This is a genomic window from Bacteroides acidifaciens (assembly GCF_024623065.1).
GTDB classification, from domain to species: domain Bacteria; phylum Bacteroidota; class Bacteroidia; order Bacteroidales; family Bacteroidaceae; genus Bacteroides; species Bacteroides acidifaciens.
This window is the reverse complement of the sequence record NZ_JANJZR010000027.1, coordinates 1-53362: the sequence shown is the minus strand read 5'-3', so window position 1 is coordinate 53362 and position 53362 is coordinate 1. Positions and strand designations below refer to the sequence as shown.

44 protein-coding genes and 3 pseudogenes are annotated in these 53362 nt (G+C 43.0%); 24 read left to right on the top strand and 23 right to left on the bottom strand.

Translation table 11 applies throughout. The features are described from left to right. The first annotated feature begins 629 nt into the window (after positions 1-629). From NSB03_RS10090 to NSB03_RS10075, 4 genes and pseudogenes are all read left to right on the top strand, one after another. Complete coding sequence (locus NSB03_RS10090; RefSeq protein WP_024988852.1) at positions 630-1202, top strand: Crp/Fnr family transcriptional regulator; 573 nt, start codon at positions 630-632, stop codon at positions 1200-1202. Positions 1203-1308: 106 nt separating this feature from the next. Next, the gene (locus tag NSB03_RS10085) at positions 1309-1779 is read left to right on the top strand and encodes a hypothetical protein (protein ID WP_128824541.1); all 471 of its coding nucleotides are present in this window, start codon (positions 1309-1311) and stop codon (positions 1777-1779) included. A gap of 1 nt (position 1780) precedes the next feature. Then, on the top strand, positions 1781-2671 hold the full coding sequence (locus NSB03_RS10080) for a DUF4377 domain-containing protein (RefSeq protein ID WP_117987800.1): 891 nt from the start codon (positions 1781-1783) through the stop codon (positions 2669-2671). Between the two features lie 47 nt (positions 2672-2718). Then, a pseudogene (locus NSB03_RS10075) lies at positions 2719-2802 on the top strand (helix-turn-helix domain-containing protein); the annotation flags it as partial. A 51-nt stretch (positions 2803-2853) separates the two neighbouring features. On the opposite strand, the gene NSB03_RS10070 reads toward NSB03_RS10075, so the two are convergent. Further along, positions 2854-3567: a hypothetical protein gene (locus NSB03_RS10070; RefSeq protein ID WP_371826229.1), complete on the bottom strand. Its 714-nt coding sequence runs from the start codon at positions 3565-3567 to the stop codon at positions 2854-2856. A 28-nt stretch (positions 3568-3595) separates the two neighbouring features. After that, on the bottom strand, positions 3596-4549 hold the full coding sequence (locus NSB03_RS10065) for a bile acid:sodium symporter family protein (RefSeq protein WP_128824317.1): 954 nt from the start codon (positions 4547-4549) through the stop codon (positions 3596-3598). 81 nt (positions 4550-4630) lie between these two features. Here NSB03_RS10065 and NSB03_RS10060 point away from each other — a divergent pair, with 81 nt between their 5' ends. From NSB03_RS10060 to dnaA, 3 genes are all read left to right on the top strand, one after another. Further along, positions 4631-5887 carry an N-acetylmuramoyl-L-alanine amidase family protein gene (locus tag NSB03_RS10060; protein ID WP_065539368.1) on the top strand — a complete coding sequence of 419 codons (1257 nt, stop codon included), beginning with the start codon at positions 4631-4633 and terminating at the stop codon, positions 5885-5887. 9 nt (positions 5888-5896) lie between these two features. After that, positions 5897-6790, top strand: coding sequence for an MlaD family protein (locus NSB03_RS10055; protein WP_024987182.1), 894 nt, complete (start codon positions 5897-5899; stop codon positions 6788-6790). A gap of 350 nt (positions 6791-7140) precedes the next feature. Then, positions 7141-8553 carry a chromosomal replication initiator protein DnaA gene (gene dnaA, locus NSB03_RS10050; protein ID WP_024987183.1) on the top strand — a complete coding sequence of 471 codons (1413 nt, stop codon included), beginning with the start codon at positions 7141-7143 and terminating at the stop codon, positions 8551-8553. Between the two features lie 88 nt (positions 8554-8641). Here dnaA and NSB03_RS10045 read toward each other — a convergent pair whose 3' ends face one another. Beyond that, positions 8642-9385: an NADPH-dependent oxidoreductase gene (locus NSB03_RS10045; RefSeq protein ID WP_024987184.1), complete on the bottom strand. Its 744-nt coding sequence runs from the start codon at positions 9383-9385 to the stop codon at positions 8642-8644. 284 nt (positions 9386-9669) lie between these two features. Between NSB03_RS10045 and NSB03_RS10040 the strand changes: the two genes are divergently transcribed. The 4 genes and pseudogenes from NSB03_RS10040 to folB all read left to right on the top strand — a co-directional run bounded on the left by NSB03_RS10040 (position 9670) and on the right by folB (position 15754). Next, positions 9670-12213 (top strand): adenosylcobalamin-dependent ribonucleoside-diphosphate reductase, encoded by a 2544-nt coding sequence (locus tag NSB03_RS10040; protein WP_024987185.1) that lies wholly within the window; start codon positions 9670-9672, stop codon positions 12211-12213. A 131-nt stretch (positions 12214-12344) separates the two neighbouring features. Beyond that, complete coding sequence (locus tag NSB03_RS10035) at positions 12345-15026, top strand: 4-alpha-glucanotransferase (RefSeq protein WP_024987186.1); 2682 nt, start codon at positions 12345-12347, stop codon at positions 15024-15026. A gap of 232 nt (positions 15027-15258) precedes the next feature. Beyond that, positions 15259-15399, top strand: a pseudogene (locus NSB03_RS10030) (acyltransferase family protein); the annotation flags it as partial. Then, on the top strand, positions 15383-15754 hold the full coding sequence (folB, locus tag NSB03_RS10025) for a dihydroneopterin aldolase (RefSeq protein WP_024987188.1): 372 nt from the start codon (positions 15383-15385) through the stop codon (positions 15752-15754). The pseudogene NSB03_RS10030 and the gene folB, both read left to right, overlap by 17 nt. A gap of 139 nt (positions 15755-15893) precedes the next feature. Here the strand turns inward: folB and NSB03_RS10020 are convergent, their stop codons facing one another. The 4 genes from NSB03_RS10020 to mtaB are packed head-to-tail and all read right to left on the bottom strand — an operon-like array spanning position 15894 to position 19717. Further along, the gene (locus NSB03_RS10020) at positions 15894-16421 is read right to left on the bottom strand and encodes a methylglyoxal synthase (protein WP_024987189.1); all 528 of its coding nucleotides are present in this window, start codon (positions 16419-16421) and stop codon (positions 15894-15896) included. Between the two features lie 4 nt (positions 16422-16425). Then, positions 16426-17454 carry a glycosyltransferase family 2 protein gene (locus NSB03_RS10015; RefSeq protein ID WP_135035550.1) on the bottom strand — a complete coding sequence of 343 codons (1029 nt, stop codon included), beginning with the start codon at positions 17452-17454 and terminating at the stop codon, positions 16426-16428. Next, positions 17451-18395 carry a lysophospholipid acyltransferase family protein gene (locus NSB03_RS10010; protein ID WP_257466366.1) on the bottom strand — a complete coding sequence of 315 codons (945 nt, stop codon included), beginning with the start codon at positions 18393-18395 and terminating at the stop codon, positions 17451-17453. The genes NSB03_RS10015 and NSB03_RS10010 overlap by 4 nt, the downstream gene beginning before the upstream one ends. A 2-nt stretch (positions 18396-18397) precedes the next feature. Beyond that, the gene (mtaB, locus tag NSB03_RS10005) at positions 18398-19717 is read right to left on the bottom strand and encodes a tRNA (N(6)-L-threonylcarbamoyladenosine(37)-C(2))-methylthiotransferase MtaB (protein WP_024987190.1); all 1320 of its coding nucleotides are present in this window, start codon (positions 19715-19717) and stop codon (positions 18398-18400) included. A 109-nt stretch (positions 19718-19826) separates the two neighbouring features. Here mtaB and NSB03_RS10000 point away from each other — a divergent pair, with 109 nt between their 5' ends. After that, positions 19827-21500: a long-chain fatty acid--CoA ligase gene (locus NSB03_RS10000; protein WP_024987191.1), complete on the top strand. Its 1674-nt coding sequence runs from the start codon at positions 19827-19829 to the stop codon at positions 21498-21500. Positions 21501-21659: 159 nt separating this feature from the next. Beyond that, complete coding sequence (locus NSB03_RS09995; RefSeq protein ID WP_024987192.1) at positions 21660-21881, top strand: hypothetical protein; 222 nt, start codon at positions 21660-21662, stop codon at positions 21879-21881. 101 nt (positions 21882-21982) lie between these two features. Here the strand turns inward: NSB03_RS09995 and NSB03_RS09990 are convergent, their stop codons facing one another. From NSB03_RS09990 to rpsF, 8 genes are all read right to left on the bottom strand, one after another. After that, a complete protein-coding gene (locus NSB03_RS09990) occupies positions 21983-22900 on the bottom strand; it encodes a sugar phosphate isomerase/epimerase family protein (protein ID WP_024987193.1) in 918 nt (305 codons plus the stop codon). 89 nt (positions 22901-22989) lie between these two features. Then, complete coding sequence (locus tag NSB03_RS09985; protein ID WP_024987194.1) at positions 22990-23859, bottom strand: 3-keto-disaccharide hydrolase; 870 nt, start codon at positions 23857-23859, stop codon at positions 22990-22992. Positions 23860-23893: 34 nt separating this feature from the next. Beyond that, positions 23894-25381 (bottom strand): glycoside 3-dehydrogenase, encoded by a 1488-nt coding sequence (locus tag NSB03_RS09980; protein WP_024987195.1) that lies wholly within the window; start codon positions 25379-25381, stop codon positions 23894-23896. A gap of 12 nt (positions 25382-25393) precedes the next feature. Next, positions 25394-26506, bottom strand: a complete 1113-nt coding sequence (locus NSB03_RS09975; RefSeq protein WP_024987196.1) for a disaccharide 3-dehydrogenase — start codon at positions 26504-26506, stop codon at positions 25394-25396. A gap of 239 nt (positions 26507-26745) precedes the next feature. Beyond that, on the bottom strand, positions 26746-28410 hold the full coding sequence (gene susR / locus NSB03_RS09970) for a SusR family glycan utilization regulator (RefSeq protein WP_257466365.1): 1665 nt from the start codon (positions 28408-28410) through the stop codon (positions 26746-26748). An 81-nt stretch (positions 28411-28491) separates the two neighbouring features. After that, positions 28492-28935: a 50S ribosomal protein L9 gene (gene rplI / locus NSB03_RS09965; protein WP_024987197.1), complete on the bottom strand. Its 444-nt coding sequence runs from the start codon at positions 28933-28935 to the stop codon at positions 28492-28494. Positions 28936-28949: 14 nt separating this feature from the next. Continuing rightward, a complete protein-coding gene (rpsR, locus tag NSB03_RS09960; protein WP_004307964.1) occupies positions 28950-29222 on the bottom strand; it encodes a 30S ribosomal protein S18 in 273 nt (90 codons plus the stop codon). Positions 29223-29224: 2 nt separating this feature from the next. Further along, a complete protein-coding gene (gene rpsF / locus NSB03_RS09955; RefSeq protein WP_024987198.1) occupies positions 29225-29569 on the bottom strand; it encodes a 30S ribosomal protein S6 in 345 nt (114 codons plus the stop codon). A gap of 160 nt (positions 29570-29729) precedes the next feature. Here rpsF and NSB03_RS09950 point away from each other — a divergent pair, with 160 nt between their 5' ends. Together NSB03_RS09950 and NSB03_RS09945 are read left to right on the top strand one after the other, a co-directional pair. Further along, on the top strand, positions 29730-30176 hold the full coding sequence (locus NSB03_RS09950) for a MarR family winged helix-turn-helix transcriptional regulator (RefSeq protein ID WP_024987199.1): 447 nt from the start codon (positions 29730-29732) through the stop codon (positions 30174-30176). Between the two features lie 140 nt (positions 30177-30316). After that, positions 30317-30493: a hypothetical protein gene (locus tag NSB03_RS09945; RefSeq protein ID WP_172503733.1), complete on the top strand. Its 177-nt coding sequence runs from the start codon at positions 30317-30319 to the stop codon at positions 30491-30493. A 78-nt stretch (positions 30494-30571) separates the two neighbouring features. Here the strand turns inward: NSB03_RS09945 and rprY are convergent, their stop codons facing one another. The 7 genes and pseudogenes from rprY to NSB03_RS09910 form a co-directional block, all read right to left on the bottom strand. Next, complete coding sequence (gene rprY, locus NSB03_RS09940) at positions 30572-31273, bottom strand: response regulator transcription factor RprY (RefSeq protein WP_024987200.1); 702 nt, start codon at positions 31271-31273, stop codon at positions 30572-30574. A 1-nt stretch (position 31274) separates the two neighbouring features. Next, on the bottom strand, positions 31275-32831 hold the full coding sequence (locus NSB03_RS09935; protein WP_024987201.1) for a sensor histidine kinase: 1557 nt from the start codon (positions 32829-32831) through the stop codon (positions 31275-31277). A 265-nt stretch (positions 32832-33096) separates the two neighbouring features. Next, a complete protein-coding gene (gene fusA2 / locus NSB03_RS09930) occupies positions 33097-35253 on the bottom strand; it encodes an elongation factor G2 (protein WP_024987202.1) in 2157 nt (718 codons plus the stop codon). 335 nt (positions 35254-35588) lie between these two features. Beyond that, positions 35589-37256 (bottom strand): IS1182 family transposase, encoded by a 1668-nt coding sequence (locus NSB03_RS09925; protein ID WP_245001016.1) that lies wholly within the window; start codon positions 37254-37256, stop codon positions 35589-35591. A gap of 172 nt (positions 37257-37428) precedes the next feature. Continuing rightward, on the bottom strand, positions 37429-39159 hold the full coding sequence (locus tag NSB03_RS09920) for a RagB/SusD family nutrient uptake outer membrane protein (RefSeq protein WP_257466364.1): 1731 nt from the start codon (positions 39157-39159) through the stop codon (positions 37429-37431). 13 nt (positions 39160-39172) lie between these two features. Continuing rightward, entirely contained in the window at positions 39173-42337 is a 3165-nt protein-coding gene (locus NSB03_RS09915; RefSeq protein WP_371826228.1) for a SusC/RagA family TonB-linked outer membrane protein, read from the bottom strand. Between the two features lie 492 nt (positions 42338-42829). Next, a pseudogene (locus NSB03_RS09910) lies at positions 42830-43128 on the bottom strand (transposase); the annotation flags it as partial. 355 nt (positions 43129-43483) lie between these two features. On the opposite strand from NSB03_RS09910, the gene hemW reads away from it, so the two are divergent. The 8 genes from hemW to NSB03_RS09870 all read left to right on the top strand — a co-directional run bounded on the left by hemW (position 43484) and on the right by NSB03_RS09870 (position 51303). Continuing rightward, positions 43484-44614 carry a radical SAM family heme chaperone HemW gene (gene hemW, locus NSB03_RS09905; RefSeq protein ID WP_065539385.1) on the top strand — a complete coding sequence of 377 codons (1131 nt, stop codon included), beginning with the start codon at positions 43484-43486 and terminating at the stop codon, positions 44612-44614. 19 nt (positions 44615-44633) lie between these two features. Continuing rightward, positions 44634-45188, top strand: coding sequence for an RNA polymerase sigma-70 factor (locus NSB03_RS09900; RefSeq protein ID WP_024987205.1), 555 nt, complete (start codon positions 44634-44636; stop codon positions 45186-45188). Positions 45189-45280: 92 nt separating this feature from the next. Then, entirely contained in the window at positions 45281-45715 is a 435-nt protein-coding gene (locus NSB03_RS09895; RefSeq protein ID WP_024987206.1) for a hypothetical protein, read from the top strand. Positions 45716-45746: 31 nt separating this feature from the next. Next, the gene (locus NSB03_RS09890; protein WP_257466363.1) at positions 45747-46625 is read left to right on the top strand and encodes a FecR family protein; all 879 of its coding nucleotides are present in this window, start codon (positions 45747-45749) and stop codon (positions 46623-46625) included. Continuing rightward, complete coding sequence (locus NSB03_RS09885) at positions 46625-49327, top strand: TonB-dependent receptor (RefSeq protein WP_257466362.1); 2703 nt, start codon at positions 46625-46627, stop codon at positions 49325-49327. Before NSB03_RS09890 ends, NSB03_RS09885 begins: the two co-directional genes overlap by 1 nt. 7 nt (positions 49328-49334) lie before the next feature. Beyond that, positions 49335-50348, top strand: a complete 1014-nt coding sequence (locus NSB03_RS09880) for a DUF4249 domain-containing protein (protein ID WP_024987207.1) — start codon at positions 49335-49337, stop codon at positions 50346-50348. A gap of 62 nt (positions 50349-50410) precedes the next feature. Next, positions 50411-50698: a LysO family transporter gene (locus NSB03_RS09875; protein WP_024987208.1), complete on the top strand. Its 288-nt coding sequence runs from the start codon at positions 50411-50413 to the stop codon at positions 50696-50698. Beyond that, positions 50695-51303: a LysO family transporter gene (locus NSB03_RS09870; protein WP_024987209.1), complete on the top strand. Its 609-nt coding sequence runs from the start codon at positions 50695-50697 to the stop codon at positions 51301-51303. The genes NSB03_RS09875 and NSB03_RS09870 overlap by 4 nt, the downstream gene beginning before the upstream one ends. A 33-nt stretch (positions 51304-51336) precedes the next feature. Here the strand turns inward: NSB03_RS09870 and NSB03_RS09865 are convergent, their stop codons facing one another. Next, on the bottom strand, positions 51337-52401 hold the full coding sequence (locus tag NSB03_RS09865) for a DUF2027 domain-containing protein (RefSeq protein ID WP_024987210.1): 1065 nt from the start codon (positions 52399-52401) through the stop codon (positions 51337-51339). A gap of 185 nt (positions 52402-52586) precedes the next feature. On the opposite strand from NSB03_RS09865, the gene NSB03_RS09860 reads away from it, so the two are divergent. After that, positions 52587-53282, top strand: a complete 696-nt coding sequence (locus NSB03_RS09860) for an HAD family hydrolase (RefSeq protein ID WP_024987211.1) — start codon at positions 52587-52589, stop codon at positions 53280-53282. The last annotated feature ends 80 nt before the right edge of the window (positions 53283-53362 follow it).

Genomic DNA, 53362 nt, shown 5'->3' with positions numbered 1-53362 from the left:
AAGAGCCTGCTCCGAGTTTTGCCCGACACAGTTTTGAGAGTTGCTTTCGAGTATATTTTCTGTTGTTGTGAGCAGCATGACGGAGACTATGTGACGAATAAAAACAGGTCGGTAAAGCCTATCTAACATAATCTCAGGAGAATTTAAACAGGCTCTAAATATCAATATCTTATATTTATTATTTTATCTCATTCTTTCTCTTCTTCCACAACTGCCACGAATTAATGATATTCTGCCACATATTATATATATAACATCATATAAACCTGATTATCAAAACAAAAGCCCACCTATTACTAATAGCGGGTAACAAAATAGTAACAAAAAAAACGAAGAAATCGCTTTGTGGTGGGCTTCATGTGCAAAGGTAACAAAAGCCCTCTAACCATAAAAGTAAAACTGGCGAAAAGAATACTGTTTTTCTTTTCGCCAGCACATATAATTTGCTATCTAAATAAGTTTAGTTCGTTTTGGATATATAGACAAAGAAACGTACTAAACCTTTGAACTTAAAAATATAGCAAACATGTTATGTTACATACTTTTTTGAATATTTAAACAATGTAGTTAAGTACTATCAAGCATATTTCGGGTATTTTTTATACATTTGCTTCATTGACAAGTAAATGATGACTGAATTTAATTCATATATGAGCAATATAGACATAGACTTTTTTAAAGGGTTGTGTCTAAAATACGGAGAATTACGACATTATAAAAGGAATGAGTTCATTCTCCGTGAAGGTGATATATGTTCTTTCTTCGGGTTTATCCTGTCGGGCGTAGTTAAATACAGTTGTACCAATTGGACAGAAAACAAACTGTACAATGTCGGCTTTTCCTTTCCAAATGAATTTATAGCCGATTATCCCACTTGTTTATATAATATAAAGTCTGAATTGAATATACAGACGATAACCCCGTGTAAGATTTACATCTGTTCTTCCGAATTTTTACAACAAAAATTCGAGGAAAACAAAGAAAGTCAACGTATTGCCCGTATCGCAACTGAACAAGTGTTTTTCCAATCATATTCGCGTTATTTGGATTTATTCAGATTCACACCGGAAGAGCGTTATCTCCGACTTCTGGAAAGATGTCCTGACATCTTGCAGATGATGTCATTGAAAGAGATAGCGTCTTACCTCAAAATAACACCTGTACACATGAGCCGAATCCGAAACAAGCTGTGCAAGCGATAAACCTATGTTAAGAATATTATTCATTTAGCAAAATAAGAATCGCTCCTTATTGCCCAGCATCCTGCATTTACATATCTTTGGCACAATCACCAAAGCAGGAAAACAAATGAGAACAAAAGAACTTTTCGGAATAACAATGCTTTTTTTGTATGTATTCTGTTTTATCGGCTGTAGCAACGAAGATGAAGTCTTTCATTCTTTGAGTATGGACGTGGATGGTATAGAACTGACAAAAGAAAAAAAATCCGAAATATACTGGGGTGAGGCACCGGCCGACCGAATGAAATTTACAATAACCGGGAAAGGTAAATATGCTGATTTAACATACATAACGTCTGTCTGCATAGACGGTGTATCGCAGACTCAAAAAAACGACCAAGGTAAAAGAGAACCGGTTGATGAATATTCTGTTTGGGAAGGTGAATGGGGATATATCAAGTATCAGACAAAGCTACCCCCATATTGTATGCAGTTCGAATTAGCACCTAATACATCAGATAAGAAACGTTTCTATGAGTTTCAACTCGGATATGGATATTGGCATGCAATAGTGAAAATAATTCAAAAATCAAGATAATATGAAAACTACAAAATTATTAGGAATACTGATATTATTCTTCTGTACATTCGGTTTTATCAGTTGCAGCAATGACGAAAAAGAAGGAAGAAAAATCACCGATTATAAGGAATATGCCCTTACGGTGGCATCTGAAAAGCTTCCGGGTGTAGTGACTTCATGCGGTAATTATAATCAGGTGGACGTATATGCCGTTATGAAAGAAGGAGCCACGGAGTGGGAAGCACTGCCGGCAATCGAAGGATTTGAATACGAACCCGGATATGAATACAAAATCCGCATCAGTGAAACAAGCTATTTGGATTACACCATGGGAGACCCCGCATGGACGGAATACCACTTTCTAGAAATAATATCGAAAGAAGAAAAAACTTCCGCGAACCTTCCCCTCAACTTTATCCCTGCCTGGTACTATGAGGAGTTTTGCGCATATATAGATGCCGATTTTCAATATGCCATTGATGCAGACCAAGAAGAAAGCATTGAAAACGACCTTATGGCCAATGAAGTACTCTCTTCCCCAAATCTACGCTGTTACATTACCGGCCGATTTGAGAATTGGTTTTTATTAGACACAGAGAAGAATGTGGTAGAGCAAGGCATCCTTAAGACCGAAAGAAAGGATTACGAAGATTTTCCCGAAGCATACCGGCTGTTGCCTCCTAAAGGAAACGTATTGGGGTATATGCAATGGAAGTTCATAAAAGAAAGTGGTTCTAAAGAGAATGCGACACAATACGATGTATTTATTTGCGGCAAGGCTGTGAGCAAATCTCCCGCTCCCGAATCGGTAGTACCGTGGCTATACCAAGACCTTACCGTTTATTACCAAAACAAATATCCAGAAACAAATGTGAAGGCTGTCGTCATCTGCTATAAGATGAAAATCTGATATAGAATCACCTTTCCCAATCATTGGAATATTAAAGTTTTATTCGACTCCGGGAGTTCATCAAAGAAAGGTTCAGCATTACCACGCTACGCCAGTTCGAGAAAGAACACTGCACGAAGAAAAAAAAGTGAATCTGAAAATCCGGAACGGTGAATGGCTTCATCCGTTCCGGATTTCCCTGCTTATGGCTTACCCAACTTATCAGCTTCTTTCTTTAGCTGTTCGGCTTGCTCGTTCAACAGCCTTGCACGTTCCAGTGCTTCCGCCTGCTTTTGGATGCGGTATTCAAAATCCATCACTGAATCGGTCAAACTTCGGATAAAACCGTTATCCCGTTGCCATTTGAACTTGTTTTCCAGCATATCAAGAGTTTCCCCGTCTGCCTGTCCTTGCATCAGCAAATAGCGATATTTCATATCGTTGTCCTGCAACTGCTGCATACGTTCAGCCAAACGGACATTCAAAAATATGGAAACGGAACAGACAACCAGCACTGCCGAAAAAACAAACAATCCCGGACTAATCCAAGAAGCGACCTTGTTGTAAATCCAGTTATAGAACGGTAAGGGCATAGCTTCCTCTTTATCCATCTTGCAAGAGCCCAAAGTATCAATCATTACCTTGAAACAACGGTAGGTTTCCAATGTTATTTTCTTGGTGTCCTCTATGTTCTTCTGCTGACCTCGCATCCTGCTCCTTATGTCGTCAAGTTGGCTTTGAATAACCTGCAACTTTTCTTCGGGAACAGCCGAATTACTGTGCAGTTCCGACAACGCTTGTTCTATTACTCCCAGCCGTTCGAGAGTTTCCTCCCGACTGGCTGGCAAAACAAAGGCATTTATTAGACTAAACAAGAAAACAAGGAAAATAAAGGAAATTACGTTCAACAAATACAAAACACTAAATATCAATATCTTATATTTATTATTTTATCTCATTCTTTCTCTTCTTCCACAACTGCCACGAATTAATGATATTCTGCCACAACACATACGAGCCCGGCGCAACAGCGGACAACGGATCGAGATAGGCGTGAGCCATCCAAATAGCCAGAATCGTATTCTTCTGCCCCAACGCCTGACCGCCACTGATGCGGTCGTTATAGACGGAGCCGATAGTTTTTCCTAAAAAGAACTGCAAACAACAAGCTACCAAAGCTCCGACGGCAATCATGATTTCAGTAAACCTGTCAGCTGAATCATTGAGTAATGAATACAAAGTCTGAGCCGTAACGATGGCTAACGAAACAGCCCACAAGTAGAAAGCAAGTTCGTGATAACCTAATAGTTTCTGATGAACTTTCGGCAAACATTTACTCAACAGCCATGCAAGCAGGAACGGGCAAATCAGCAACGGGAATACTTTACTCAAAATAACGAAGAACGCTTGCCAGAATCCGACATCGGGATGTACCTCCACTAAAGGAAAAAGAACGGGTACGGCAATGGCTGCTCCGATATTAGCGAGCAACGTATAAGTAGTCAGACTCGCCGCACTACCCCCCAACTTGGAAGTAATCACCGCAGCAGCCGTAGCCGTCGGGCAAATAATACAAACCATCACTCCTTCCGCTACAATCTTATCGAACCGGTAAAGCAATAGGTAAGCCGCCAACGCACCGCCAATCTGAATAAGCAACAGCCATGCATGGAGAGGTTTCGGCTTCAAGTCACGTGGAGACACTTTACAGAAAGTCAGCAGCAACATCGTAAAAATAAGATAGGGAGTCAGAAAAGAAAAGCTGATGAACAGCGGATAACCTATAGCACCTACCAACATAGCAATAGGTAACGTCCAATTCTTCAAAAACTTAAGCATCGTCGTACATTTTAACTTCGAAGCGCAAAGTAACAGAGATTTCAGGAAAAAAGCTATCATTAAACCGAAAAAAACACAAAACTTAATGGCAAATAATGAGTTTTCTACAAATTTCTACTACATTTGCACCGTATTACAAATATGAAACTGAATAGACCATACATAGTATATATATGCATTTGCCTCTGGCTACTTTTTCTACCCTCATGTACCAGCCATTTATGGGGGAAGGACTTTGTAGTAGTTATTGACGCCGGACACGGCGGACATGACCCCGGCGCCATAGGCAAAACAGCCAAAGAAAAGAACATCAATCTGAACGTTGCCCTGAAAGTGGGAAACCTGATAAAAAGAAACTGCGATGACGTCAAAGTGATTTATACCCGCAGCAAAGATGTCTTCATCCCCTTAGACCGACGTGCCGAAATCGCAAATAACGCGAAGGCTGACCTCTTTATTTCCATCCATACCAACGCACTGGCAAACAACCGCACAGCCAAAGGTGCATCTACCTGGACACTAGGTCTTGCCAAATCGGACGCCAATCTGGAAGTTGCGAAACGGGAGAACTCCGTAATCCTCTACGAAAGCGATTATCAGACACGATATGCCGGCTTCAATCCGAACTCCGCAGAATCTTATATCATATTTGAATTTATGCAGGACAAGTACATGGAGCAGAGTGTGCATCTGGCTTCACTGATGCAAAAACAATTCCGCCACACCTGCAAACGGGCAGACCGCGGAGTGCACCAAGCAGGATTCCTTGTCCTGAAAGCAAGTGCCATGCCGAGCATCCTGATAGAACTGGGATTCATCTCTACTCCTGAGGAAGAACGGTATCTAAGTTCCGAAGCAGGAGCCTCAACCATGGCAAAAGGTATTTATCATGCTTTCCTGAATTATAAAAGAGAGCATGAAATACGTCTTACGGGAGTCAGCAAAACAATTATCCCTACCGAACGGGAAGAAAACGATGCTCAGGCAATTGCACAAAAAGACACGGAAAGCGTGACAACCCCTCAACAGAAGGAATTACTGGCAGAAGCCAGGACAAAACCTGCTTCGGCAACAAAAACGACAACAAACCGCCCGATTGCATCGGAAAGCGCAACCAATGACAGCGAAATTACGTTTAAGATACAGATACTCACCTCTTCCAAACCTCTTGCCAAAAACGACAAGCGGTTGAAAGGGCTGAAAAATGTGGATTATTATAAGGAAAAGGGCATATACAAATACACGTATGGAGCCTCTGCCGATTACAACAAAGTGTTGCGTACGAAACGCACCATTACGGCACAATTCAAAGACGCCTTTATCATCGCTTTCCGAAACGGGGAGAAAATGAACGTCAATGAAGCGATTGCCGAATTCAAGAAAAGAAGAAATAAATAAAAAGATAAAATGAAGTACATTACAAAAGAAGTCAGAATAGGTATTACAGGCATCATTGCACTATGTGTGCTTATATATGGAATTAACTGGCTGAAAGGTATACACATGTTTCAACCTTCCAGCTATTTCTATGCCAAATTTGAAAATGTAAACGGACTCACCAAATCAAGCCCGGTATTTGCCGATGGTGTTCGGGTAGGTATCGTACGTGACATCTATTATGATTATGCCAAACCCGGAAATGTAGTTGTCCAAGTGGAACTGGACACGGAACTGCGAATTCCCAAAGGAAGTAGCGCCGAGCTTGTATCCGAACTTATGGGAGGCGTACGCATGAATATTCTTCTGGCAAACAACCCGCGCGAAAAATATGCCGTAGGAGATACGATCCCCGGCACGCTGAACAACGGAATGATGGAAAGCGCGGCGAAACTGATCCCAAAGGTAGAAGAAATGCTTCCGAAACTGGATTCTATCCTCATCTCTCTGAACAATATATTAGGAGACAAGAGCATCCCTGCCACCCTGCACTCGATAGAGAAGACAACCGCCAACCTGGCAGTAGTCAGTTCGCAGGTAAAAGGGCTGTTGAGTAATGATATTCCTCAACTCACCAGTAAACTGAACACTATCGGAGACAACTTCGTCGCCATCAGCGGAAATTTGAAAGAAATAGACTATGCAGTCACTTTCAAAAAAATAGACGAAACGCTGGCTAACGTAAAAATACTTACAGAAAAATTAAACAGCAAAGATAACACAATCGGACTGCTCTTCAACGACCCGACTTTATACAATAATCTGAATGCTACAACTGAAAATGCAGCCAGCTTATTAGAAGACCTGAAAGAGCATCCGAAACGGTACGTTCACTTCTCATTATTCGGCAAGAAAGACAAGTAGCAGATTATCGTTATATAGATTTTATCTAAATAACGAAAGGCTTTCAAAAGCAAGTGGATTGCTCTTCAAATGTCTATCTACAAACTGAAATAATATTCCCGTACAAACGTACAAAGGTGAGAGAAATATTAGAATTACATACGTAAATCACTAATATATAGATACTTTTAAAAATGCAAGAGAGGGAAAACAGAGTGTGTCGGACAACAAATATATAAGTCATTGAAAGTAAACACATTATTGTTGGCATGAAAAAAACAAGAAAAAATGGATTTGTTTTTTCCGAATAAGATTCCCAATTTTGCAAACGTAGAAGTTTTGCTTAATTAATAAATGTATTAAAAGTTACTATGATTGAATCAAATCATGTCGTACTTTGGAACCGCTGTCTTGACATCATTAAAGACAATGTTCCCGAGACGACATATAATACTTGGTTTGCCCCTATTGTCCCATTGAAATATGAGGACAAAACGTTGATCTTACAGATCCCGAGCCAGTTTTTCTATGAAATACTGGAAGAGAGATTTGTAGATCTTATACGTAAGACATTATATAAGGTCATTGGCGAAGGAACCAAGTTGATGTACAACGTCATGGTGGACAAGACTTCGATTCCGAATCAAACCGTGAATCTTGAAGCAAGCAATCGTTCTACAGCTGTTACCCCAAAAAGCATAATCGGAGGAAACAAAGCTCCCAGCTTCCTACAGGCGCCTGCCGTTCAGGATTTGGACCCGCATTTGAATCCCAATTATAATTTTGAAAACTTCATTGAAGGATACAGCAATAAACTTTCAAGAAGCGTAGCGGAAGCCGTAGCACAAAAACCGGGAGGCACCGCTTTCAATCCGTTATTCCTTTATGGAGCATCCGGAGTGGGAAAGACGCATCTGGCAAACGCAATAGGAACGAAAATCAAAGAGATTTATCCTGGAAAAAGAGTATTGTATGTTTCGGCACATTTGTTCCAAGTGCAATATACGGATTCAGTACGTAATAACACAACCAACGACTTTATTAACTTTTACCAAACGATCGATGTATTAATCATTGATGATATTCAGGAATTTGCCGGAGTCACTAAGACACAGAATAATTTCTTCCATATCTTCAATCATTTACATCAGAACGGCAAACAGCTCATATTAACTTCAGACCGTGCTCCTGTATTGCTGCAAGGTATTGAAGAACGCCTCCTGACCCGTTTCAAATGGGGAATGGTAGCCGAGCTTGAAAAGCCGACAGTAGAACTTCGCAAAAACATTCTGCGCAACAAGATACATCGCGACGGATTACAGTTCCCGGAAGAAGTTATCGATTATATTGCCGAAAATGTGAATGAAAGTGTACGTGACCTGGAAGGTATTGTTATCGCCATCATGGCTCGTTCCACTATTTTCAATAAAGAAATAGATTTGGATTTAGCACAACACATTGTGCATGGCGTGGTTCATAACGAAACAAAAGCTGTCACCATCGATGATATCCTCAAAGTGGTGTGCAAGCATTTCGATCTGGAACCGTCTGCCATACATACAAAATCCAGAAAAAGGGAAGTCGTTCAAGCACGGCAGATCGCCATGTATCTAGCTAAAAACCACACTGACTTTTCAACTTCTAAGATAGGTAAGTTTATCGGTAACAAAGACCATGCAACGGTACTTCACGCCTGCAAAACTGTAAAAGGACAATTGGAGGTGGACAAAAGTTTTAGTGCAGAAGTACAGGAAATAGAATCGTTACTGAAGAAAAGAAACTAGAATAGTGATTAATGTTTAGTGATTAGTGATTAACGCCTTGAAGTATGAATGTGCAGTCTATTAATCACTAATCACTAAACATTAACTACTATTTCAAGAATCCCTGTCGGCGGAGCACTGCCAATAGATTTTCAGACATAAATTCGTTATCTTTCTTTGTATAACGCACGTCTGTAAAGACTTGAGCTAAAGTCTCTTTTTTATTTTCCTCGATAAATTGTTTGTTTTCCGGCAACGATTCTTTATATGCATAGAGCTTGTCTATCTCTTCCGACGTATAGTCGTGATATTTCTCTTCGTGCACGGCAGCTTCCAAAGGCAAGCGGTCTACCTGCGCAGGAATACCGTCGGGATAGCCTACCGTTATCGTTGTGAGAGGAAATACCAGTTCGGGAAGTTGAAGAGTATCAATAATCATTTGTGGATTGTAAGTAGTGGTTCCCAGATAACAAATGCCGAGTCCCGCCTCTTCCGCCAGCGTGCAGAAAGTCTGCGCAACAAGCAAAGTATCCATAGACGCATTCATAAAAGACATTAAATTATCATAGCCCGGCACCGCTTTCCGCTGCTCGCACCACTTGCTGAATCGGCGGAAATCAGCACAAAAAGTAAGTATCACCGGCGCATTTTTTACCATCGGCTGATTGAAATGAGCAGGCGAAAGTTTCTCCTTCATTTTAGCGTCGCGAGTGACAATCACACTATAAAGTTGCATCCCACCCATCGTAGAAGCGCGGAAAGAGGTTTCAAGCAAATCATTTAACAAATTTGGAGCTATGTCCTTAGACTGGTATTTCCTGATTGTTCTTCTGTTCTTTACGGTTTCAAACATATCTTTTTTCTGCAAAGATATAAAAAGAAAAAACTATTTCACCATACAGACAGAAAAGAAAAGTTTTCTTTTTGGAAAACTTTAACCTTTGAACAAAAATCAGATTTATCTGTTTATCAAACACTTATCGCAAATAAACGGAAAACTTGCGACCTGTTAATAAATTGTTTCATTTTTATTTTGTTAGATGAAAAAACATTCTTAGCTTTGCAGCCACATTTGTTAACAATAAGTAAACTTCTACAAATTACTTATTAAAAATCAGATTTAGCACAATTTGAATCGTGGAAAAACAAATTTATTCTTATGACGAAGCCTACGAAGAATCTTTACGATATTTTCAAGGCGACGAGCTTGCTGCAAGGGTTTGGGTAAACAAATACGCAGTAAAGGATTCTTTCGGAAATATCTATGAAAAGTCTCCGGAAGACATGCATTGGAGAATTGCCAATGAAGTGGCACGCATCGAATCAAAGTATCCGAATGCGCTTACGGCAAAAGAGCTGTACGATTTACTGGATCACTTCAGATACATCGTTCCCCAAGGTAGCCCGATGACAGGAATCGGCAACGACTACCAGGTTGCATCATTATCCAATTGTTTCGTTATCGGTGTAGATGGCGCTGCCGATTCTTACGGTGCCATCATCAAAATCGATGAAGAACAGGTACAATTAATGAAAAGACGTGGTGGCGTAGGACATGACCTGTCACATATCCGCCCGAAAAGTTCTCCCGTCAACAACTCCGCACTGACTTCCACAGGTCTTGTCCCATTCATGGAACGGTATTCTAACTCGACCCGTGAAGTAGCTCAGGACGGACGCCGCGGTGCATTGATGCTAAGCGTGTCTATCAAGCATCCGGACTCGGAAGCCTTTATCGACGCCAAGATGACAGAGGGAAAGGTGACCGGAGCAAATGTATCGGTAAAACTGGACGATGCTTTCATGCAGGCCGCCATAGATGAAAAGCCTTATGTACAGCAGTATCCTATCGACTCTGCCAATCCCGTATTCACCAAAGAAATCGACGCTTCTACTTTATGGAAGAAGATTGTTCATAATGCATGGAAGTCAGCAGAACCGGGTGTATTGTTCTGGGATACGATTATCCGTGAGTCTGTGCCCGACTGTTATGCCGACTTGGGTTACAAAACCGTATCGACTAACCCATGTGGTGAAATTCCTTTGTGTCCTTATGACTCTTGCCGCCTGTTGGCAATCAATCTATATTCGTATGTAGTTAATCCTTTCAAGCCGGATGCATACTTCGATTTTGACTTATTCCAAAAGCACGTAGCTTTGGCTCAACGCATCATGGACGATATCATTGACCTCGAACTGGAGAAGATCGAGCGCATCATGAAGAAAATTGATGAAGACCCGGAAAACGAAGAAGTGAAATATGCGGAACGTACACTTTGGGAGAAAATATACAAGAAGAGCGGACAGGGTCGCCGTACTGGTGTAGGTATCACTGCCGAAGGGGATATGCTTGCCGCTTTGGGACTGCGTTACGGAACGGAAGAAGCAACGGAATTCTCTGAAAAAGTACACAAGACAATAGCTCTCGGTGCCTATCGTTCTTCAGTAGAAATGGCTAAAGAGCGTGGTGCTTTCGAGATATACGATAACAAACGTGAACAGAACAATCCTTTCATCCAACGTTTGGCGGAAGCAGATCCGGCACTGTACGAAGATATGAAAAAGTACGGACGCCGTAATATCGCTTGTCTGACTATTGCTCCTACCGGAACAACCAGTCTGATGACTCAGACAACTTCGGGTATCGAGCCTGTATTCCTGCCTGTTTACAAGCGTAGAAGAAAGGTGAATCCGAACGACACAAATGTACATGTAGACTTCGTTGACGAAACCGGAGACGCATTCGAAGAATATATCGTATTCCACCACAAATTCGTTACGTGGATGGAAGCGAACGGCTACGACCCTGCAAGACGTTATACACAGGAAGAGATTGACGAAATGGTGGTTAAATCTCCTTACTATAAAGCTACTTCCAACGATGTTGACTGGTTGATGAAAGTGAAGATGCAGGGAAGAATCCAGAAATGGGTAGACCACTCCATCAGCGTGACAATCAATCTGCCGAATGACGTAGACGAGAATTTGGTGAACCGCCTGTATGTAGAAGCATGGAAATCCGGTTGTAAAGGCTGTACCGTATATCGTGACGGTTCACGTTCCGGTGTATTGATATCTACGAAATCGAATAAAGACAAAAAAGAAGGACTTCCTCCTTGCAAACCGCCTACGGTTGTAGAGGTACGTCCGAGAATATTGGAAGCAGACGTAGTGCGTTTCCAGAATAACAAGGAGAAATGGGTGGCTTTCGTCGGCTTGCTGGACGGACATCCTTATGAAATCTTCACCGGTTTGCAGGATGATGACGAAGGTATCCTGTTGCCCAAGAGCATAACTTCCGGACGTATCATCAAGAACGTTGACGAGGACGGCACGAAACGTTACGACTTCCAATTTGAGAACAAACGCGGATATAAGACAACTATCGAAGGATTGTCAGAGAAGTTTAACAAGGAATATTGGAACTATGCGAAATTGATTTCGGGAGTACTTCGCTACCGGATGCCGATTGAGCAGGTGATCAAACTGGTAGGCTCCCTGCAATTGAATAGCGAAAATATCAACACCTGGAAAAATGGTGTGGAACGTGCCTTGAAGAAGTATATTCAAGATGGAACCGAAGCCAAAGGTAAGAAATGTCCGAACTGCGGTAATGAAACTTTGATTTATCAGGAAGGTTGCCTGATCTGCACAAGTTGCGGTGCTTCCAGATGTGGATAAACATCTTACGTATGTTAATTAATATATAAACAAAAGGTTAAAAGGAGTCCGCGAGGGCTCCTTTTATTTTTTATTCAAAAAAATGTCTTATACTTGCAGTGTCTTACATATTCAATCAAAATCTAATATATATGATTTTATCATTTAACATCGAATATCGCACCAACTGGGGGGAAGAAGTGAGGCTTGCCGGCTTGTCTACGGAATCTGTCCCCATGCACACAACAGATGGCATATACTGGACAGCAGAACTGGAGCTTGAAGTTCCCCAGGAAGGATTGACTGTCCATTATAACTACCAGATAGAACAAAACGGAATTGTTACCCGCAAAGAATGGGACAACTTCCCACGATGTATTTTCTTATCCGGTGTCCCCAGGAAGAAATACAGAATCAACGACTGCTGGAAAAACATTCCCGAGCAACTATACTTTTACAGTTCCGCTTTTACGGAAGCTTTATTAGCGCATCCCGAAAGAGACAGTATTCCGCAAGGTCATAAGAAAGGACTGGTTATCAAAGCTTATGCCCCGCGAATTAACAAGAATTACTGTCTGGGAATTTGTGGCAACCAGAAGGCATTAGGCAACTGGAATCCGGAGAATGCTGTCCTGATGAGTGATGCCAACTTCCCGGAATGGCAAGTGGAACTGAATGCCAGCAAACTCAAATATCCGCTGGAATACAAGTTTGTTCTTTACAACAAGCAGGAGAAAACAGTGGAGTGCTGGGAAAAGAACCCTAACCGCTATCTGGCAGACCCGGAAATAAAGACGAACGAAACGCTCGTGATTTCCGACCGGTATGCTTATTTTGATATTCCGGCATGGAAAGGCTCCGGCATTGCCATTCCTGTATTCTCGCTGAAATCAGAGAAGAGTTTCGGAGTCGGCGATTTCGGTGACTTGAAACGTATGATCGACTGGGCTGTATGTACGCATCAGAAAGTTATCCAGATTTTGCCTATTAACGACACGACCATGACGCATGCATGGACGGACTCTTATCCTTATAATAGCATTTCTATCTATGCTTTCCATCCGATGTATGCTGATTTAAGACAGATGGGAACATTGAAAGACAAAGAGGTCGCCGCCGGATTCAGCAAGAAACAAAAAGAATTGAACAACCTGACTGCCATTGACTATGAAGCAGTCAATCAGACCAAGTGGGAATTCTTCCGTTTAATCTTCCGGCAGGAAGGCGAGAAGGTGCTGGCTTCCAAAGGGTTTAAAGCATTCTTTGTAGCTAATAAAGAGTGGTTGCAGCCTTATGCTGTCTTCAGCTATCTGCGTGATGCTTACCGGACACCTAATTTCCGTGAATGGCCGAAATTTTCGGTTTACAATGCACAGGAAATAGAAAAGATGTGCCAACCGGAGACGGCAGACTATCCGCATATCGCGCTATATTATTTCATCCAGTATCATCTGCATCTGCAATTATTGGCGGCAACTAAATATGCCCGCGAGAACGGTGTTGTATTGAAAGGGGATATCCCTATAGGCATCAGTAGCAACAGTGTGGAAGCCTGGACCGAGCCTCATTATTTTAACCTGAACGGACAGGCAGGCGCTCCACCCGATGATTTCTCCGTCAACGGACAGAATTGGGGATTCCCCACATACAACTGGGACGTGATGGAAAAAGACGGATACCGATGGTGGATGAAACGTTTCCAGAAAATGGCAGAATACTTTGACGCTTACCGAATCGACCATATTCTCGGATTTTTCCGTATTTGGGAAATACCGATGCATGCCGTACACGGATTACTAGGGCAGTTTGTCCCTTCTTTGCCTATGAGCCGGGAAGAGATAGAAAGTTATGGTTTTACCTTCCGGGAAGAATATCTGAGACCATTTATCCATGAGTCATTCCTCGGACAGCTATTCGGTCCTTATACTCATCTTGTGAAACAAGATTTCCTTCAATTGACTGATAAACCCGGGATTTATTGCATGAAGCCGGGATTTGAAACGCAACAGGAAGTGAAACAATTCTTTGCCGGTAAAAACGACGAGGACAGTATTTGGATCCGGGATGGATTGTATTCTTTAATCAGTGATGTCTTGTTTGTGCCGGACACAAAAGAGAAAGGCAAGTACCATCCCCGCATTGGCGTGCAACGTGATTTTATCTTCCGGTCATTAGCCGAAGAGGACAAGAATGCGTTCAATAAACTCTACGACCAATATTATTATCACCGCCACAATGAATTCTGGCTCCAGCAGGCAATGAAGAAGTTGCCACAATTAACACAATCCACCCGTATGTTGGTATGTGGAGAAGATTTGGGAATGATTCCCGCTTGCGTAGCGTCAGTAATGAACGATTTACGCATTCTCAGCCTGGAAATTCAGCGGATGCCCAAGAACCCGATGCATGAGTTCGGGCATTTGGATGAATATCCGTATCGGTCTGTCTGCACAATTTCCACACATGATATGTCTACGCTACGCGGCTGGTGGGAAGAGGATTATCAGCAGACACAACGGTATTACAACACGATATTAGGACATTACGGTGTTGCTCCTGCCGTCGCGACTCCTGAATTGTGCGAAGAGATTGTACGCAATCATCTTAACAGCAACTCGATTCTCTGCATCTTGTCTTTCCAGGACTGGTTGTCCATAGACGGAAAATTGAGAAATCCGAATGTGGCGGAAGAACGAATTAACGTTCCGTCCAACCCACGAAACTACTGGAGATACCGGATGCATATCACATTGGAACAGTTGATGAAAGCGCATGCATTCAATGATAAGATACGCGAACTGATTAAATATACTGGGAGAAATCCTGAAAAATAGATGTAAGTAAGATAAATAACGCGGATAATGCCGGTTTAAGAATGTCGAAAACCTGTATTATCCACGCTATTTATATTTCTGACGTTCTCTTTTGCAATAACCGAACCGGCACGCAATCATTTTTTTCGCTTTACTCAGCCACCTTTTTATTTTTCCATCTTCCCTGTTTTTATTCCAATTAATCAAGTATCTTTGCGCCCGAATCCCGTAATAAAAGACAGCAAGAGATGCACTCCAACTTATAACGTTGAGTATCTGTATCCTGCTCACTCCTGTCCTTCTGAAGGTAAGCCCGCAAATGGTTGCCCAGAAAGACCTGTTAAAAGTAAAACAGAACCATACTAACATCACATCATATGAAGATAAACAATAGCTATATTCTTTTGAAAGAGATTCGTTGCTATGCCTACCACGGAGTAGCGCCACAAGAGAACCTTATCGGAAACGAATACATCATTGACTTGAAACTGAAAGTGGATATCAACAAAGCCGCACAAACGGATGAAGTAGCTGATACTGTCAACTACGCGGAAGTCCATCAAGTGATAATGGCAGAAATGGCTGTCCCGTCGAAGTTACTGGAACACGTAGGCGGACGGATTATTGAAAAACTTTTTCAGCAGTTCCCGGCTCTTGAAGAAATAGAACTGCATCTTTCCAAACGAAATCCACCGATGGGAGCTGATGTAGAATCAGCAGGAATAGAACTGCATTGCAGCAGAAAATAAAACGGAAACTCATATTTCTTATTCAGGCACGGATTACACGGATTTCGCAGTTTTAAAATTGGAACCGTGTAATCCGTGCCTAATTTACATTTTTATGTAGAATTATCTGACAAGTCAGCCCGTTATTATCTTAAAGTTCTTATTTCTTTTTTTTCTTTCTCCTATCCACAGCTTCTACCGCTTCCGTTACCACAGGTTTATTCTGGAAACGTTTTGTATAACTGGAATAATCAGGATGAATACGCTCATAATCGGGATCCATAAACAACGGACTGGAAATGATATGGTCCGCTGTTGAACGGTTACAGCAGAAAACAATATTTTCTACGCCTGCCAAACGAGTCAATGCTTTCACATCAGTGTCATGCGGCTGCAAAGTCATAGGATCTGTGAAGAAGAAAAGATAATCAATCTGCCCATCTACAATACGCGAACCCATCTGCTGGTCACCCCCCAAAGGACCGGATTTCAAAATCGTGAAATCCCACTCCACTCCAGGATGCTTTTCCTTCAGTGCTTCTAAGATTAATGTACCGGTAGTACCCGTACAGTAGAATTTATTCCCCATCAGCAGTTCCGAATTCCAGAGTACCCATTCGATGAGGTCTTTTTTCATTGCATCATGCGCTACCAGCCCGATGCCTCTTCTTACTTTTGATGCTTCCATCTTGTTATCCTTTTAGGTCCGACAATTGAGAGAACCGTTTGCATCCTCTCGCATAAAACTGCCACAAGATACTACTTTTTGTTCGTTCAGGTATCGGATTCAAAGTTTTTTTTCTAAGGTTCTCCTCACGGGATGAGGAAAATGACGGACATATCTGCTTATATTCCCTGCGTGCGCTTATCACAGCACGAGCATTACTTATATCTCCCTTCAGTAGAAAAGTAAGTGCCGCCACATAATCAAGACAAGTCCGGACACGCATCACTTTATCAAACTCTTCCTGCGGAAGATTCTTATAGAGCATGACAAGATTATTACGAAAATTGAGAAAAGTCTTACGAGGATTCTCCTTTTTGAGCGTAGCCCCGCCTACATGATAGACAACACTTTGAGGAATGCAAACAATCCCACGCCCCCGTGAACGAAGTCGCCAGCATAAATCAATCTCTTCCATATGCGCAAAGAAACGCCCGTCCAGTCCACCGATATTCAGATAATCGGCACGACGGATAAACAAAGCCGCCCCGGTTGCCCAAAATATGGGAACAATTGTATCATACTGCCCCTTATCCTCTTCGACTACTCCCATAATACGTCCCCGGCAGAAAGGATAACCGTATTTATCTATAAATCCACCCGACGCTCCGGCATATTCAAAATATTCTTTTTGCCGCTGGCTCCGTATCTTCGGCTGGCAGGCAGCTACTTCCAGATGAGCATCGAGATAAGCAATCATCGGCTCCAACCATCGCTCCGTCACTTCCACATCAGAGTTCAGAAGAACGACATATTCAGCATCCACCTGCTGCAAAGCCACATTGTATCCGTCGGCAAAACCATGATTCTGTTCAAGCAGGATTGTCCGGACAGAGGGAAATTCCCGATGAAGCATATTCACAGAATCATCCGTAGAACCGTTGTCCGCCACACAGACTTCTATCCCCGCCCCTTTCGAATAGCGTACTACGGACGGAAGAAAAGTGCGAAGCATATCACATCCGTTCCAATTCAGAATGACAACCGATACTTTCATTTCTGTTTTTTTTCCTTGTTTTGCTCTTTCTTCTTATCCTGCTCTTCCCGTTCATTCCGTTTACATTCTTCCGAAGTAAATTTCCATCGCTTATGCGACCACAGCCAATAGGCAGGTTCCCTGCGAAGGGTTTGTTCCAGACACTGCGCAAACATTTCTGTTATCTCCCCTTCGGCTGTCTCTTTGGGAGTATCCGTCATCAGTTTGAATTCGGCTTCGCAATACCCTCTGCGATTCTTCGTCAATTCACAATAGAAAACGGGAAAATTCATCATTTTCGCAATACGTTCCGCACCATTCAGGAAAGCAGTTTCCTGCCCCAGGAAAGTAGTCCAATACCTGTCACCGCTAGGCCATTGGTCAGTAATCAGCCCGACCACCATTTTTTTGCCTTCATGCTTCAATTTTATAATCTCGCGGGCAGTAGAATGCTTGGGGATATTGTATCCGCCGAAACGGGAACGGATACGCTTGAACAGTTCGTCCAGATATTTATCCTTCAAAGGTTTATACACCTGTACGGGGACATCTCCCGGTTTCATGATCGCCCCCATCCCGATCAGCCATTCATAATTGGCATAATGGGGAATCATCACGATAATTCCACCGCACTTCTCCGTCAGTTCCAAATACTGTTTCGTATTCTTATAAGTCATCCTCTGGCAGAGATCTTCGGCAGACATATGCAGCAGTTTCAAATCTTCAAACATATAATCTGAAAGGTAGCGATAAAATTTGCGCTCTATCTGCAACCTTTCCGCATCGGTCTTTTCCGGGAATGATTTCGCGAGGTTCTCTCGCACTACTTTCCGGCGATATTTCCCCACACGATACATCAACAGATAATTAAAATCCGAAAGGATATACAATATTCGGAACGGAAGGGCTGAAAAAAGCCACATTCCGGTAGATACGAGCCAATAGATGAGTTTTGATTTCATGCTTATATCAGAATTGTACCTTTTAATGCTGTCTTATCTTCGTTAAAATCGCCCAGACACACATTGACTACCTGATTGTCGAGCGAGTTATCACTTTCCACTTCCACACGGATATAATTTTCCGTAAATCCATGCATCGGAGTGCCTGCTTTCGATTTCTCCATCAACACCGGCATAACCTGCCCGATATGACGGGCATAGAAAGCCTGCGTCTTTTCATCCGAAAGCGCCAACAGCCGTTGGCTGCGCTGATGCTTTTCTTCAGGAGAAACCACATAGTCTATTTTCAGCGCTTGCGTTCCGGGACGCTCGGAATAGCTAAACACATGTAGTTGCGTCACATCCAGTCCGTCAATAAACTGATAAGCCTGTTCAAAGTAATCGGACGTTTCTCCACGGGTTCCCACAATCACATCCACACCGATAAAGGCATCCGGCATCACCTCTTTTATCTTCTTTATTTTCGAAGCAAAAAGAGCAGTGTCGTAACGACGACGCATTAACTGCAAAACTTCATCGCAACCGGATTGCAAAGGGATATGAAAATGAGGCATAAAACTGCGGGAGTGAGACACAAACTCGATAATCTCATCAGTCAACAGATTGGGTTCTATGGAAGAAATACGATAACGTTCTATTCCATCTACCTGATCCAGCGCCTTTACCAGATCAAAGAAACTCTCTCCTGTTGTTTTACCAAAATCTCCGATATTCACTCCGGTCAGAACGATTTCTTTTCCACCTTCAGCAACTGCCTGCCGCGCCTGCTCAACCATGGAAGCAATAGTCCCGTTACGACTTCGCCCGCGCGCAAAAGGAATGGTGCAATAGGAACAGAAGTAATCGCATCCATCCTGTACTTTCAGGAAATAGCGCGTACGGTCGCCCCGTGAACACGAAGGAGAAAAGGAACGGATATCTTTAGTCGCAGTAGTGATAGCCTCTCCTTTTTCATGCTTTTGGAGGTCGCCCAGATATTGAAGTAACTCTCCCTTCTGTTCCGCTCCCAACACTACATCTACTCCATCTATCTTTGCCACATCACCGGGCTTCAATTGCGCATAACATCCGGTCACTACCACAAAAGCACCGGGATGCTGCTTTACCAAGCGATGGATAGCTTGTCGGCATTTCTTATCCGCCATCTCCGTCACAGAGCAGGTATTTACCACACAGATATCCGCTTTTTCGCCTTTACGCGCAGTCCGTACACCTGCCTCACGCAGAATTTTACCAATAGTCGAAGTCTCTGAAAAATTTAATTTGCAGCCTAATGTATAATAAACGGCTGTCTTATTTTGAAATACAGTGGTATCTATCATAAGCTGTCATAACACATATTTAGTGCAAAGTTACACATTATTATTAGTAAAACCCTTTTGGATACGAAAGTTTATTCCTATTTTTGCACAATTCACTAAAAAACGTGCAATGATTAAAGAGAATTTCATTAAACTATACGAAAATAGTTTTCGTGAAAACTGGGATTTACCTTGTTACACTGATTACGGAGAAAATACCCACTATACATACGGGGAGGTAGCTGAAGAAATCGCCCGTTTACATCTGTTATTCAAACATTGTAGCCTTCGCAGAGGAGATAAAATATCCGTTATCGGCAAAAATAACGCACATTGGTGTATTGCCTATATGGCAACTATCACCTATGGCGCAATCGTTGTACCTATCCTTCAAGACTTTACCCCTAACGATGTACATCATATCGTCAATCATTCCGAATCTGTTTTCCTGTTTACAAGCGACAGCATTTGGGAAAATCTGGAAGAAGAGAAACTGCTCGGATTAAGGGGCGTATTTTCACTGACTGACTTCCGTTGCCTGTATCAACGTGACGGAGAAACGATACAGAAGTTTCTGAAAAATACCAATAAGGAAATGCACTCTTCTTATCCGAAAGGTTTTACACGCGAAGATGTACAATACACTACTTTGTCCAATGACAAAGTAATGCTCCTGAACTATACGTCCGGCACTACCGGCTTCAGCAAGGGGGTCATGCTAACCGGCAATAATCTCGCCGGAAACGTCACTTTCGGGATCCGTACCGAATTACTCAAAAAGGGGGACAAGGTGCTTTCCTTCCTTCCGCTGGCGCATGCTTACGGTTGTGCGTTCGACTTTCTGACAGCAACAGCCGTCGGCACACATGTCACTTTGCTCGGGAAAACGCCTTCGCCCAAAATCATTATGAAGGCTTTTGAGGAAGTGAAACCGAATCTGATTATCACCGTCCCACTCGTCATCGAGAAAATATACAAGAATATCATCCAACCTCTTATTAATAAGAAAGGAATGAAGTGGGCGCTTAATATTCCCTTGCTCGACACCCAGATTTATAATCAGATACGCAAACGACTCATCGACGCATTGGGCGGACGTTTCAAAGAAATCATCATCGGCGGTGCCGCTATGGATAAGGAAGTGGAAGAGTTTTTCTATAAAATCAAGTTCCCTTTTACCATCGGTTACGGAATGACAGAATGTGGTCCGCTTATCAGCTATGCTCCATGGAATGAATTTGTATTGGGTTCTTCCGGTAAGATTCTGGATATTATGGAAGCCCGTATCTACAAGGAAAACCCGGAAGCAGAAACCGGAGAAATCCAGGTTCGGGGAGAAAATGTGATGGTTGGCTACTACAAGAACCAGGAAGCAACGCAGGAAGTATTCACGCAAGACGGCTGGTTACGCACAGGTGATCTCGGCTCTATGGACAGCAATGGAAATATTTTCATCCGGGGACGACTCAAGACTATGATCTTAAGTTCTAGCGGACAGAATATCTTCCCGGAAGAATTGGAAACGAAGCTCAACAACCTGCCGTTTATCCTCGAAAGTATCGTCATCGAACGTAATAAGAAGTTGATAGCACTTGTCTATGCCGATTACGAAGCGCTGGATTCACTCGGATTGAACACCCCCGACAACCTGAAAACAATCATGGACGAAAACCTCAAGAACCTGAATGCCAACGTAGCCGCTTACGAGAAAATCAGCAAGATACAACTCTATCCTACAGAATTCGAGAAAACGCCAAAAAGAAGTATCAAAAGATACTTATATAACAGTATAGCTGTCGAATAATATGTTCTTAAACATAGGTGAAGAGCAAAAAAGAGGGCCGTTACCAAAAAAAATATAAAAATAGTTGGCTTTTCGAGAACAACATATTGAAAAAGTACATACCTTTGCACCGTTTTAATAAAGCAATTGATTGTATTACGTTTTTAAAAAGCAAAGAAAATGAAAAAATTAGTTTTGATGGCCGTAGCTATCGTAGCAGTATCATTCGCATCTTGTGGTAACAAAGCAGCTGACGCAGCAAAAGCAACTGCAGACTCTATCCGTATCGCTGATTCAATCGCAGCAGTAGAAGCAGCAGCTCTTGAAGCAGAACAGGCAGCAGCAGATACTACAGCAACTGATAGCGTAGCAGTAGAAGTAACTGAAACTGTAGCTGAATAATATTCAACAGCTTGAGAGAATTGAAAGTCTGACATGCACAAAGCATGCACAGACTTTTTTTATGCCTTATTGTTAGCTGTTTATACTATTGGAAACAGGCATTATTTGGAATAGGAATTTTTCACAAAAGGAGCATCCAATAAATAATCCAGACTCACTTCTACACTCTCTTCTACCGGGATACTATATTTCTCGATTTCAGCAACAAGATAGTTCACACCTGCCGTCTTTGCATTATTAAAGATTGCATCGAAACCTACCATTCCGCTTTGACCGACTTCCCTGTGGTCTTTGATATGGAATATCTTGAATCTGCCCGGATATTTATTAAAATAATTGACCGGACTGTTTTGTCCGCGAACCACCCAGTAAACATCCATCTGGAAAAAAACGTATTCGGGATTCGTATGTTCCAGCATATAGTCATACATCACGTTACCTTCCACTTTTTGGAATTCATGGGCATGATTATGATAACCAAACTGCAAGCCTTGTTGCTTACAACGTCTGCCTATTTCATTGTAATAGGTACAGTAAGTTTCCAAATCCTTCAGTGTTTTAGGAACATCCATCCAGGGAGCTACAATATATTTCATACCTGCTGCCTTATGGTCTGCAATACACTGGTCCCACCATTCAAGTGACTTCGAATAATCGCCGGAAGCCAATTCTTCTTTAGACAATCCACGTGTACAATGGGAAGACAAGACTTTCATTCCAGTCGACTCGACATCGTTCTTGAATTGCTGGGGAGTTCTATCGTAAAATTTACCATTATTATAATTGGCTGCTTCAACACCGGTATAACCCATTTTTGCCAATTTCTCGAGAATAGCAGTATAAGCCGGATCACATTTACCGTCCTTATTGTCCACCTTATTCAATATATCTCTAACAGAATAGAGCTGAATAGCTACTTCTTTCTTTGCCTTTTTAGCTTTTTTCTTCGTTTGTGCAGTCATCACAACCGGAATCATGAGAAGAACGACCAAAGCACATAAATAAATTCGGGTTCTCATATAATAGATATCAGGAGTTATAAAATATACAGCTTCCACAAGTAAACAAATCCTCATTTACCTGTGAAAGCTGTGGTTAGTTAGTGAAGTCAGTCTAAAATCTTCACACGGATATTGCGGAACCAAACGTCATCACCATGATCTTGCAATCCGATAAATCCTTCATGGCTTTCGCCACCGCAATTGTTCAACAATTCAAATGCCAAAGGCCATTTGTCTTCGCTAAACTTGCTTGCCTGCAACATATCTGTCCACTGTTTTGTCCACAGGTGATATTCCAACACATTTTCATCGTTTTGTCCGTGAACAACCGTGCCTTTATAAACCATAATCTTTGCTTTATTCCATTCACCGAACGGTTTAGAATTTTGAGGAACAGCCGGAATCATATCATACAGAGAAGCTGACTGACGGTTACCATCCTTACCCAATTTTGCATCCGGATGATTAGCATTGTCCAACACCTGATATTCGGGTGCGGAAATATAAATAGGTTCAAGCACATCATTACCGTCTTTATCTTTCGATGTAACTTCCTGAGCTAAATAGAAGATACCGGAGTTACCACCTTTAGAAACTTTCCACTCCATCTCCAGTTCGAAGTTTTTAAACTTGTGAGCAAAAATCAGGTCGCCACCGTCACCGTCCTGTGCTTCACCGCCACCGGTTCCGTTGAATTTGATGCAACCATCTTCGATTGTCCACTTGGAAGGAACACGATCCTTACCATAACCACGCCATCCGTTGAACGTTTCACCGTCGAAGATAGTAATGTAACCATCCTTATCAACTGGTAAATTCAAGCTGTCTGCTTCCACTGCTTTCAATGATTTTGAATAAGACAATGCAATCTTGTCTGATGTCTGCTCGCCTTGAGCATTTCCGGCTTTCTGACCACCACAAGAAGTGAAAACTCCCGCAACCAGGCAACAAGCCAAAGGATAAAATACTTTTTTCATGATATTATTCTGTTATTTGATTAAGTTATTCTTCTTATCTTGGCATATCAGGCAGTCTCCAGCCTTCACGATAGTTGTGTTTCACCAGTTCGGCTGCGAATTGTTTCGCATTCACCGGCTCTGTCCAAGTCTTGTCGAAAGTAGGATGACCGTCATGAATCTTGAAGCCATCTTTTATACAAGTCCGGATAGTTTCATTATCACCGATGTTGGTAAAACACATATTAGCACCGTCCCATTCCAAAGTCTTGTTCAAAGCTTGCAGACGGATAGCCAATACACCCATTGCTACCATTTCATTCATAGGTCCGGCTTCTGAGAAGTCAGATTTAGTCATGATACGATTAGATTTATCTTCTTTACATGCACGTACCCAATCCATTTCGTGACCACCATTCATTGCTTTAGGAACACGACGACAAACCTTCGGTGCATTTGGTTTACGACCTGAAAGCAACCAAGGATTCTGTCCATAACATCCGCAAATCAATGTATCTTTCGTTCCGTGGAAAATAGTCAAACCACCACCGCTCTGCATCAGTTGTTTTCCTTCTGGGAATCCTTTCGGACGTTCTGGCATCATACCGCCATCATACCAATGTATTTCCACTTCAGGCATAGCTACTTTCGGCATATTTTCACGAGCAGGGAAAATCATTTTCACGTGTTGTGCCTGTGGAGCACAAGCATTCAACAATAATGTCGATGAACCTTCCACTTTGGTAGGATACTGCAATTTCAATGCTTTAAACGGCTGATGCAAAATATGACAAGCCATATCCCCCAATGCACCTGTTCCGTAATCCCACCATCCACGCCAGTTCCAAGGATGGTAAATAGCATTATAAGGATTCATTTTAGCAGGACCTGTAAATAAATCCCAATTCAATGTGCTAGGAATTTTATCAACCTTTTCAGGAACATTCAATCCTTGAGGCCAAATAGGACGGTCTGTTGCACATTCTACTTTCGTTACGTCACCGATTTCACCATTCCAAATCCATTCACATACTAAATCCGTACCTTCATCCGATGCCCCTTGATTACCCATTTGGGTAACCACGCCCGTTGATGCAGCCAGTTTTGTCAACAAACGAGATTCATAAACAGAGTGGGTCAATGGTTTCTGACAATATACATGTTTTCCCATTGTCATTGCGTCAGCAGTGATAATAGCATGAGTATGGTCGGCAGTTGCGATAATCACACCGTCGATAGATTTACCCATTTCATCATACATCTTACGATAGTCCCAGTATTTTTTAGCCTTGGGGAATTCGTCGAACACGCCTTTTGCGTACTTCCAATCCACATCACAAAGAGCCACAATATTTTCAGTGCCCTTTACGTGATTAATGTTGGCATGTCCCATGCCACCAATACCCACAGCTGCAAGATTTAATTTGTCAGTAGGCGACACATGCCCGTGACTCATACCTAAAATTGTACTAGGAGCAATGGTTATACCTGCTAAAGCAGCGGCTCCCGTTTTGAGAAACTTTCTCCTCGAAATGTTTGACATGATTTTATTTGTTTAAGGGTTAATAATCTTTGGAAGGTTGCCGTGCAACAATCCATATCCATTTTTCATGTTTTTTCTTCGTTCGCGTATTTGCTCCAAAGTGCGCAAATTACCAATAGCGGGCAAATCGTGTTTGCGGGTATCTTTCAAGAATGTCCACGCATATTCGGATGCAATAGCCGAATCGCGCATTAACGGTAATCGTGAACTGCGTTTTCCGGTTTCTACCGAATCAGCAAACAGGTCACACAACACGTCTATATTCTTGCCGCCAAAAGGTTTCTCTACACGGATGGTCTGATTGACACCGTGCAGGTCGACAACAGCAGTATTGAAGTCATGCGTCATACGCACAACCCCTTTTGTACCTATAATATCTACATACGAATTATGTGTCTGGTCTTTAGATAATTGCCCATATACAAATCCCTGGGTAATATCAAAAACGACCCCGTTTTGAAAAGTTCCGTGACATTGCACCCACCAAGGATCTTTATAGTTCCACATATTCACTCCCTGGGCATTCCATGTTTTATAATCACATCCTGCATACCAACGGGTAATATCTACGTAGTGCATTCCACAATCATGGAAAGCAGGTCCCTCATACTCATGACCTTCCCCTGGTGCCAAGCCGGGAGTCATGTGACAAATACGAATAATAGCCAGCTCTCCGATTTCCCCTTGCTGGATATATTCCTTCATTAAATTATGATACCAGGAATTTCGCAGATACAAGTTTACCGTAGAAATGAGATTTGTGTTTTCTGTCATTTCTACAACTTTCCACTCATTTTCCATTGTATCTGCAACTGGTTTTTCTGAAATAATGTGTTTACCGTAACGAATAGCTTTTTCTATTTGTTCCATCCGCGAGTCAGCCAAAGTGAAAAGCCCGACTACCTGCACACTTTCATCCTCAAAAATCTTTTGATTATCTTCTAATATAATAGAGTTAGGAGAAAGCTTCTTGGCTAACTGACGTGATGCCGGATTAGTATCACAAATATAAGCAATATTCCACCGATCACTTTTAGTCATCGCTTCCCAGTAGAATCTTCCCATCCTACCAAAACCGATAATTCCAACTTTAATTCTCGTATCTACTGAAGATTGCGTGTTCATAATTAAACATAGTGAATTTAAGTACAAATAATAGATAAAACATCAACTTCTAACTACCAAACTGATGAGCTAAAAACTGATATTGCAAATCTAGCCAAATAAATAACGGCTTATTTGACTTACGCTACTTTATGTAGATATAAAAATAGCATTTTTCACTATTAATCAACAACTTAGCTAACTTAACACATCAAAAAAATGTAGATGATTTGGAAAGTATTATAATGTTAAAATAATAATTATGTCTCTTGTGTTGAACTAATTTTCATAATTTCATTCTCAAATTCATCCCTGTCGACGGCTGCCTTATTTCTCATTTTCGTACGATAATTATAAACCGTACTTGTAGAGCAACGGAGAAAGTTCGCTATCTTTCCACTATCCGTAATACCCAAGCGTAATAAAGCATAAATACGAAGTTCCCTATTCAATAAAGCATCCGGTTTTAAAATAATTTTCTCTTCATCTTTCAACAGAGCGTTAAAATCAGAAACAAAAGTAGGATACAAACCCAAGAAGACCTTATCAAAACGAGTGTATAAAGCGCTAAGTTCATCGTCGATAAGCGCAGATGATTTTAGCTTCTTAATCAGTTCATCATAGTATTTATTAATAGCTATTTTATACAGCATATTCTGATATTTCTCCATTTTATGGATATAGCTAAAGCATACGTCAAAGAATTCGGCTATATAATACTCCTTTATACTATTAATTTCGCACAACTGATTATTTGTATCATTCAGTCGGCTGTTCATGCTATTCAGTTTGTTGTTCAATCGCAAAAGTTCCTCATTACTCTGTGCCAATGCCTGTTTTATTTTCAACGTCTTTTTCATCTGAATATAGATGAAAAGCACCAACAGGACTAAAAGAAAAAGGATAATACTTGTAGAAATAAGAAAAGTAGTCAGATGCGACCGTGATCTGGCCTGCTCCGCCTGATAAGCTGTATTAATAATAGAATTGAATTTATAAATTTCGATAGCACGGAAATGAATACCGGAAGATATAACGTCATCGATAGCAGACTGTGTAAATTTAAAGGCATCAGCTAAATTCTGTTCATCATAGGCTATCAATGCAAGAGATTGCAGGGATGCATTTTCCCGCGTAGCATTCCGGGTATCGGCTATTGCCGACAACATCAGGTATTTTTTTTCCTCATCATACTTTTTCTGATGGTGACATAACCTAGAATACGAATGAGTTATCATGGCATAATTAGGCGTCCCCACTTCTTCAATCTCCAATAGTTCCTTAAAAATCTCTTTCGATTTCAGTGTATCACGCCAAATATAATAAGAAGCCTGGGACATTCGATAATCCCAAGAAGTGTGGTCAATGAGGGCAAACAACGAATCCTGGTAAGCAGCCTGCTGCTTGCCATACAGATTATTGGCGACAGAAATCGAATAGTGTCCCCAAAAACTGGAATAAGTTTGATAATAGTTTATTAATAAATCTCTGGGAAGTTCTGAAGTCTTTATACTTTTCAAAACAATCTCCGCTTCGCGAAACCTGCCACACATCGAATATAAAAAACCAAGATTTAAAAACGACTGATTGGTGAAATAAGGTCTATTCAGCTGACGGGAAATCTCAATATTGCGATCAACATAATGGATGGCTGAATCAATATGAAACTTTTTATATTCGTTATATAACCGTAGATTGATTCTATATTCTCCTTCAAGAGTCAAACCGGGACTTTTCAACATACACTTTATCCGGTTTATCCGATCCTCTTTCTCTTTAACAAAGACGTGTTTTTCATCTATCACTCTACGCAAAGAATCAGTCAATAGCTTCAACTCATTATTTGCATAAAGAGCACTGCCAATTCCCAAAGCAATCAGCAGAAGCAAAAACCTCTTCTTTAGAAAACAACAGTTGAATTTCATAATAGTAATAGCAAAGATAACAAAAAAAGCGATTTATTCATTCAGAACAAATCGCTTTTCATATATGAAGTAAATTTGCTCTTATTCAGCAACTACCTCGAAAGGAATTTCTACCGAAACTTCCTTGTGAAGTTTAACTATAGCTTTGTAGTTACCAACTTCTTTCACAGCGTCTTTTACAACGATGATCTTTCTGTCAATTTCGTGACCCAATTTAGCCAATGCTTCAGCAATCTGAATATTACCAACAGAACCGAAGATAGTACCGGTTGAGCTAACTTTAGTTGCAATAGTCAAAGTAACGCCTTCCAACTTAGCAGCAACAGCTTCAGCATCTTTCTTGATTTTCTCAAGTTTGTGAGCGCGTTGTTTCAGTTCTTCAGCCAACATTTTCTTTGCAGAAGGAGAAGCGATAACAGCTTTTCCAGTCGGGATCAGATAATTACGACCGTATCCGGATTTCACGTTTACGATATCGTTCTTATATCCCAAGTTTACTACGTCTTCTTTTAAAATAATTTCCATACTTTTCCTCCTTCTTATTTCATCATGTCAGTTACATAAGGCAGTAATGCCAAGTGACGAGCTCTCTTCACAGCCTGCGCAATACGACGTTGGAACTTCAAAGAAGTACCTGTGATACGACGCGGAAGGATCTTTCCTTGTTCATTCAAGAATTTCTTCAAGAATTCAGGATCTTTGTAGTCGATATACTTAATACCACTCTTTTTGAAACGGCAGTATTTTTTCTTCTTAACGTCTACTGACGGCGGAGTTAAATATCTGATTTCTGATTGAACTTGTTGTGCCATGATTAATCCTCCTTTTTGTTTGATTTAACACTTCTTCTCTTAGCAGCATACTCTGCAGCATACTTATCCATCTTGAAAGTCAAGAAACGGATAACGCGTTCATCACGACGGAAATTTATTTCCAACTTGTCAATTACAGTAGGTTCTGCATTGAACTCAATCAGTTGATAGAAACCTGTAGACTTTTTCTGAATTGGATAAGCCAATTTCTTCAGTCCCCAGTTTTCCTCATTGATAATCTCAGCACCTTCAGCTTGAAGAATACCCTTGAATTTTTCTACCGCTTCCTTCATCTGAACATCAGACAAAACGGGAGTTAAAATGAAAACGGTTTCGTATTGATTCATACTTCGTTTAATTAAATAAATAAATCTTTGATTTTTAAATGCGGGTGCAAAGTTAGGCAATTTATTTTGAACTACAAATATTTAATCTTTTTTTATATCCCAATGTAGGAATTATCAGCGAAGTGGTTTACCTTTGCAAAGTTGTTTAAACAATAATTTCATGATAGAGCAATTCAACTTCGACATCCGGCTTATTTTTGCCATATTGAATGGCAAGGTTTCTGCGGCAATCAACCGTAAACTGTACCGTAACTTCCGTCTGAATGGCCTGGAAATCAGTCCCGAGCAATGGACCGTACTCATTTTTCTATGGGAAAAAGACGGTGTTACACAACAAGAGTTGTGTAATGCAACTTTCAAGGACAAGCCCAGCATGACCCGTTTGATTGACAATATGGAACGGCAGCATCTTGTAGTACGCATCTCCGATAAGAAAGACCGCCGTACCAATCTGATCCATCTCACCAAAGACGGAAAAGAGCTGGAAGAAAAAGCGCGTATCATTGCCGGGCAGACGTTGAAGGAAGCGCTTCACGGCATTACCCTCGAAGAATTGAGCATCGGGCAGGAAGTATTGAAAAAGGTATTCTTCAACACGAAGGATTAAGCAGAGAAACAGCCCTTTAAATCATAAAATCCACTAAATCCTATCTTTATAATGGATTTTTTATTTAAATAATTTCGCCCGTTAAAGAATTATGCTTTAATTTGTGACTGGAATATAATAATCTATTAAAATACACACACATGAAAGGTTTATTAAAGAACTTGGGATTGATCTTAATCTTGGTCGGAGTAGTTATCCTGCTGGGCTGTTCCTTTACAGGCAATGTAAACAACAACGCTATTCTGGGTACCTCGGTAGTACTGGTAGTACTGGGACTCATTTCTTATATCATTATCAATAAGAAGATCGCTGATTAATTTCTTAGAAATCAATAAAAAATCCCGGAAACGAATGTTTCCGGGATTTTTTATTTGTGGTTATCGAATGTAATCGCATTAAGATTCAACTTCCGGCGTAATCAACTTATAGCCTTTTCCATGGATGTTGATAATTTCGATAGAGTCGTCCTCTTTCAGGTGCTTACGCAGTTTCGTGATATACACGTCCATACTGCGGGCATTGAAATAGTTATCATCAATCCAGATAGTCTTCAACGCAAAGTCACGTTGCAGGATTTCATTGGCATGAGCGCAAAGCAATCCGAGCAATTCGGATTCTTTGGTGGTCAGCTTAGTCTGTTTGCCTTCCGAAGCCAAAATTTGTTTCTGAGTATCGAAGGTAAACTTACCGATCTTATAGATATTACTTTCTTTGTTCTTCTTTCCGCGAACACGTCTCAAGATTGCTTCAATTCTGAACGTCAATTCTTCCATGCTGAACGGTTTGGTGATATAATCATCCGCACCAATCTTAAATCCTTCCAGAATATCTTCTTTCAGCGTTTTTGCAGTCAGGAAGATAATAGGAATTTCAGCATTCGCTGCACGGACATCCTGTGCCAGTGTGAAGCCATCTTTCTTAGGCATCATTACGTCAAACACGCACAAGTCATATTTATTCTTCAAGAAAGCCTTATAACCGGCTTCGCCATCAGGAAATAACTCAGCAGAATAACCTTTTGCCTGTAAATATTCTCTTAAAAGCATGCCAAGATTTTCGTCATCCTCGCATAATAAAATACGCAGTTTCTCGTCCATATCAATTATTTTTTAATAAAGGTAATGCAATAATAAATTTAGTTCCCACGTTCAGGTCGCTTTCCGCCCGGATGGTTCCCTTATGTTCGACGATAATCTTCTTCACATAAGCCAATCCCAGCCCAAAGCCCTTCACATCGTGCAGATTACCCGTATGCACACGATAGAACTTTTCAAATATCTTTTTCAGGTTTTCCTTCTTGATACCGATACCGTTGTCTTGTATCGAAATCATCAGCTTACCCGACTCATTCCATGTTCTCACTTTCAACTCCAAATCCTCTTCCGGCTTCTTATATTTCACCGCGTTATCCATCAGATTAAAGATTACATTTGTGATATGCATCTCATCTGCAAATATAACAGGATCAGTGGCCTCAAGGTTCGATGTTATCTTACCATTATATCGTTCTACTTTCAGCGTAAAGGTATTGATAACTCCTGTTATCAGCTCATTCGCATCAATCTCCTTCATCTTCAACGTCGACTTCTGACGATCGAACATCGACATCTGGAGCACCTTTTCCACCTGGAAGCGCAAGCGCTTGGTTTCATCATTAATCACTCCCGATATATGCTGGAACATCTGCGGGGATTTTCCCACCGCGGGGTCTTTCAGCATCTGCGCCGCCAATGAAATGGTGGATATCGGCGTTTTAAATTCATGCGTCATATTGTTGATAAAGTCATTCTTCATTTCCGTCAACTTCTTCTGACGGAATACAATATAAATCGTAAAGATGAATGTCACTAACAATACTATTGTAAATATCAACGACGGAATCATGAAACTGATCGAGTCAAAAAGATAATCCCTTCTTCCCGGAAAATGCACCTTCAATACGCTCATCTTTGCAGGCGGGTCGTTCTTGAACAACGCCTGCTGATAAAACTCGTCACTTCCCTTTCCGTCATAATCCGCACAACGGTAGACTTCCCGTCCGTCCTTATCAATCACCATAAAGTGAAAAGGTAAGTCTATACCATTATTATATAGGTTCGATTTCAGATAACCATTCAAGTCCCCAAAACGTACCCTATCTCCAATCGACTTGTCACTTGCCCGATAAATCATCTGCCAAACCACTTCATTCAGCAATTCGCGTTGATACATATATCGGTTTTTGATAGCCTCTATCAGTGAACGCGAGGTTTCCGGAATCGTTTTTGTCCCCCTGTAAGGAGAAATCATAGCCTTCGGAAGTTCGGATGGTTTGGTTGTCATCACCTTCAACTCAAAATCTGTATATACCTTTCCATCTTTCGACTTCATCGTAAACCGTTGCGTCTGCTGAACCAAGTCATTCTGCTGCAATGAAGCATTGTTCTCAATCAGAGCTTTTCTCTCAGCTTCAGAAACATCTTCAATCAACCAACGTTGCGTTTCCGCATATTCCACATCCTTTGAAACCTGATCCAAGCTATTGCGTACAGCCGAATCAAACTGTTCCTTCCGGGTTTTCATCATTTCCTCTATATAACTTACCTGCAAATACAGCAAGCTAAGGAAGGAAAGCCCCATTACAATACCTAATATCCAAATTGTTGACTTCTTCATAGCAACAAAATTAACACTCCCTAATTAACACTCCTAATCCATTAACTTGATTTAACCGGAACTTCCCGGAAATTAACCGAAAGGAGATATTAAGGTCGTATTCTGATTACTACAACAATATAAACCCTCCTTTGGTTTGCAAATTTAATAAAAAATTAAATCTTTTCCTTGCGTTTTTCCATCTTTATTAATCATAGTTAAACAAAAACCGCCTTCTTTTACTTAAAAAAGAAGGCGATTTTAACACTATTAAGAGGATTATGAATTATTCTTCGGTTTGTTTAGCCTCGAAATCTTTAATTAATTTATCTTGAACATCCGTCGGAACAAGCTCATAACTAGAGAATTTCATGATGAACGAAGCACGTCCGCCCGTCAACGAACTAAGTGCCGTTGAGTAAGAGGACATTTCCTTCAAAGGTACTTTAGCAACCAGTTTCTCAAAGCCCTTCTCGCTACTCATACCCATAATCATGGCTCGACGTCCCTGAAGGTCACCCATCACATCTCCCATCCTGTCGGACGGCACAAACACTTCCACATCATAAATCGGTTCCAGAATCTTCGGCCCTGCATTCTTGAACGCTTCGCTAAAGGCATTGCGTCCGGCAAGCATAAAGGAGATTTCATTCGAATCTACCGGGTGCATCTTGCCATCGTAAACAATGACACGCACATCACGGGCATACGAACCGGTCAACGGTCCCTGCTCCATACGAGACATAATACCTTTCATAATAGCAGGCAGGAAGCGGGCGTCGATAGAACCACCGACAATACTGTTGACAAACACCAGCTTGCCACCCCATTCCAACGGTATCTCTTCAGTACCTCTCACGGTAATCTTAAATTCCTGTCCATTGAATTTATAAGTTTCAGGTATGGGCATACCTTCTTTATAAGGTTCTACGATCAGGTGAACTTCCCCAAACTGACCGGCTCCACCGGATTGTTTCTTATGACGATAGTCCGCACGGGCAGCTTTGGTAATTGTTTCACGATATGGAATTTTCGGTTCTTCATATTTTACCTGAAGCTTTTCGTTGTTTTCCAAACGCCATTTCAAAGTACGAAGATGGAATTCTCCCTGACCGTGCACCAACGTCTGTTTCAGTTCTTTTGATTGTTCGATTACCCATGTCGGGTCTTCCTCGCGCATGCGATTCAGGATACTCATCATCTTTTCCACATCCGATTCATTGACAGGCTTGATGGCACGGGTATATTTAGAATTCGGAAATTTGATAAAATTGAATTTATAGTCGCAATCCTTACCATTCAGCGTATTACCGGTTTTCACGTCTTTCAGTTTCACGGCAGCTCCAATATCACCGGCCTGCAATTCTTCCACTTTCACACGGTTGCCACCGGCCACCACATAGATTTGCGCGATACGTTCTTTCGAACCACGGTCAGCGTTCAGCAAATCATCGCCTTCATGGACTTTACCGCTCATTACCTTAAAATAGGAAACTTCACCGATATGCGGTTCCACACTTGTCTTGAAGAAATAAAGAGATTCGGGACCGTTCGAATCAGGAGCCACTTCTTTGCCTTCCGTATTCTCGACCTTCGGCATTTCTGAAACAAAAGGAACGACATTGCCCAAAAATTCCATCAATCGGCGAACACCCATGTCCTTGCCTCCGCAAACGCAGAATACCGGGAACATACCTCTGGCAATCAGCCCCTTGCGGATACCTTCGCGCATTTCGTCTTCCGAAAGAGATTCCTGCTCGAAGAATTTCTCCATTAGACCTTCGTCATTTTCGGCTGCAGCTTCTACCAATGCCTTATGCATTTCCATCGCCTTATCCATTTCTTCTGCCGGAATATCTTCAATCGTCGGGGCACCGCCTTCGGGTTTCCACGAATACTTCTTCATCAACAATACGTCAATCAAAGCGTTAAAGCCGGGACCCGTACTGATGGGATATTGGATAGGAACCACTTTAGAACCGTATGCTTCTTTCAGTTGTTCGAGGATATTATCATAGTCGCATTTTTCATTATCAAGCTGGTTGACCAGAAAAATAACGGGTTTTTTCAACTTTTCTGTATATCGGAAATGATTTTGCGTGCCGACTTCGACGCCATATTGGCCGTTGAGAAGGATGATTGCTGTGTCGGTCACATTTAGTGCAGTCACTGTACTGCCTACGAAGTCGTCCGAACCCGGACAGTCAATAATATTAAGTTTTTTATTATTCCATTCTACATGGAGAACGGTGGAGAAAACGGAGTAACCATACTCTTGTTCAACAGGGAAATAATCGCTCACGGTATTTTTGGCGGCAACAGTTCCGCGACGTTTTATAACCCCACTCTCGAAAAGCATCGCTTCCACGAGAGTGGTTTTCCCAGCGCCAGAACTACCTAACAAGGCTATGTTCTTGATTTCATTTGTCTGATATACTTTCATAATATATAAGATTTTAGTAATTACTCAGTATGTTTCTCACATACCATTTATTTAGTGGTCCGCAAATTAGGGATTAATTTTGGGAAAGGCAACACTTATGGCAGTGTTACTAAACAATGTTATGTAACACCCCTTTATCGTGAACCTTTGTTTCAAGACATATCTCTTCTTATAAAGTTGAAAATAGCAAAGACATCTTGCACCTTGCATTTTTATCCCTTAACCATCTGTTATATAATAAATTGCAGAGTGTAAAATAGGGTGACGAGGCTGTGTCGTAATTAAGGTTTACGGCGCAGCTTCTCATTTTTAGAGCTCTGAGGTTTCGGTATTTTTTAGGCGACCGATTTTTGAGGATTTTTCCAAAATATCCGATTCTCAAGATGCAAAATTCGAGATATAAGCATTAACAGGCCAAAATGGGGCGTATTTCCCCCGTTTTTGGTCTGTTTCGCTATCTTTGAGCACATTTTCTTGATGTTGAAGGCAATGGCGAAGAAGGCAAAGTCCATCGTGACCTTGTCTTTGCCCAAGTGGCGGAAGCGGCGGTATGCCATGTTGAACTTCATCTGTCCGAAGACTGCCTCGGGCTCGATACATCGTCGTCCGCGATGTCGGATGCCTTCCTCCGAAGTGAGTAGCTCGCGGGCTTTATGTTTGTATTCGTTGAGTCGGTGGTTAACCTCTATTATACGTCGGTCGCCTTTGGCCTTGTAGCACATACATCGCAGGGGACAGCCTTTGCAGTTCTGAGCGCGGTATCGTGCGTTTTCACTGCGGTAGCCACTGGCTGTCTTTGAGTGGGATGTGCCAATGCGTGTCATATGCTGCCCCATCGGGCAGACGTAATAATCTTCTGCAGCATTGTAGTGGAAGTTGTCGTGATGGAACGGATTGGGTCTGTAACGCGGACGTTGTTCGAGGTGGAATCGGTTGTACTTGACGTAGGCCTCCATGCCGGCCTCGTCCATGAAGCGGTAGTTCTCTTCGGAGCCATAGCCGGAGTCGGCCACCGCCACCGATGGCAGATGTCCGTAACGGTCAAGGAAGGAGTTGAAAAACGGTATCAGTGTCAGAGTGTCGGTGGGATTGGGGAACAGGGCGAAGTCGGTGATAAACTGGTTTTCAGCGGAAAGCTGCAGGTTGTATCCGGGCTTGGTCTGGCCGTTGTTCATCGCATCTTCTTTCATGCGCATGAACGTGGCGTCGGGATCGGTCTTCGACATGGAGTTGCGCTCGCCGATCTGCTCCAGACGGCTGTCATATTCTTCGAGTTTGTCCCGGTGTTTCTCCAGTTCCTTTATCTGTTTCTTCTGCTCACGGCGAACTTTCTTCTGCTCTTTGTCCATCGGCTCAGGTTCGGATGCCAGTGCGTCTTTCAGTTCTCCGATAAGCGAAGTCAATGTCTCGGGCGTGAACTCGACTGCTTCGGTTTCTGCTGCTTTGTCCTGTGCTATTACATCTTCTATCTGTTGTAGAAGGACACGTATTTTCTCCTGTAGTTTTGCACGATTCTTCTCAACGGTCTTCCGCCATACAAAGGTATACTTGTTGGCTTTGGATTCTATCTTTGTTCCGTCGACATACTCCACGTCCAGTGTGATAAAACCGCGCTCGGACAACAGCAGGACCACCTGTGTGAAGATATTGTTTATTTCTTTTTTCACTCGGTTGCGGAACCGGTTGATGGTCACGAAGTCGGGACGCTCCTGTGCCGCCAGCCATATATAGTGGAGGTCGCGCTGAACCTGACGCTCTATCTTCCGGCAGGAGTAGATGTTGTTCATGTAGGCGTACAGAATGATTTTGAGCATCATCTTCGGATGGTAAGGGCAGCGGCCACGCTCACGGTACAGTTTCTTAAACTCCCTAAGGTCAAGACTCTCGACAACGGCATCAACAACGCGTACAGGATCGTTTTCCGCTATGTCTTCATTGGGATTCAGCAGAAAAAACAGCCTGTCGTTGTTACTGTAAGATTTTGTATGTAACTTTGTAGACATTTAATTTGTTATTTGTCACTAAGTTACAAAAACTTTTTGACATGACAAAGCCCCGGCTTGTGAAAGTCAGGGCTTTGTTTTATGTTTTTCAACAGGTTATAAAAAGAGGCTGCGCCTATTTTTGACACAGCCTCTTCATTTTTTTATTAAATATCCTATATAACTCTATGCCTTATTCACCCCATCCTGGGTTGTTAGGCTTCAAGTTCGGGTTCAACGCGATTTCGTTGAGAGGCAATGAGAAGAGATAGTGCTTTTCCTCATCGAATACGGCGGGCGCAATGTTACGGTTGCCATATACGTCCAATGTATTGTCGCCGAACACACCGGCTTCGTCTTTCAACGTTGCGATATCTGCTGCCGAATAAACGTCCGTATAAAGCGGCATGCCTGCACGCGGTGCAACCAGGCGTTGACCACATTTCCAGCGCATCAAGTCGTCTCTACGCAGACCTTCACCGAACAGTTCGACACGGCGTTCGCGGCGAATCTCACGAATCAGGTTTGCATTGTTTCCGTTTACGTTGGGGTGTTTGGCAGCCAGCAACGGGTCGTTGGCCAGTGAAGAGGTCAGTGCCACGTTGAAGCCTACACGGCGACGCAGCGCATTGACGGTCTTGTCCAGCTCGGGGTCTTTACCCAGTTCGGCACCTGCTTCGGCGCGAATCAGCAAGATTTCACCAAAGCGGAACAGGATAGCGTCGGTAGTTCCTTTGCCATGGGCTTCTACATAGTCATTGTCGGTATAGAACTTAGCGATGGCATAACCTGTACTGGAGTGGGTAGCTCCGGAAATGAGGATAGAGATGGCACTACGTTCACCTCCCAAATAGTAGGTATAAGGACCATCATACGGAGTAGCAATGGTCTGCAACAGACGCGGGTCGCGGTTCTCCAGTTCCTCTCTTGCAGTAGTAGCCGAAGTGGGGTCGAACGGCGTACCGTCAATCTTCAGGTAGTCGTTGGCGCAGTCGCGGCTCATACCCATCAGCTGGTCGTTCTCTCCCTTGCGGATTTGGCGGGATACGTTGTTTCCTTTATTCAGTGAAGGATCATACTCCTTCGACAAGATGACTTCCGGATTGTTGTTGTAGTTTTCCTGTACAAACAGTTCGTGATAGGCGGTAGCCTTCGAAGTACCTTCGTACAGGCTATAGCCATACTCTTCTTTCATCAGCTCGCCGGCAGCATCGTAGGCAGCTTGCAGGAATTCGGTGTCGCCTTCAATGCCGTGATAGCGGCGGTAGGTACCTTCGAACAAGCACATGCGGGCTTTCAAAGCCAGCGCGGCATCCCTGCTTACCCGATAGACAACCGTCTTCTTAGGCAGCCACTGGATGGCCTGGTTGATGTCATCGAGCACGTGTTTCATCACCACCATACGCGAGTCGCGTCCCTTGTACAATTCTTCTGTATCGGAAGTGGTGAGGGCAGTCTCATACCAAGGCACATCACCGTAGGTTATCACCTTATTAAAGTAATCCAAGCACTTGAAGAACAGAATCTCACCTGCATAACGTTGTTTTACGTTATCGGCTACAGGCGATTTGGTGTAGTTCATCAAGAACTCGTTGCAGGCACGGATGTTGCTCCACGACCAGTCCGAACCCGAAGCATTGTTCGGAGCAACGTGGTGTCCGAAGCTGACGTTGTTTTTATTCCAAGGATAGATGTTGTCGCAATCCCATTCGGTCTCCAACATGGAGTTATAGCCATTTGGCGCACCATGTCCGTAGAACAATTTGGGATAGAAATCGTTGCAATATTGCTCAAGCGCATTTGCTTGTGCATTCTCAAAGAACTTACCGCTTTCAATGATATCTTCGGCGTCTCTGTCAAGGAAGTCGCATCCCTGCATGGTGAATGTCAACAACCCTAATGCTATAATAGTTAGTTTCTTCATAATCGGATAGATGTTAGAACGTTAAATTGACACCAATTGAATAGGTCTTGCTAAACGGATAGGCTTTACCATCCGAAAGGAGGTTACCCACCATACCGCCATCTGAGTTAGAACGGCGTGTGCTGACGATATCGGGGTCTAAGTACTTGAACAACTTGGTTCCTACCCACAGGTTCTGACCGCTGGCAAATACTTTCAGCTGTTCGACACCGATGGGTGAAAGCCACTTCTTAGGCAATGTGTAGCTGATAGTCAAATCTTTCAGACGGATATAGGCACCGTTCTGCAAGTATTTGGTCTGTACCTGCTTACTGCGATTGCTATAAGTGGGGATAGGATAGTAAGCGTTCGTGTTGGTGGGACTCCAAGAGTTGTCTACGTGGTAATCGTTGACAGCTGCTTGCCATACGTTGCCCGAGAATCCCCAGAACACGGGGCTGTCTACCCACAAGTCGCGCTTGCCGATACCTTCGAAGAAGACGCGGACGTCGAAGTTCTTCCAAGATGCACTGGCGGTGATGTTGTAAGAGAAGCGGGGAGTGGTGTTACCAATCACCTTCTGGTCGCCTGTATTGTCGATGGTACGTGCCGGAGTGATGCCTTCCTTACCATCAAGGTCTTTGTAGCGGATATCACCTACCAGCCATTCGCCTGATGAAATCTGGCTTTGGATGGTACGCATACGTTCCGCCTCTTCTTTGGTTTCGATGAAGCCGTCGGTCACGTACCCCCAGATTTCACCGATACGTTTTCCTTCATAGTAGTCGTTAAGCGCTCCTTCGGGATTGTCGTACTTGGTGATGGTGGAGTAGCTGTCGGCCAGTCCGAATCCTATCGAGTAGCTGAGTGGGCTTCCTGCCACATTGTCTATCTTGTCGCTCCAGCCGATAGAGAGTTCCCATCCGTTGGTACGCATATTGGCAAGGTTTTCTTTACCGCCGGTGCTTCCGAGCACTGCCGGATACGTCTTCGATACCACCATGTCGTTGGTGTAGCGCATGTAGTAGTCGAACGATGCGTTCAGTCGGTTGTTGAGCAATCCCAAGTCGATACCGAAGTTGGAAGTGGTCACTTTTTCCCAAGTGATGTTGGTGCTTGCCAATGTAGGCGGTGTCAGTCCGGTAAGGTTTTTGCCTCCCATACTGTAGGCGAGCGATTCGCTCGACAGATAGCCTAAGTAGTCGAAGTTACCGTTGGTCACCTGATTGCCGAGTGTACCTAAAGAGGCACGTACCTTCACGTTGTCGAACAACTTACGGGCGGGCTCGAAGAACTTTTCTTCGGACAGACGCCATCCGAGTGATACGGACGGGAAGAATCCCCAGCGTGAACCACTCTTATATTTGGACGAACCGTCGTAACGGCCGTTTACCTCTACCAGATAGCGGCTCTTATAGTCGTAATTGAGACGGAAGAAGACACCCTGAACGGCCCATACCGTGGCTTCTTCGCCCAGCGGAGAAGTGGTGGTGGCAAGGTCGCTGACAGGTGTGTTGTTGTCGTACAAGCCGCTTACGGTAGTAGTCAGCGCAGTGATGTTCTTGCTTTCCTGGTTGTAACCGGCCATAATACCCAGGCCGTGGTCTTTGATGTTGGTCTTGTATTCGGCCCAGACGTTCAATGCCTGATAGGTATCGTTGTATTTGTTGTTGTTGAGGCTACTTTGACTCTTTGACAGGAAAGTGCCATCCGGATTTGATTGGAACAACTCCTTGTGGTGTTGTTTCCGTTCTCTGAAGTACTTGTTACCGGTGTAGTCACCCTTGATGGACAAGCCTTTGAGAGGAGTCAATGTGAATGCTCCCGTATACCAGAAGTCGTCCGACTTGGTGATATCGCGTCCGGCTTGTGCCATGATACCTGCGATGTTGTAGTTGAAGTTGGCACCTTCAACGGCAGCAAATTCTCCGTTAGGCAAGTAGATGGGAATGAATGGGAATGCGCGATAAATTTCGTGGTAAGGAGAGCTACCCATGTAGTTCTGTGTGAAAGGCACATCCGATTCGTTACGGTTGTACTTCGTGCGGAACGACAGTTCCAGCCAGTCGGTCACCTGTGTAGTGAAGTTGAACGTCATGTTGATACGCTTGTAGGTATCGTTGCCGAAAGCGAACAGACCGTCCTGTCCTTTGTAGCCGATAGAACCGTAGTAGCTGTTGGTCTCCGTTCCGCCGCTGATGCTGGCATTGTGTTGCTGCATGAATGCGGCGTTCTTGTAGAATTCGCCGAACCAGTCGGTATTGGCAGCATAGGCCCATTGTCCCTTGGCGGTGCATTGGCCTGTTTCGTCGACAAATGCGTAGGGATATTTGCTCGGGTCGCTATTGTAGCGGTCGATGGCATCTACCAGTTCCTGAGAGAAGCCACTACCGTTTGAGTTGGTGGCACAATCGTTCACGGCGTGAATCCATTTGCTGGAGTTGATGCCTTCGGGCAGACGCGACGGAGTAGACCAAGAGAAGTTGTTGTTGTAGTTGACACGCATCTTCTGGCCTTTGGTTCCTTTCTTGGTGGTAATCAATACCACACCGAATGCGGCACGTGCTCCGTAGACGGCAGCCGACGAGGCATCTTTCAATACGGAGATGCTTTCGATGTCTTGCGGATTGAGCAGAGAGATGTCGCTGGTCTCTACACCGTCTACCAAGATGAGTGCCGAACCGCCGTTCAGTGAGGTGGTACCACGCACGTTGATAGTAGCCGTTGCGTTCGGGCTACCGCCATCGAACGTAATGTTCAGGTTAGGAATGGCTCCCTGCAATCCCTGCGTCACATTGGCAATCGGGCGGTCTTCGAGTACATCACCGTTTGCCATGGTGACCGCTCCCGTCAGGTTCACCTTTTTCTGTGTACCGTAACCTACAACCACCACTTCTTCCAACACTTCGGAATCTTCTTTCAAGACAACCTTGAACGAACGTTTCCCTTGTACATCGATGATTTGCGTTTTCATTCCAATGTAGGAGATGGAGAGCTTGGCATTGGAAGCAACATCCTTCAGAGAGAAATTACCGTCGAAGTCGGTAATAGAACCGTTTGTAGTACCTACTACAAGCACACTGGCACCAATAATCGGTTCGCCTTTTTCATCCGTTACTGTACCCGTGATTGCCAACGATTGTCCCCAGACATTCACAGATACACAAGCAAACAGCACAAACATGCATTGAAACAGCATGTGCGAAATAAACTTGCTTCGTTTCATAGAATCTTTTTTTAGTTTAACAAAAGAATTATCTCAATTAAAGAGAGAAAGTCATCGCCCAAAAGCAACAAACCTTCCTTTTTGCTTTTCAATTTTATTATTTTTTTAATATAAATTCTAATTGAGTGCACAAAGATATAAAAAAGAATGTTAACGCACAAAATATCATAAAATAAATACCCGGATTAATGCCGTTTTTAACAAAAAGGAGAAGAATAGCGAGAAAAAGACGAATGGCACGCAAATGGCGAAAAAGAAAATTAATGACTGATTTCACAGGTAACAACAATCTGGAAATCAGCCATTAACGATGGAGGTCTTAAATATTAACAACTGAGTTCCCAAGTATTAATACCTGACGCGTCAAGTATTAATACCTAAGGACTCAAGTATTAATACCTGAGAACCCAAGTATTAACAACCAGCAGACCGTCTGACCGACCTGCCGGAAACCAATCAATAATTTTCCTTCTTCACCCGGTTGCGGAAACGGTTGATGGTAATGAAATCCGGTTTCTCATATCCGGCAAGCCAGATATAATAGATGTCACGGTGAAGGAGCTTTGCAATTTTCCGGCAGGAATAAACGTTGTTCATATAGCCATATAGAATGACCTTGAGCATCATCCTGGGATGGTAAGGGCTGCGGCCGCATTCCTTATACAACTTTCTGAAACTTTCAAGGTGCAGATTCTCAACCAGAGAACCATCCGAACTGGATCATTTTCTGCAATATCCTCGTCAATTCTTTGAGGAATAAAGATACAAAATCTTTAGGTAATAACAAAGCCCCAGCTTGTGAAAGTTGGGGCTTTGTGTTTAAAAAAAGAAGGTGCGCATTTTGACACACCTTCATTGTCCGGTGATTACTTGCCGGTTAATTTGCCGGATAGCAGTAGTTTCATTCTGTTTCAATTGCTTGAAACAAAGTGTTCATAGGCTTGAAACAATGTGTTCAACTGCTTGGAACAATGTGTTACAATGTAATGAAACACATTGTTTGCCTACATTCATTTCACTCATAACCGTATAAAAACAAAGTTATTCGACAAACAGTCTTTTGATATATCGGATAATAATCTTACTTTTACACCCGCAAAATCCCAAACCGACATCATTATGGCAGGTATTTATCTCCACATCCCTTTCTGCAAGACCCGTTGCATCTATTGTGATTTTTATTCGACCACACGAAGCGAACTGAAAGCGCGCTACATACAGGCTCTCTGCCAGGAGTTGGAGATGCGGAAAGCGTATTTGAAAGGAGAACGCATTGAAACCGTTTACTTCGGCGGCGGCACCCCCTCGCAACTGGAGGAAGAGGATTTCAAACAAATATTCGGCACTCTGCAAGCGTGTTACGGGATGGAACACTGTTACGAAATTACCTTAGAAGCCAACCCCGACGACTTATCGGTCCCATACATGCAAATGCTGTCTACCCTCCCCTTCAACCGCATCAGCATGGGTATACAGACTTTCGACGATGCCACACTCACATTGCTGAAACGACGTCACAACGCCCGCACCGCCATCGAAGCCGTAAGCAGATGCCGGCAAGCCGGATTTGACAACATCAGCATCGACCTTATATATGGACTTCCGGGTGAAACGAAGGAGCGATGGGAGAACGACCTCCGACAAGCCATCGACCTACAGGTAGAGCACATCTCCGCCTATCACCTGATTTACGAAGAAGACACACCTATATATAGTATGTTGAAGCAGCACCAAGTGTGCGAAGTAGACGAGGAGTCCAGCCTGGAGTTTTTCACGTTACTAATAGAACAACTGCAAAAAGCCGGATTCGAACAGTATGAAATATCCAACTTCTGTCGCCCCGGAAAGCACTCGCGACACAACACCTCCTATTGGAAAGGAATCCCCTATTTGGGCTGCGGAGCCTCAGCACACTCCTTCGACGGAACAACACGGGAATGGAACGTCTCCTCCATCGACCTATATATAATAGGTATAGAAGAAAACCGCCGCGCCTTCGAGATAGAACATCTCGACCCGACCACCCGCTACAATGAATTTATCATCACCACCATGCGCACCGCTTGGGGGACTCCTCTGGAACAACTGAAAAAAACATTCGGCAAGGAGCGATGGGAATATTGCCTGAACATGGCAGCACCTTACCTGCAAAGCGGAAAACTGGAAGAACGCAACGGTGCTCTGTGCCTGACGCGCGAAGGGATTTTCGTTTCCGACAGCATAATGAGTGATTTACTTTGGGTAGACTAACCAAACAAACTAAAAGCCGATGACCGAATCAGAAGTAAGAAAGTTATTGCGGCAAATGAAAGAACTGGATTCGCAGACTGCTTTCCGGGACTTTTACAACATGACTTACGACCGTCTCTTTCGTATTGCCTACTATTATGTGAAACAGGAAGAATGGTCGCAGGAAATCGTTCTCGATGTATTCCTGAAACTATGGAAGCAACGCAGCAATTTGCTCGATGTGAGAAACATTGAAGATTATTGTTTCATTCTCGTCAAAAATGCTTCGCTCAATTATCTGGAAAAAGAATCAAGACATACGCTTATTCATCCCGATTCTCTGCCGGAGCCGCAGGAACAGAGTTCTTCGCCGGAAGAAGCATTAATCAGTGAAGAGCTGTTCGCTCTTTACGTAAAAGCACTCGACCGACTTCCGGAACGTTGCAGGGAAGTATTCATCCGTATCCGTGAAGAGAAACAGAGTTACGCACAAGTAGCAGAAGAATTAGGCATCAGCACCAACACAGTAGATGCACAACTTCAGAAAGCGACTGCTCGCTTGAAGGAGATGATTAGCCGTGCCGAAATAGATTAACGTTTATTAGCCAAAAGAGCGTAAGGAGTTTCTGTCACCCTCCGGTCTTTATCAGCAAATAAACCTATTATTCACTAAAAAAGACAGAAACGATGAAAAAGTTTAATCACGTAAACATCGGGCTATTTGCCCTTTTCACAGCATTGCTCTGTTTGTCTTCGTGTAGCAGCGATGACGATAATTATCCGAAAGAGTATGTAGGATTCGAGCATTCTATCACGAAGGTGAACTGTGACAAGAACGAAGCAGAAAAAGAAATTCAAATTAAAATCATTGCCGTGAAGAAATCTAAAGAAGACCGGACGGTAGCACTTACACCCCCCACCCTATCGCCGGGACAAGTACCACTCGTGAAACTGACAGAAAGTAAAGTCATTATCAAGGCGGGCAAGAAGTCGGCAACTACCGTGGTCAAGATATTCCCCAAACAGATGCCAATGAAGCAGCACAACGCCACCCTGACCTGCATCCCCCAATGGAAGGAAGGCCTGGTCAGCAAACTGACGATTCAGATGAATAAAAACTAAAAGATTAAAGCCTCATCCACCGAAAAAAGTTATGAAATATACCGAAACAGAATTAGAAAAGACACTGAACAAGCTTATCGCTTCTACCCGCTCGCCACGCGGACGTTTTTCAGCCGCAGCCAGTTACCCGCAACTGGAAAGGATACTGAAGGCGCACTCCCGACGCTTAGTCCTCGTACGCACGTCTGCTGCAGCGGCGGTGGTTTTGCTCTGTTTGTCGGTATGGACGGCCTATCTTTATATGCAACCCGTCGCCATGCAGACCGTTTCCACTTTGGCGGAGACACGCACCGTCAACCTTCCCGACGGCACGTCTGTCACCCTGAATCATTATTCCACACTCACGTATCCGGAACGATTCAAAACGGACAATCGGGAAGTGGAACTGAACGGAGAAGCCTATTTTGAAGTAAGCAAAGACAAAAAGCACCCGTTTATCGTACAAACGGATGCTGTTGACGTCAGGGTGCTGGGTACGCATTTCAACGTAGATGCCTATCGTGACAGTCGAGATGTCAGGACAACGCTCCTGACAGGGTCGGTAGCCGTCAGCAACAAAAGCAACTCCGAACACATGATTCTGAAACCGAACGAAATTGCTATATATAATAAGGTGGAGAAAAAGCTTACCCGCAAACTACTGGTGGATGCAACAGATGAGATATCCTGGCGGCATGGCGAATTTATATTCGATGATGTCCCACTCAGTGATATCGCCCGAAAGCTTTCCAACTCATTCGGGACGACTATCCAAATCACCGACTCTGCTCTGCAAAACTACCGGATTTCAGCACGATTCCCCAACGGAGAGGACCTGGAAACAATCTTGTCCGTACTGCAAGATGCGGGTTATTTCAACTATTCGCATAACAATAATCAAATTACTATTACCGCTAAACCAGACTTATAATGAATATATCATCCCAAGATCACCAGCCTGTCAGAGCGTTTGTTCTGATAGGCGTGGTGCTCCTCATCGCCACACAGGCCTATGCACAAAATGCAAACGCCCGACTCTCGCTGACATTACAAAATGCTACGCTGAAGGAATTTGTTAAAAGGATTGAGAACTCCACGGGATTCTCTTTTATCTATGGAGAAGAAATCTCAGTAAAACATAAAATCAATCTGAAAGCAAAGGATAAGACCTTGAAGGAGATACTCGAGCTCGTGTTCAAGGATGAGCAAGTGAACTATCAGTTTTCGGACCGATACATCCTTCTGCAAAAGAAAAAAGAGAAAAAGGCCATAAGCCGCAAGTTTACGGTCAGCGGATACATCACCGACGGAACGTCTTCCGAAACATTGATTGGGGTCAATATCGTCGAGAGTCATCAACAACAAGGCACGACTACCAATCCTTACGGTTTTTACAGTATCACGTTGCCCGAAGGAGAAACCGAATTGCGCTTCTCCTATCTGGGCTACGGAACAAGCAAGCACTCATTCGTCCTTCAGAAGGATACGGCATTGAATATCAGGATGAAGGACGACAACCAACTGCAAGAGGTGCTCGTTGTTTCCAACAAATCGGAAGCCGGGAACCTTGCCACACAGATGGGTGCCATTGAAATCCCCATCACTCAGATAAAAAGCACACCCAGCGTGCTTGGGGAAGCGGACGTGATGAAGACCATCCAATTGATGCCCGGCGTACAGGCAGGAGTAGACGGTTCTGCCGGATTGTACGTCCGTGGCGGCAGTCCCGACCAGAATCTGATTCTCCTCGACGGTATTCCTGTATACAACGTCGACCATCTGTTCGGCTTCTTCTCTGTCTTTGCTCCCGAAGCGGTGAAGAAGGTCACTTTCTTCAAGAGTTCGTTCCCCGCCCGTTTCAGCGGACGACTCTCGTCGGTGATCGACGTCCGCACCAACGACGGAGATATGCAGAAGTTTCACGGGATGCTGAGCATCGGACTGCTGACCAGTAAAATCAACTTGGAGGGTCCCATCATCAAGGGAAAAACATCCTTCAACTTCTCTGCACGACGCTCGTATCTGGACTTATTGGTTAAGCCTTTCATGCCTAATGATACTAAATCGAGCTACTATTTCTATGATATGAATGCGAAAATCAATCATAAGTTCTCCGACCGGAGCCGACTCTTCCTCAGCGCTTACAACGGGAAAGACCACTTCGGCAACATGATAATAGAAGAATCAGGCTACGAGAACGAGAGCAAGATGAATTGGGGAAATACCATTGTTTCCGCCCGTTGGAACTTTATATTCAACAACAAGCTGTTCAGCAACACCACGGTTGCTTTCAACAAGTATAAGTTCAATGCCGATACTTATACCTACAACCCTCCTTCCAGCTTCGCCAACAATACAAACTTTGGAAACAAATATTCTGCCGACTATAGTTCGGGCATTCAGGACTGGAGCTACAAGATAGATTTCGACTACAACCCCACTCCCGCACACCGCATCAAGTTTGGGGCGGAGTATCTTTACCATAGCTTCCGGCCGGAAGTGATGACTTCGAAAATATCAGAGAAAGCCGACAGTCAGATACAAAAGGATACCGTCTACCACGGCATCAACAACCGTTCGATTTATGCACATGAGGCATCTGCCTATATAGAAGACAATTTTAAAATCAGTCCGCGCCTGCGAGTGAATCTGGGGTTGAACCTTTCTTTATTTCATGTGCAGCAGAAAAGTTATTTCTCTGCACAGCCGCGTTTATCCGCTCGCTATCAGCTCACTGATGACATCGCACTCAAGGCGTCTTATACTCAAATGAGCCAATATGTGCATTTGCTTACTTCCACTCCCATCTCCATGCCGATGGATTTGTGGGTTCCTATCACTAAAAAGATAAAACCGATGCAATGTCATCAATATTCGCTGGGCGGATATTATACGGGCATCAAGGGCTGGGAATTTTCGGTAGAAGGGTATTATAAGGATATGCGGAATGTGCTTGAATATAAAGAAGGAACCAGCATCTTCGGAGCATCCGCCGGATGGGAGAACAAAGTGGAGATGGGACGCGGACGCTCGATGGGAATTGAATTTATGGCACAGAAAACTATCGGGAAAACAACCGGATGGCTGTCTTATACCTTAGCCAAGAGTGACCGCAAGTTTGCTAAAGGCGGCATCAACAACGGTGAACGGTTTCCTTATAAATATGACCGCCGGCACAATATCAATCTCACCATCAATCATAAATTCAGTGACCGGATTGATATAGCGGCTTCGTGGGTGTTCTACACAGGAGGTACTAGCACTATCCCCGAAGAGCAGACGGCTGTGATTAGACCGGGAACTGCTTCTTATTTCGGATATTACCTGAATGGAGGTTATAATTCTTCAGGCTATTTCGATATCTATTATGATAACTATGTAGGGGAAGCCCCGTATGTGGAACATCGCAACAATTACCGCCTACCCTCCAGCCATCGACTGAACATCGGTATCAACTTCAACAAAAAGACGAAACATGGTATACGCACTTGGAATATCAGTCTCTATAACGCATACAACGCCATGAACCCTGCATGGGTATACCGCAGTGAAAATAAAGATGGTAAGGCGGTTATCAAGAAGTTTACGCTTCTTCCGTTGATACCTTCAGTTACTTATACTTATAAATTCTAAACCGGATATGAAAACATTTATACATTATTTTTTAGTTTCAGCATTTGTACTGACTATTGTTTCTTGCGAACATGAATTGCCTTTTAACGTCAAGGACAATCCGCCCAAACTGGTGATGAATGCCTTAATCAATGCGGACAGCCTGTCAAACATCGTTTTCCTTAATCTTACCGGAAAAGAACATATGTCTCATATTCTGGATGCAACGCTGGAGGTACGCATCAACGGGGATTTGAAGGAACAATTGCGTCCTCTCCCTATTGAATCCGAATACGTGATTCCTCAATGCCAGTTCCGCGTTACCAGTAAGCTCACTCCGGGTGATGTATTACGGCTGGATGCCATCACCGACGACGGGCAGTATCATGCATGGTCGGAGGTCACTGTCCCCCGTCGACTGGCAGAAATAGAGAATATCGATACGCTGACTATTCAGCTTTCGACAAGCGGTTATACCTCAGAGTATCTCCGCCATAAAATAACTTTCACCGACCTACCCGACGAGGATAATTATTATCGGCTTATCATGGACACGCGATTGATGTTTAAGAAACTAAATGATAATAATGAAATTGTCACCAACGAATGGCGCAACTACAACTTTATATACAGGGAAGATATCGTTCTGACCGATGGACAGCCTTCTACCGATGATGATGATGAAAACGGACTGTTCGACACAAGTAAAAACATCTATGGAGTATTCAACGACTCGCGATTCAAGAATAGTACCTACACCATGACGGTACACGTGCCGCGTTACCTCTTTCAAGACATAGACGACCGTCCCCATCTATCTGCAAAGATTGATATCATAGTCCGCCTGGTAAGTATTACGGAAATGGAGTTTTACTACCTCAGGGCACTCAATCTGATAGATTCCGATTCTTTTGATGAGACAATAAACGAGCCCGTCAAGTTTCCGAGCAATGTGAACGGAGGGATAGGATTTGTGGGAGTGAGTACGGAAGTAAGTAGGGTAATTCAGATTTTAGATGAGAAGGAGCCTTCAAGGATGTAAGAGTATGATAATTGGTAAAGGTTCCATTTTTATTATTACTTTTGCAGCAAAAGCCACTTGTTATGTTTATCATCATTGGAATTATGCTCACCGGTATGCTTATCGGCTATCTGCTGCGCAGCAAACGGTTGACATGGATACATAAAATCATCACCTTTCTTATATGGACGCTTCTTTTTCTCTTGGGAATTGATGTCGGAGGAAACGAAGCGATTATTAAAGGATTGCATACACTGGGGTTGGAAGCCGTTATCATCACACTGGGAGCAGTCATTGGAAGCACGCTGTGTGCATGGGGACTGTGGTACCTATTATATATAAGGAATAACGGAAAGGAGAAAGAAGCATGAAAGGTAGTCTGATTATCGTTTCTTTTTTCATAGTCGGCACTCTTTGCGGATTCTATCATCTGATTCCTTATGACTTTACAGACAGTAAGTCAAGCTATTATGCGCTATGCGGACTGATGTTCTGCGTTGGCATTAGTATTGGTAACGACCCGAATACGCTGAAGAGTTTCCGTTCGCTGAATCCGCGGCTTATCTTCTTGCCCATCATGACTATATTGGGAACATTGGCAGGCTGTGCCGTAGCAGGTGCTTTTATGAGTCAGCGTTCTATGCCGGACTGTATGGCTGTAGGGGCAGGATTCGGCTACTATTCGCTATCGAGCATCTTTATCACCGAATATAAAGGACCGGAGTTGGGAACTATCGCCTTGCTATCCAACATCCTGCGCGAAATTACGGCATTGCTGGGTGCTCCGCTATTAGTGAAGTACTTTGGCAAGTTAGCCCCTATCTCCGTGGGTGGAGCCACCACGATGGACACCACCCTTCCTATTATCACACGCTGCTCAGGAAAGGAATTTGTAATCATCTCCATCTTCCATGGCTTTGTTGTCGATTTCAGTGTTCCTTTTCTGGTTACGTTCTTGTGTTCGATATCCTTCTAGATTGATTTCCTATATTGTTTTTTTAGGTGACTATCATTTGACAGTCACCATCGTAGCTCCAAAACCATATTCCTGAAAGGAAGCGTCCTGATATCGGCAGTTGCTATATTTCCGTTTCAATTCATCGAGTACAGCTTTTCTGAGCACTCCGTCTCCCTTGCCGTGGATAAAGACAATCTTCTGCTCCCGCTTATTCTTATTAGCCTCCATCACTTCACGGAATTTATCCAACTGATAGTTAAGTATTTCTCCGTTAGTCATGCCTTTCGTATCGTCCAGCAGAGAGTCTATATGAAGGTCAACTTCAATAATATCACTCTTTCCGCCTTGTCCGTGTTTCGGCTTCACAATAGGTTGCGACTTAGGTTTATCTACCGATTTTTTCTGTAATAAAGCAACCTGAAGTTCTTCTGCCGACACATATACCTGCTTGGTAGGCACGTCATTCTTCACGATATCGTAAATTAATGCAGGTTCTTCAAAGAAATCTGAATCACTGAAAGTATGAAGTTTATAGAACTTCACGGTATCAATCCGAATCTCCACACTGACAGCCGGCTTGATGGCAGCGGGCTTTCCATCTTTGAATGCAATGAGTTGAACAGCCACCCGTTCCATTTCATTCAGCATATCTTTGGTAAATTCCTCCAATAGCAGCTTTGTATTGGGTTCCACCAGTCCGTGTGAGCGATTGTTCCAAGACTTACCTTCCGCGCTCAAATAGGTATAATACAGATAATAGTTACTATCATTCACCAAGTAAGCCTCGAAGGGAGTGGCCATCATCGCCTTCGCATCTTCGGGCACATAAGCCAGAAAAACATTCAGTGTATCACCGCCCCGCACTTCCGGTTGGCGTTGTATCACAAGCATTTCCGGTTTCGCCGGCTTGGCAGGTTCTTCCCGTTTCGGTGCCGACGACGTCGGTTTGCGTCTCATGTTGTAATCATCCGTTTCAATTACCACACACTCGCGTATCGGCATCGGGATGTCGAAACCATCCGCGTCTTCTACCAGAACAAAGTCCTTACCTTGGAATCCAGTTACGATTCCACCGCCTACCTCACTGAGGAAGCGTACTTTATCTCCTATTTTCATTTGTCAAATTCAAATTAAAGTTCTAATTGCTATCAGTTTATCAACCTATTGCAAAGATAGGTATTTCTATCAAACTACCGGAGAAATCATTTCTAAAAACAGGAAATACGCTTTTTTCTTTTACCTTTGCCACACAGATACAAAAGCATCCAATCTTAAATGACATTCATTAACGACAAGAATAAATGAAAAAAGATATTAAAGTAATAGCCTTTGATGCTGACGACACCCTGTGGAGCAACGAACCTTATTTTCAGGAAGTAGAGAAACGATTTACGGAGTTGTTAACCCCTTACGGCACTCCCGAAGAGATTTCAGCCGCATTATTCAGAACGGAAATGAAGAATCTTAAGTGCTTGGGATATGGTGCGAAAGCTTTTACTATCTCTATGATTGAAACGGCGCTGGACGTCAGCAGGCAAATGATTCCGGCAGAAAATATTCGCAAAATCGTAGACTTAGGAAAATCGCTGTTGGAAATGCCTATCGAGTTATTACCGGGAGTAAAAGAAACGCTTGAAATACTTAAGAGTAAAGGAGAATATAAATTAGTAGTAGCAACCAAAGGTGATTTGCTCGATCAGGAGAATAAGCTCCAACGCTCCGGGTTGGCTCCCTATTTCGACCACATCGAAGTGATGTCCGACAAGACTGAAAAGGAATATCTGCGACTATTGAACATCCTGCAAATCAAACCCGCAGAGTTCGTAATGATTGGCAATTCACTGAAATCGGATATTCAGCCTGTTTTGGCAATTGGCGGATACGGGGTACATATTCCTTTTGAAGTGATGTGGCAACATGAAGTGGTGGATACATTTTCGCACGAGCATCTGATGCAAGTAAAGGGATTCGCAGAATTGTTGCTGATATTAAAATGAAACACTTAGAGCCTGTTTAAATTTTCCTGAGATTATGTTAGATAGGCTTTACCGACCTGTTTTTATTCGTCACATAGTCT

Bases quoted from the DNA above. Each gene is read 5' to 3' on its own strand.
- NSB03_RS10090 (WP_024988852.1), top strand. From the start codon at position 630: ATGACTGAATTTAATTCATATATGAGCAATATAGACATAGACTTTTTT.
- NSB03_RS10085 (WP_128824541.1), top strand. From the start codon at position 1,309: ATGAGAACAAAAGAACTTTTCGGAATAACAATGCTTTTTTTGTATGTA.
- NSB03_RS10080 (WP_117987800.1), top strand. From the start codon at position 1,781: ATGAAAACTACAAAATTATTAGGAATACTGATATTATTCTTCTGTACA.
- NSB03_RS10065 (WP_128824317.1), bottom strand. From the start codon at position 4,549: ATGATAGCTTTTTTCCTGAAATCTCTGTTACTTTGCGCTTCGAAGTTA.
- NSB03_RS10060 (WP_065539368.1), top strand. From the start codon at position 4,631: ATGAAACTGAATAGACCATACATAGTATATATATGCATTTGCCTCTGG.
- NSB03_RS10055 (WP_024987182.1), top strand. From the start codon at position 5,897: ATGAAGTACATTACAAAAGAAGTCAGAATAGGTATTACAGGCATCATT.
- dnaA (WP_024987183.1), top strand. From the start codon at position 7,141: ATGATTGAATCAAATCATGTCGTACTTTGGAACCGCTGTCTTGACATC.
- NSB03_RS10045 (WP_024987184.1), bottom strand. From the start codon at position 9,385: ATGTTTGAAACCGTAAAGAACAGAAGAACAATCAGGAAATACCAGTCT.
- NSB03_RS10035 (WP_024987186.1), top strand. From the start codon at position 12,345: ATGATTTTATCATTTAACATCGAATATCGCACCAACTGGGGGGAAGAA.
- folB (WP_024987188.1), top strand. From the start codon at position 15,383: ATGAAGATAAACAATAGCTATATTCTTTTGAAAGAGATTCGTTGCTAT.
- NSB03_RS10020 (WP_024987189.1), bottom strand. From the start codon at position 16,421: ATGGAAGCATCAAAAGTAAGAAGAGGCATCGGGCTGGTAGCGCATGAT.
- NSB03_RS10015 (WP_135035550.1), bottom strand. From the start codon at position 17,454: ATGAAAGTATCGGTTGTCATTCTGAATTGGAACGGATGTGATATGCTT.
- NSB03_RS10010 (WP_257466366.1), bottom strand. From the start codon at position 18,395: ATGAAATCAAAACTCATCTATTGGCTCGTATCTACCGGAATGTGGCTT.
- mtaB (WP_024987190.1), bottom strand. From the start codon at position 19,717: ATGATAGATACCACTGTATTTCAAAATAAGACAGCCGTTTATTATACA.
- NSB03_RS10000 (WP_024987191.1), top strand. From the start codon at position 19,827: ATGATTAAAGAGAATTTCATTAAACTATACGAAAATAGTTTTCGTGAA.
- NSB03_RS09995 (WP_024987192.1), top strand. From the start codon at position 21,660: ATGAAAAAATTAGTTTTGATGGCCGTAGCTATCGTAGCAGTATCATTC.
- NSB03_RS09990 (WP_024987193.1), bottom strand. From the start codon at position 22,900: ATGAGAACCCGAATTTATTTATGTGCTTTGGTCGTTCTTCTCATGATT.
- NSB03_RS09985 (WP_024987194.1), bottom strand. From the start codon at position 23,859: ATGAAAAAAGTATTTTATCCTTTGGCTTGTTGCCTGGTTGCGGGAGTT.
- NSB03_RS09980 (WP_024987195.1), bottom strand. From the start codon at position 25,381: ATGTCAAACATTTCGAGGAGAAAGTTTCTCAAAACGGGAGCCGCTGCT.
- NSB03_RS09975 (WP_024987196.1), bottom strand. From the start codon at position 26,506: ATGAACACGCAATCTTCAGTAGATACGAGAATTAAAGTTGGAATTATC.
- susR (WP_257466365.1), bottom strand. From the start codon at position 28,410: ATGAAATTCAACTGTTGTTTTCTAAAGAAGAGGTTTTTGCTTCTGCTG.
- rplI (WP_024987197.1), bottom strand. From the start codon at position 28,935: ATGGAAATTATTTTAAAAGAAGACGTAGTAAACTTGGGATATAAGAAC.
- rpsR (WP_004307964.1), bottom strand. From the start codon at position 29,222: ATGGCACAACAAGTTCAATCAGAAATCAGATATTTAACTCCGCCGTCA.
- rpsF (WP_024987198.1), bottom strand. From the start codon at position 29,569: ATGAATCAATACGAAACCGTTTTCATTTTAACTCCCGTTTTGTCTGAT.
- NSB03_RS09950 (WP_024987199.1), top strand. From the start codon at position 29,730: ATGATAGAGCAATTCAACTTCGACATCCGGCTTATTTTTGCCATATTG.
- NSB03_RS09945 (WP_172503733.1), top strand. From the start codon at position 30,317: ATGAAAGGTTTATTAAAGAACTTGGGATTGATCTTAATCTTGGTCGGA.
- rprY (WP_024987200.1), bottom strand. From the start codon at position 31,273: ATGGACGAGAAACTGCGTATTTTATTATGCGAGGATGACGAAAATCTT.
- NSB03_RS09935 (WP_024987201.1), bottom strand. From the start codon at position 32,831: ATGAAGAAGTCAACAATTTGGATATTAGGTATTGTAATGGGGCTTTCC.
- fusA2 (WP_024987202.1), bottom strand. From the start codon at position 35,253: ATGAAAGTATATCAGACAAATGAAATCAAGAACATAGCCTTGTTAGGT.
- NSB03_RS09925 (WP_245001016.1), bottom strand. From the start codon at position 37,256: ATGTCTACAAAGTTACATACAAAATCTTACAGTAACAACGACAGGCTG.
- NSB03_RS09920 (WP_257466364.1), bottom strand. From the start codon at position 39,159: ATGAAGAAACTAACTATTATAGCATTAGGGTTGTTGACATTCACCATG.
- NSB03_RS09915 (WP_371826228.1), bottom strand. From the start codon at position 42,337: ATGCTGTTTCAATGCATGTTTGTGCTGTTTGCTTGTGTATCTGTGAAT.
- hemW (WP_065539385.1), top strand. From the start codon at position 43,484: ATGGCAGGTATTTATCTCCACATCCCTTTCTGCAAGACCCGTTGCATC.
- NSB03_RS09900 (WP_024987205.1), top strand. From the start codon at position 44,634: ATGACCGAATCAGAAGTAAGAAAGTTATTGCGGCAAATGAAAGAACTG.
- NSB03_RS09895 (WP_024987206.1), top strand. From the start codon at position 45,281: ATGAAAAAGTTTAATCACGTAAACATCGGGCTATTTGCCCTTTTCACA.
- NSB03_RS09890 (WP_257466363.1), top strand. From the start codon at position 45,747: ATGAAATATACCGAAACAGAATTAGAAAAGACACTGAACAAGCTTATC.
- NSB03_RS09885 (WP_257466362.1), top strand. From the start codon at position 46,625: ATGAATATATCATCCCAAGATCACCAGCCTGTCAGAGCGTTTGTTCTG.
- NSB03_RS09880 (WP_024987207.1), top strand. From the start codon at position 49,335: ATGAAAACATTTATACATTATTTTTTAGTTTCAGCATTTGTACTGACT.
- NSB03_RS09875 (WP_024987208.1), top strand. From the start codon at position 50,411: ATGTTTATCATCATTGGAATTATGCTCACCGGTATGCTTATCGGCTAT.
- NSB03_RS09870 (WP_024987209.1), top strand. From the start codon at position 50,695: ATGAAAGGTAGTCTGATTATCGTTTCTTTTTTCATAGTCGGCACTCTT.
- NSB03_RS09865 (WP_024987210.1), bottom strand. From the start codon at position 52,401: ATGAAAATAGGAGATAAAGTACGCTTCCTCAGTGAGGTAGGCGGTGGA.
- NSB03_RS09860 (WP_024987211.1), top strand. From the start codon at position 52,587: ATGAAAAAAGATATTAAAGTAATAGCCTTTGATGCTGACGACACCCTG.